Source organism: Rhodococcus sp. ARC_M12, from assembly GCF_022810385.1.
GTDB lineage: Bacteria > Actinomycetota > Actinomycetes > Mycobacteriales > Mycobacteriaceae > Rhodococcoides > Rhodococcoides navarretei.
This window is the reverse complement of record NZ_JALGQI010000018.1, coordinates 55,496-113,166: the sequence shown is the minus strand read 5'-3', so window position 1 is coordinate 113,166 and position 57,671 is coordinate 55,496. Positions and strand designations below refer to the sequence as shown.

General features: G+C 65.3%; 48 protein-coding genes (2 of these 48 running past the window's edge). 27 read left to right on the top strand and 21 right to left on the bottom strand.

Annotation, left to right across the window (positions count from 1 at the left end; translation table 11 throughout):
* Both MTX35_RS21510 and MTX35_RS21505 read right to left on the bottom strand, forming a co-directional pair.
* Window positions 1-223, bottom strand: the 5' portion of a protein-coding gene (locus MTX35_RS21510; protein WP_243596916.1) for a rhodanese-related sulfurtransferase. Its footprint begins 620 nt before the window's first position; 223 of the gene's 843 nt are visible here — the first part of the coding sequence; the start codon lies at window positions 221-223; its stop codon lies off the left edge, out of view.
* 21 nt (window positions 224-244) lie between these two features.
* Window positions 245-1,894 (bottom strand): alkaline phosphatase D family protein, encoded by a 1,650-nt coding sequence (locus MTX35_RS21505; protein ID WP_279396161.1) that lies wholly within the window; start codon window positions 1,892-1,894, stop codon window positions 245-247.
* Window positions 1,895-2,021: 127 nt separating this feature from the next.
* Here MTX35_RS21505 and MTX35_RS21500 point away from each other — a divergent pair, with 127 nt between their 5' ends.
* Together MTX35_RS21500 and MTX35_RS21495 are read left to right on the top strand one after the other, a co-directional pair.
* Window positions 2,022-3,494: a cryptochrome/photolyase family protein gene (locus MTX35_RS21500; RefSeq protein ID WP_243596914.1), complete on the top strand. Its 1,473-nt coding sequence runs from the start codon at window positions 2,022-2,024 to the stop codon at window positions 3,492-3,494.
* Between the two features lie 212 nt (window positions 3,495-3,706).
* Window positions 3,707-5,149, top strand: a complete 1,443-nt coding sequence (locus MTX35_RS21495; RefSeq protein ID WP_243596913.1) for an HNH endonuclease signature motif containing protein — start codon at window positions 3,707-3,709, stop codon at window positions 5,147-5,149.
* A gap of 160 nt (window positions 5,150-5,309) precedes the next feature.
* Here MTX35_RS21495 and MTX35_RS21490 read toward each other — a convergent pair whose 3' ends face one another.
* Window positions 5,310-6,359: an iron-siderophore ABC transporter substrate-binding protein gene (locus MTX35_RS21490; RefSeq protein WP_243596912.1), complete on the bottom strand. Its 1,050-nt coding sequence runs from the start codon at window positions 6,357-6,359 to the stop codon at window positions 5,310-5,312.
* 101 nt (window positions 6,360-6,460) lie between these two features.
* Here MTX35_RS21490 and MTX35_RS21485 point away from each other — a divergent pair, with 101 nt between their 5' ends.
* Window positions 6,461-7,285: an SDR family oxidoreductase gene (locus MTX35_RS21485; RefSeq protein WP_243596911.1), complete on the top strand. Its 825-nt coding sequence runs from the start codon at window positions 6,461-6,463 to the stop codon at window positions 7,283-7,285.
* Complete coding sequence (locus MTX35_RS21480) at window positions 7,282-7,776, top strand: SRPBCC family protein (RefSeq protein WP_243596910.1); 495 nt, start codon at window positions 7,282-7,284, stop codon at window positions 7,774-7,776. Before MTX35_RS21485 ends, MTX35_RS21480 begins: the two co-directional genes overlap by 4 nt.
* A gap of 3 nt (window positions 7,777-7,779) precedes the next feature.
* Here the strand turns inward: MTX35_RS21480 and MTX35_RS21475 are convergent, their stop codons facing one another.
* On the bottom strand, window positions 7,780-8,289 hold the full coding sequence (locus MTX35_RS21475) for a DinB family protein (RefSeq protein WP_243596909.1): 510 nt from the start codon (window positions 8,287-8,289) through the stop codon (window positions 7,780-7,782).
* Between the two features lie 97 nt (window positions 8,290-8,386).
* Between MTX35_RS21475 and MTX35_RS21470 the strand changes: the two genes are divergently transcribed.
* On the top strand, window positions 8,387-9,421 hold the full coding sequence (locus tag MTX35_RS21470) for an NADPH:quinone reductase (protein ID WP_243596908.1): 1,035 nt from the start codon (window positions 8,387-8,389) through the stop codon (window positions 9,419-9,421).
* Window position 9,422: 1 nt separating this feature from the next.
* Here the strand turns inward: MTX35_RS21470 and MTX35_RS21465 are convergent, their stop codons facing one another.
* Window positions 9,423-9,896, bottom strand: a complete 474-nt coding sequence (locus tag MTX35_RS21465; protein ID WP_243596907.1) for a phosphoribosyltransferase — start codon at window positions 9,894-9,896, stop codon at window positions 9,423-9,425.
* An 83-nt stretch (window positions 9,897-9,979) separates the two neighbouring features.
* Between MTX35_RS21465 and MTX35_RS21460 the strand changes: the two genes are divergently transcribed.
* The 3 genes from MTX35_RS21460 to MTX35_RS21450 all read left to right on the top strand — a co-directional run bounded on the left by MTX35_RS21460 (window position 9,980) and on the right by MTX35_RS21450 (window position 12,673).
* Window positions 9,980-10,648, top strand: coding sequence for a bifunctional 2-polyprenyl-6-hydroxyphenol methylase/3-demethylubiquinol 3-O-methyltransferase UbiG (locus MTX35_RS21460; protein WP_243596906.1), 669 nt, complete (start codon window positions 9,980-9,982; stop codon window positions 10,646-10,648).
* Between the two features lie 9 nt (window positions 10,649-10,657).
* Window positions 10,658-11,020: a VanZ family protein gene (locus MTX35_RS21455; protein WP_243596905.1), complete on the top strand. Its 363-nt coding sequence runs from the start codon at window positions 10,658-10,660 to the stop codon at window positions 11,018-11,020.
* A 153-nt stretch (window positions 11,021-11,173) separates the two neighbouring features.
* On the top strand, window positions 11,174-12,673 hold the full coding sequence (locus tag MTX35_RS21450) for a stealth family protein (protein WP_243596934.1): 1,500 nt from the start codon (window positions 11,174-11,176) through the stop codon (window positions 12,671-12,673).
* Here MTX35_RS21450 and MTX35_RS21445 read toward each other — a convergent pair.
* Window positions 12,670-13,581, bottom strand: coding sequence for a phosphodiesterase (locus MTX35_RS21445; protein WP_243596933.1), 912 nt, complete (start codon window positions 13,579-13,581; stop codon window positions 12,670-12,672). The two genes, MTX35_RS21450 and MTX35_RS21445, sit on opposite strands and share 4 nt — an antisense overlap.
* 158 nt (window positions 13,582-13,739) lie before the next feature.
* Here MTX35_RS21445 and MTX35_RS21440 point away from each other — a divergent pair, with 158 nt between their 5' ends.
* Window positions 13,740-14,549, top strand: a complete 810-nt coding sequence (locus tag MTX35_RS21440) for an alpha/beta fold hydrolase (protein ID WP_243596904.1) — start codon at window positions 13,740-13,742, stop codon at window positions 14,547-14,549.
* Between the two features lie 72 nt (window positions 14,550-14,621).
* Here MTX35_RS21440 and MTX35_RS21435 read toward each other — a convergent pair whose 3' ends face one another.
* Both MTX35_RS21435 and MTX35_RS21430 read right to left on the bottom strand, forming a co-directional pair.
* The gene (locus MTX35_RS21435) at window positions 14,622-15,749 is read right to left on the bottom strand and encodes an acyl-CoA dehydrogenase family protein (protein ID WP_243596903.1); all 1,128 of its coding nucleotides are present in this window, start codon (window positions 15,747-15,749) and stop codon (window positions 14,622-14,624) included.
* 16 nt (window positions 15,750-15,765) lie between these two features.
* A complete protein-coding gene (locus tag MTX35_RS21430) occupies window positions 15,766-16,941 on the bottom strand; it encodes an acyl-CoA dehydrogenase family protein (RefSeq protein ID WP_243596902.1) in 1,176 nt (391 codons plus the stop codon).
* A gap of 78 nt (window positions 16,942-17,019) precedes the next feature.
* Here MTX35_RS21430 and MTX35_RS21425 point away from each other — a divergent pair, with 78 nt between their 5' ends.
* Genes MTX35_RS21425 through MTX35_RS21410 form a run of 4 tightly spaced genes read left to right on the top strand, consistent with a single transcriptional unit; the run spans window position 17,020 to window position 20,344 of the window.
* Window positions 17,020-17,574: a histidine phosphatase family protein gene (locus MTX35_RS21425; protein WP_243596901.1), complete on the top strand. Its 555-nt coding sequence runs from the start codon at window positions 17,020-17,022 to the stop codon at window positions 17,572-17,574.
* 14 nt (window positions 17,575-17,588) lie between these two features.
* The gene (locus MTX35_RS21420; RefSeq protein ID WP_243596900.1) at window positions 17,589-18,071 is read left to right on the top strand and encodes a RidA family protein; all 483 of its coding nucleotides are present in this window, start codon (window positions 17,589-17,591) and stop codon (window positions 18,069-18,071) included.
* Window positions 18,072-18,110: 39 nt separating this feature from the next.
* The gene (locus MTX35_RS21415) at window positions 18,111-19,601 is read left to right on the top strand and encodes an ABC transporter permease subunit (RefSeq protein ID WP_243596899.1); all 1,491 of its coding nucleotides are present in this window, start codon (window positions 18,111-18,113) and stop codon (window positions 19,599-19,601) included.
* Window positions 19,598-20,344, top strand: a complete 747-nt coding sequence (locus tag MTX35_RS21410) for an amino acid ABC transporter ATP-binding protein (RefSeq protein WP_243596898.1) — start codon at window positions 19,598-19,600, stop codon at window positions 20,342-20,344. The genes MTX35_RS21415 and MTX35_RS21410 overlap by 4 nt, the downstream gene beginning before the upstream one ends.
* 72 nt (window positions 20,345-20,416) lie before the next feature.
* Here the strand turns inward: MTX35_RS21410 and MTX35_RS21405 are convergent, their stop codons facing one another.
* From MTX35_RS21405 to MTX35_RS21390, 4 genes are all read right to left on the bottom strand, one after another.
* The gene (locus MTX35_RS21405; RefSeq protein WP_243596897.1) at window positions 20,417-22,480 is read right to left on the bottom strand and encodes a xanthine dehydrogenase family protein molybdopterin-binding subunit; all 2,064 of its coding nucleotides are present in this window, start codon (window positions 22,478-22,480) and stop codon (window positions 20,417-20,419) included.
* Window positions 22,477-23,472 carry a xanthine dehydrogenase family protein subunit M gene (locus MTX35_RS21400; RefSeq protein WP_243596896.1) on the bottom strand — a complete coding sequence of 332 codons (996 nt, stop codon included), beginning with the start codon at window positions 23,470-23,472 and terminating at the stop codon, window positions 22,477-22,479. Before MTX35_RS21400 ends, MTX35_RS21405 begins: the two co-directional genes overlap by 4 nt.
* A complete protein-coding gene (locus MTX35_RS21395; protein ID WP_243596895.1) occupies window positions 23,469-23,969 on the bottom strand; it encodes a 2Fe-2S iron-sulfur cluster-binding protein in 501 nt (166 codons plus the stop codon). Before MTX35_RS21395 ends, MTX35_RS21400 begins: the two co-directional genes overlap by 4 nt.
* 98 nt (window positions 23,970-24,067) lie before the next feature.
* A complete protein-coding gene (locus MTX35_RS21390) occupies window positions 24,068-25,843 on the bottom strand; it encodes a DEAD/DEAH box helicase (protein WP_243596894.1) in 1,776 nt (591 codons plus the stop codon).
* A gap of 310 nt (window positions 25,844-26,153) precedes the next feature.
* Here MTX35_RS21390 and MTX35_RS21385 point away from each other — a divergent pair, with 310 nt between their 5' ends.
* Window positions 26,154-27,941, top strand: a complete 1,788-nt coding sequence (locus MTX35_RS21385) for a long-chain fatty acid--CoA ligase (protein WP_243596893.1) — start codon at window positions 26,154-26,156, stop codon at window positions 27,939-27,941.
* A 59-nt stretch (window positions 27,942-28,000) separates the two neighbouring features.
* On the opposite strand, the gene MTX35_RS21380 is transcribed toward MTX35_RS21385, so the two are convergent.
* Window positions 28,001-28,618, bottom strand: coding sequence for an alpha/beta hydrolase (locus MTX35_RS21380; protein WP_243596892.1), 618 nt, complete (start codon window positions 28,616-28,618; stop codon window positions 28,001-28,003).
* A 79-nt stretch (window positions 28,619-28,697) separates the two neighbouring features.
* Between MTX35_RS21380 and MTX35_RS21375 the strand changes: the two genes are divergently transcribed.
* The gene (locus tag MTX35_RS21375) at window positions 28,698-32,147 is read left to right on the top strand and encodes a bifunctional RecB family nuclease/DEAD/DEAH box helicase (RefSeq protein ID WP_243596891.1); all 3,450 of its coding nucleotides are present in this window, start codon (window positions 28,698-28,700) and stop codon (window positions 32,145-32,147) included.
* On the opposite strand, the gene MTX35_RS21370 is transcribed toward MTX35_RS21375, so the two are convergent.
* The gene (locus tag MTX35_RS21370; RefSeq protein ID WP_243596890.1) at window positions 32,117-33,331 is read right to left on the bottom strand and encodes an alanine racemase; all 1,215 of its coding nucleotides are present in this window, start codon (window positions 33,329-33,331) and stop codon (window positions 32,117-32,119) included. The two genes, MTX35_RS21375 and MTX35_RS21370, sit on opposite strands and share 31 nt — an antisense overlap.
* 91 nt (window positions 33,332-33,422) lie before the next feature.
* Window positions 33,423-34,064, bottom strand: a complete 642-nt coding sequence (locus tag MTX35_RS21365; protein ID WP_243596889.1) for a TetR/AcrR family transcriptional regulator — start codon at window positions 34,062-34,064, stop codon at window positions 33,423-33,425.
* 75 nt (window positions 34,065-34,139) lie between these two features.
* On the opposite strand from MTX35_RS21365, the gene MTX35_RS21360 reads away from it, so the two are divergent.
* Together MTX35_RS21360 and MTX35_RS21355 are read left to right on the top strand one after the other, a co-directional pair.
* Window positions 34,140-35,453 (top strand): D-arabinono-1,4-lactone oxidase, encoded by a 1,314-nt coding sequence (locus MTX35_RS21360; protein ID WP_243596888.1) that lies wholly within the window; start codon window positions 34,140-34,142, stop codon window positions 35,451-35,453.
* Window positions 35,454-35,514: 61 nt separating this feature from the next.
* Complete coding sequence (locus MTX35_RS21355; RefSeq protein ID WP_243596887.1) at window positions 35,515-37,002, top strand: molybdopterin-dependent oxidoreductase; 1,488 nt, start codon at window positions 35,515-35,517, stop codon at window positions 37,000-37,002.
* Between the two features lie 19 nt (window positions 37,003-37,021).
* On the opposite strand, the gene MTX35_RS21350 is transcribed toward MTX35_RS21355, so the two are convergent.
* Both MTX35_RS21350 and MTX35_RS21345 read right to left on the bottom strand, forming a co-directional pair.
* Window positions 37,022-37,963, bottom strand: coding sequence for an adenosine deaminase (locus MTX35_RS21350; RefSeq protein ID WP_243596886.1), 942 nt, complete (start codon window positions 37,961-37,963; stop codon window positions 37,022-37,024).
* Between the two features lie 10 nt (window positions 37,964-37,973).
* Complete coding sequence (locus MTX35_RS21345; protein WP_243596885.1) at window positions 37,974-38,765, bottom strand: enoyl-CoA hydratase/isomerase family protein; 792 nt, start codon at window positions 38,763-38,765, stop codon at window positions 37,974-37,976.
* 89 nt (window positions 38,766-38,854) lie between these two features.
* Here MTX35_RS21345 and MTX35_RS21340 point away from each other — a divergent pair, with 89 nt between their 5' ends.
* The gene (locus MTX35_RS21340; protein ID WP_243596884.1) at window positions 38,855-40,000 is read left to right on the top strand and encodes an acyl-CoA dehydrogenase family protein; all 1,146 of its coding nucleotides are present in this window, start codon (window positions 38,855-38,857) and stop codon (window positions 39,998-40,000) included.
* Between the two features lie 61 nt (window positions 40,001-40,061).
* Here MTX35_RS21340 and MTX35_RS21335 read toward each other — a convergent pair whose 3' ends face one another.
* The 3 genes from MTX35_RS21335 to MTX35_RS21325 all read right to left on the bottom strand — a co-directional run bounded on the left by MTX35_RS21335 (window position 40,062) and on the right by MTX35_RS21325 (window position 42,720).
* Window positions 40,062-41,516, bottom strand: coding sequence for a DHA2 family efflux MFS transporter permease subunit (locus MTX35_RS21335; protein ID WP_243596883.1), 1,455 nt, complete (start codon window positions 41,514-41,516; stop codon window positions 40,062-40,064).
* Between the two features lie 111 nt (window positions 41,517-41,627).
* Window positions 41,628-42,218, bottom strand: coding sequence for a PadR family transcriptional regulator (locus MTX35_RS21330; protein WP_243596882.1), 591 nt, complete (start codon window positions 42,216-42,218; stop codon window positions 41,628-41,630).
* Window positions 42,219-42,516: 298 nt separating this feature from the next.
* Window positions 42,517-42,720 (bottom strand): cold-shock protein, encoded by a 204-nt coding sequence (locus tag MTX35_RS21325; RefSeq protein ID WP_008714360.1) that lies wholly within the window; start codon window positions 42,718-42,720, stop codon window positions 42,517-42,519.
* Between the two features lie 174 nt (window positions 42,721-42,894).
* On the opposite strand from MTX35_RS21325, the gene MTX35_RS21320 reads away from it, so the two are divergent.
* From MTX35_RS21320 to MTX35_RS21285, 8 genes are all read left to right on the top strand, one after another.
* Window positions 42,895-43,638 (top strand): GNAT family N-acetyltransferase, encoded by a 744-nt coding sequence (locus MTX35_RS21320; protein WP_243596881.1) that lies wholly within the window; start codon window positions 42,895-42,897, stop codon window positions 43,636-43,638.
* 85 nt (window positions 43,639-43,723) lie between these two features.
* Window positions 43,724-44,740, top strand: a complete 1,017-nt coding sequence (locus tag MTX35_RS21315) for a glutathione S-transferase family protein (RefSeq protein ID WP_243596880.1) — start codon at window positions 43,724-43,726, stop codon at window positions 44,738-44,740.
* A 48-nt stretch (window positions 44,741-44,788) separates the two neighbouring features.
* Window positions 44,789-45,508 (top strand): hypothetical protein, encoded by a 720-nt coding sequence (locus MTX35_RS21310; RefSeq protein WP_243596879.1) that lies wholly within the window; start codon window positions 44,789-44,791, stop codon window positions 45,506-45,508.
* A gap of 43 nt (window positions 45,509-45,551) precedes the next feature.
* A complete protein-coding gene (locus tag MTX35_RS21305) occupies window positions 45,552-46,391 on the top strand; it encodes an LLM class F420-dependent oxidoreductase (RefSeq protein ID WP_243596878.1) in 840 nt (279 codons plus the stop codon).
* Between the two features lie 111 nt (window positions 46,392-46,502).
* Window positions 46,503-47,516 (top strand): ABC transporter ATP-binding protein, encoded by a 1,014-nt coding sequence (locus MTX35_RS21300; protein ID WP_243596877.1) that lies wholly within the window; start codon window positions 46,503-46,505, stop codon window positions 47,514-47,516.
* Window positions 47,513-48,283, top strand: coding sequence for an ABC transporter permease (locus MTX35_RS21295; protein ID WP_243596876.1), 771 nt, complete (start codon window positions 47,513-47,515; stop codon window positions 48,281-48,283). Before MTX35_RS21300 ends, MTX35_RS21295 begins: the two co-directional genes overlap by 4 nt.
* Window positions 48,284-48,472: 189 nt before the next feature.
* Window positions 48,473-52,198 carry an ABC transporter ATP-binding protein gene (locus MTX35_RS21290; protein WP_243596932.1) on the top strand — a complete coding sequence of 1,242 codons (3,726 nt, stop codon included), beginning with the start codon at window positions 48,473-48,475 and terminating at the stop codon, window positions 52,196-52,198.
* A 110-nt stretch (window positions 52,199-52,308) separates the two neighbouring features.
* Window positions 52,309-56,100 carry a multifunctional oxoglutarate decarboxylase/oxoglutarate dehydrogenase thiamine pyrophosphate-binding subunit/dihydrolipoyllysine-residue succinyltransferase subunit gene (locus tag MTX35_RS21285; protein ID WP_243596875.1) on the top strand — a complete coding sequence of 1,264 codons (3,792 nt, stop codon included), beginning with the start codon at window positions 52,309-52,311 and terminating at the stop codon, window positions 56,098-56,100.
* A 273-nt stretch (window positions 56,101-56,373) separates the two neighbouring features.
* Here the strand turns inward: MTX35_RS21285 and MTX35_RS21280 are convergent, their stop codons facing one another.
* A complete protein-coding gene (locus MTX35_RS21280; protein WP_243596874.1) occupies window positions 56,374-57,027 on the bottom strand; it encodes a TetR/AcrR family transcriptional regulator in 654 nt (217 codons plus the stop codon).
* Window positions 57,028-57,096: 69 nt separating this feature from the next.
* Here MTX35_RS21280 and MTX35_RS21275 point away from each other — a divergent pair, with 69 nt between their 5' ends.
* On the top strand, window positions 57,097-57,671 hold the start of the coding sequence (locus tag MTX35_RS21275; protein WP_243596873.1) for an NAD(P)/FAD-dependent oxidoreductase. Its footprint extends 997 nt past the window's final position; only the first 575 of its 1,572 coding nucleotides appear in the window; the start codon lies at window positions 57,097-57,099; its stop codon lies beyond the right edge, outside the window.

The window sequence follows — 57,671 nt, the reverse complement described above, 5'->3', positions numbered from 1 at the left end:
TGATGTCGGCCGACTTGAACGCCGGATAGCTGCGGGTGCCGCGGACGTACCTCTTGACGTCGTCGACGTCACCGCCCACCGTCGCGTTGATGCCGTGTTCGGAGATCAGGATGCGGCCGGTCAGGTTGTTAGACGCGGCCAGCGTCTGCTGCCACAGCCTGATCGCGTCGGGATCGGGCAGCGGAGTGAACACGTAGAACAGGACGATTTTCGGTACAGCCACGCCGACCAGTATGGCGCGTTGTCAGGCAGGTGGTGCCGCCGCCCGGACGCGCTGGGTGCCGGAGTCCACGGTGAAGCCCGCTCCCCAGTAGACGCCGGTCTGCGGATCCTCCTTGGCGGTGAGGAACCAGTGGTCCATCCGAGCCGCCGTCCTGGTGACCTCGAAGACGCCGAAACCGTGACTGTCGAGATCCACGAACTTGACGTGCTGGTTGAGCGCCTTGAACGCCTCCTCGGCGACCCGGCCCAGTGTGTGCGGCGGAGTACGCGTCAGGTCGTCGATGTTGGCCGAGCTCACCGACGTGACGACGAGCTCGGTGGCGGCAGGTTCGGTGGTGGCGTACTGGGCCGCATCGACGGGTACCTCGCAGGCCCAGGCCGAGTGGATGTCGCCGGTGATGAACACCGTGTTGTCGACACCCGCGTCCACGATGGCACCGAGCAGCTTGCGGCGGTCGGCGGTGTAGCCGTCCCACGGGTCGGCGTTGTACGGCAGACCGCCCTCCGGGATCCCGAGCAGCGACGTGACCGCCCTAGCGGCATCGCGATCGAGCGGCGGGATGAGAGTGGGCGTGATCATCACCGGGTTGCCGACGATCTTCCACTGCGTCGGCGACGAGACGATGCCGTCGGTGAGCCACTGCATTTGCTCCGCGCCGGTGATGGTCCGGTTGGGCGAATCCACCTCGGGCCCGTTGAACGGCAGCACCTGCTGCGAGCGGTAGGTGCGCAGGTCCAGCATCGAGAGCTCCAGGAGGTTTCCGAACCGCAGCCTGCGATAGAGGTGACGGTTGGTCGCGGTGCCTGCCGCTCGTACCGGCATCCACTCGTAGTACGCCTGCTCGGAATTGGCCTTGCGGGTGGACCAATCGCCCTCGGTGCCCGGAGTGTGGTTCTGCGCGCCGGTGTCGTAGGCATCGTTGGCGGATTCGTGGTCGTCCCACGTGCAGATCCACGGCACGCCGACGTGCGCGGCCTGCAGATCGGGATCGGACTTGTACTGGCCGTGACGCTGCCGGTAGTCGGCGAGCGTGACGATCTCGTGGGTGGGCGAATGCTGGCGAATCACCCCGTCGCGGCCCGGGAATCCGCCCGTCTCGTACTCGTAGATGTAGTCACCGAGATGGACGATGGCGTCGAGATCGCCGCGGGCGGCCAGATGTCGGTACGCGCCGAAGTAGCCCGACTCCCAGTTGGAGCACGAGACGACTCCGAAACGCATCGCGTCGATGTCGGCGTTATTGGCCGGGGCGGTGCGCGTGGTTCCGACGGCCGATGCCGCATCGCTCGTCCGGAAATCGTAGAAGTACGTGGTGTCTGCGCTGAGGCCGTCGACGTCGACTTTGACTGTGTGGTCGGTGTCGGGGCCGGTTGCGACGGTTCCGGAGGAGACGACGTCGCCCATGTCTGCACTGCGGGAAATCCGCCACGTCACCGACACCTGCGGGCCGACGCTGGAGCCTGGGGTGGCGTCGGGCGTGGGGGTGAGCCGAGTCCAGAGGACGATCGCGTCGGGCAACGGATCTCCCGATGCCACCCCGTGCAGAAAGCCGCGGTCGCTGCCCTGAGCGAATGCGGTCGCCGGCAGTGTCGTGGCCACTCCGACCACAGCGACGGCCACCGACGACGAGCGAAGAAACGTCCTTCTGGAAAGCGCAGACTCAGCGTGCATCGGGTCAGTCCATGCGATGGATGGTCGGTGGTCAAGTAAGGCGCGCCTGGGTCGGCCGCAGTGTTCACCAGCCGGCCATACGCCGGACGCTGGTTTGCCTTCGTCGCTGCGGGAGAACACTCCGAGAATGGACGCTCTGTGGTTGTTCGGTGATCAGCTCGGCCAGCACTTTCACTCGGTGGACGAGCACGCCGACCGAGATGTGCTGATGATCGAGTCCCGACGCGTGTTCCGGCGTCGGCGATACCACCGGCAGAAGCTCCATCTCGTGTTGTCGGGGATGCGTCATCTGGCCGACGAGCTGGGTGATCGCGCCACCTACCTGCAGACCGAGACGTATCGCGAAGGGTTGGCCGAGTACGGCAAACCCGTGGTGGTGTTCGAGCCGACGTCACACGCGGCGGAGAAGTTCGTCGCCGCGCTGCACGAGGAGGGACTGGTCTCGGAGATTCTGCCGACGCCGATGTTCGCGCTTCCCCGCGCCGAGTTCGCCGAGTGGGCGGCCGAGCGTGGGACCTTCCGCATGGAGACGTTCTACCGCGAGCAACGCAAGAAGTTCGATGTGTTGATGGACGGTGCCGACCCGGTCTCGGGTAAATGGAACCTCGATGCCGAGAACCAGTCGCCACCACCGAAGGGACGCTTGACCCTGGGTGTGGAAGAACCGTGGTGGCCGACCGAGGATGCCATCGACGACGCGGTTCGTGCAGATCTCGACGACTGGGACCTCGATACCGTCGGAGTCGACGGGCCTCGCGTGTTCGCAGTGACCGCGGCCGAGGCGTCGGAGGCGTTGTCGCACTTCATCAATTACCGCTTGGACGACTTCGGTAAGTACGAGGACGCGGTGATGGCCGACGACTGGACGATGTCGCACTCGCTGCTCTCGGTCCCGCTCAATCTCGGCCTGCTGCAACCGTTGGACGTGGCACACGCAGCCGAGGACGCCCACCGAGACGGCACCCCGCTGGCGAGCGTGGAGGGTTTCGTTCGGCAGATCCTCGGCTGGCGCGAATACGTGTGGCACCTGTACTGGCATCTGGGGCCGGAGTACCTCGAGCGCAACAAGCTCGAAGCCCATGAGCCACTGCCGGATTGGCTGACGGAGTTGGACGGCGACGCCGTGGTGGCGAAGTGCCTGTCCAGCACCGTCGACGGCGTGCGCGACCGCGGCTGGGTGCACCACATTCCTCGACTGATGATTCTGGGAAACTTCGCGCTGCAACATGCGTGGGACCCACGAGCGTTGACCGACTGGTTCGCAACAGCTTTCGTCGACGGGTTCGCCTGGGTGATGCCGGTGAACGTGATCGGCATGAGTCAGCACGCGGACGGCGGAGTGATCGCCACCAAGCCCTACGCCTCGGGCGGGGCTTACCTGAACCGCATGACCGACTACTGCAAGCCGTGCGAGTTCAACCCGAAAAAGCGACTGGGCGACGACGCCTGCCCCTTCACCGCCGGCTATTGGGCATTCGTCCACCGGCACCGCGAGATGTTGGCGCTCAATCACCGTACGGCGAGGCAGGTGTCGTCGATGAACCGATTGAGCGACCTCGAGCAGGTGCTGGAACAGGAACGGCAACGCGAGGTGTACTGACGAGTTGGGTTCTCGAACCGTCAGCCGAATTGGCAGATCAATGGCGCGTAGGTTCGGCGTCGCTGACGACGCCGTCCCGGGGGACTTCGAGAGTCGACGGTCCCTTACCACGACCCACCGACAGGTTCAGGACCGCGAATACTTAAGCAGGGCAACAGTTTTCGATTCAAGGATGGTTGCCAGTCGAACGCACGTTCGATACACTTGCTTCCATGACCACGGAGATCTGGCAACTGAGCGAGAGTGAACTGCTCGCCGACGCCGCTACGGTCTCCCACCAAATTCAGTTGTTGGAGGCCCGGCGGATCGCCCTCGTCGCCGAGATCGACACCCGCGTGAGCCGTGAGAAACTCGGCTTCCCCGGACCCGCCGGCTGGCTGACCTCCACCACCCTGCTGCCGCCCTCCAAGGCCACCAAGATCGTCGCCCTCGCCCGCGGGTTGAAGAATTTTCCCGATATCGCCGACGCCGTGAACACCGGCAGCATCTCCGTCGATCACGCCGCGCTGATCCTCACCTTCGCCGAAACCCCACCGAAGGACCTCCCGGAAGAGGGCCGCGTCATGGCCCGCACCGCGATGATCGCCGCCGCGACCGGGCCCGAAGCACGCACCGGCCGGATCCGAGCAGCGATCACCAAACTCGAGGACGAGTTCGGCGGCAAGACCCCACCACCCGAGAACACCGACCGCAACGAACTGTTCGCCTCCAAGACCCTCAACGGACGTCTGGTGGCGAAGATGGATGTCGACGCCGTCACCGGAGAAAAACTCCTCACCGCACTCTCACCCCTGACCGAACCGCAACCCGCCGCAGACGGCACCCCAGACGACCGCAGCCCCGCCAAACGCAGAGCCGACGCCTTCGGGCACATCGTCGACCAATACCTCGCCTCGAGCAATCGCCCCATCGAAGGCGGTGAACGCCCGCACCTGAACCTGCACATCAACCTGCGCGACCTCACCGACCTCCGCGACAGCGCCGACACCGCCGACGCCGACACCGCCGACGCCGACGACGAAACCGCACGCGCAGCAACCGAATCCGACACTGTCGATCCGGTCGACATCAACACCGGCAACCCCATCGACACTCACGCAGCAACCGAGCCGGACCACGAAAACGGCAGCGGCAGTGGCAGTGACACCGCCAGTGGCAGTGAAGATTACCGCTGTGCGACCGATCACGGCACCTATCGCGACCTGTTCGGCGACGGCACGTCGGTCGGATGGCTACCGTGGATGGGACCACTCTCCCGCAACACTTCCCGCCAACTCGCCTGCGACTGCGTTCTCACCGCCATCGTCATGGACGAGAACGGCAACCCACTCAACCTCGCCCGCACCGGACGCACCGTCACCGCCAAACAACGCAAAGCCCTCACCGCCCGCGATCACGGCTGCGCCTTCCCCGGCTGCGGAAAACCCGCCGCCTGGACCGAAGGACATCACATCTGGCACTGGGCCGACGGCGGCCCCACCGACATGAACAACCTGGTCCTACTGTGCGGATTCCACCACCGCCTGATGCACCACTCCGACTGGGAAGTGTTCATCGGCAACGACAACCACCCCTGGTTCGTCCCACCCGCCACCGTCGACCCCTACCGACAACCCAGACAATCCCACGCACGCGCAGGCCCCCACATCGCCTGACCCCCATGAAAAGCTCCAGCCCCGCACCGAGAACACGGTGCGGGGCTGGAAGAGATTGCCGGGCAGCTACTTCGGTCGAATCAAGGATCAGTCACCGCGGTCGTGCCACATCACCTCGAGCAGGTGTTGCAACAGGAACGACAGCGCGAGGTGTCTTGACCTAGTTCGCGTCCACCTTCGCGACAGCCTCGTCGATCATCGGCACGTATCGCTCGAGCGCCCACGGCACCGTCAGCGGATTGATGATGGACGACCCGGTGACGAACGACTGATCCGTCGGCGCAACGACCGAACCGCGGGACACAGCCGGAATCTGCTGGTAAGCAGGCTGATTCTCGGTGTCGGTGCGGTTCTGCGGATCCGAGTAGAAGGTGAAGATCAAGTCCGAGTCGTTCAGCAGATTCGCATTCTCCAACCCGATCACCGACGAGTCGGTGCCCTCGGTCTCGTCGAGTGTGTTCACCACCGGATCGACCTGCAGCCCGAGGCCGCGAACCATCGCGACGCGCTGCTCGTCGGCGAGGAACACGCCCAGCGTCCCGGGACCGGTGTTGTAGATATACGAAAAGCTCACGTCCGCATACTCGGGGTGCTGAGCGGCGGCGTCGGCGAAGCGGCTCTCGATCTTGTCGATCTCCTCCGCAGCCTTCTGCTCCTCACCCATGGCCTTGCCGATCACGGTGATCTGGTCTTCCCAGGTCGTTGTCCACGGCTGCTCCTCGTACGCAACCACCGGGGCAAAGGCACTGAGCTTGTCGAACTGATCCTGCGTGACGCCCGACCACGGTGCCAGGATCAGATCCGGCTCGAGAGCAGCAACAGCTTCGATGTTGAGTTCGGTTCCACCGGTGAATTGTTCGGGAAGTTCGGCACCCAACTCGGTGACTGCGTCGTGAACCCACGGCAGATATCCCGATTCGTCGGCACCCCACGAGTACTCCTCCACGCCGACCGGGACCGTCCCCAGCGCGATCGCCGTCTCGGCCGAACCCTGCCCGAGCGTCACGATGCGCTCCGGCTTCTCGGTGATGACCGCCTGCCCCAGGGCCGAATCGATGGTGACGGCGGCAAAGTCCCCGCCCCCGGCCTGTTCGGGCTCAGCCGTGTCGGCAGACGAACATCCACCGACCACCAGGGCCGACACAGCGAGCACGGACAGCAGGGACGCACGGCGAGTGAAGCGTTCACCGGCCGTTGGAGCAGAGAACATGGATACCTCTCGACGGATCAGCGGGTTAAAAGTAAGTCAAGGCTAACCTACAGGCGCGGTTCGAATGCACTGCACAGCGGGCGTTCGCTACGGTGGGAGCCATGAGCCTTCCTCGTCCTGCCCCTGATCGGACAGCCGTCGTAACCGGAGCGTCCTCGGGAATCGGAGCCGCGATCGCCCGCGTGCTCGCATCCCGCGGCCACGGCGTCACTCTCGTCGCCCGGCGTGCCGACAAGCTCGACGAGTTGGCACAGGAGATCCGAGCACGGGGCGTCCGCGCCGAAGTGCTCGCTGCAGACCTCTCCGACCGCACCGCGCGCGCCGAACTGCTCGGCCGCATCACCGATCTCGGCCTGATCCCGGACATCCTGATCAACAACGCCGGACTCTCCACCCTCGGACCCGTCGCAGAATCTGATCCGGACGCCGAGATGAACATGATCGAGGTCGACGTCGTCGCCGTCGCGGACCTCTGCACCCGCTTCCTCCCCGGCATGATCGAACGACGACGCGGCGCACTGCTCAACGTCGCCTCGACCGCCGCGTTCCAGCCCTTGCCCGGGCAGGCCGGCTACGGCGCATGCAAGGCGTTCGTGCTCTCCTACACCCAGTCTCTGACCGGTGAACTACGCGGAACCGGAGTGACCGCCACCGCACTGTGCCCCGGCCCGGTGCAGACCGGATTCGGCGAGGCCGCTGGCTTCGCGAAAGACGATGCAGAGAAGGCACTTCCGTCGATCATGTGGGTGTCGGCAGAGACGGTGGCCAAGACTGCCGTCGACGACATGGCCAAGGGACGCCTGGTCTCGATCCCGGGACCCGCCAACCGCATCGGATCGATCTTCGCCCAGATCACCCCACGAACCCTGTTGGTGCCCATGCTCACTCGTATCCATCCCGGCCTGAAGAACGGTGCATCGTCGTGAAGCGCGAACTCGTGGTCTCCGACAGCATCGTCGTGAACGCAGACGCCGACACCCTCTACGCTGCGATCAGCGACCCCACCAAGATGGGGCAGTGGAGCCCGGAGAACACCGGTGCCACCGTGCACGAACCCCGCGAAACCGCTTACGTAGGAATGGTGTTCGACGGAACCAACAAGCGCGGCCCGGCTACGTGGGTAACACGCTGCACCGTGACTGCCGCCGACCCGGGCAAGACCTTCGAGTTCCGCGTCCACGCGATCGGCAAGAGCGCTCCGAAGATCAAGGGCGCAAACGCAACCTGGCGATACGACTTCGAGCCGGTCGCGGGTGGCACGAAGGTGACCGAGACCTGGACCGACGACCGAACAAAATGGCCCGACACCGTCGCGCTCGTGTTCGACAAGATCGTCACGAGCGGCAAGACGTTCCCGCAGTTCCAGCGTCGAAACATCCGTAAGACGCTGGAGAACCTGCAGAAGCGTTACGCCTGACGACTAGGCCTGCCGGGTATACAGGCCGAGGACGTACGAGGCCTGCCCGGCATGCTGGAGATCGTCCGAGATGACGGACACCAGCCGCGCACCCAGTGTGACCGGCGGATCCCAGTTCTCGTCGACGATCCGGTCCAGATCGTCGGTCGAGATACTGCTCAGGTACGCAACGGTTTTCGAGTGCACCGCGTCGTGGTAGTCACGCAGCAAATCGGCGCTCGAGGTGACCTGAGCGACGTCGGAGGCCGATTGGCCGTACCCGATGTCGGACTTGTCGAACGGAAGTCCGAAGCTCTCGAACCACGAGTCCGACGTCCAGACCTGTTCGCTCCCGGCCACACCGGCGATGTGGTCGTCCTGTACCCGGGTCAGGTGCCACAGCAACCAGGCGATGCTGTTGGCGTCGGCATCGGGTCGATACGTCAACGCGGCGGCGGGGATGTCGTCCAACACCGAGTGGACCAGCTCCTTGATCCGGCCGAAGGCGTCGGTGAGCAGGTCGTTGTGGTTCATTGAATACGCCTCTTTCGTCGAGAACTGATAGCCGACCATGCATACCCCGATTGCCTCGCAGGGAACATCGCGGCCCTTCAGGCGCGTTGCACCGGATATGACTTCTCCAGCAATTGTGTACACCCGCACCGGCGATTCGTCCGTCCTCGAACTGAAGGAACGCGAGGTGACCGAGCCCGCCGCAGGCGAAGTCCGCGTCCGCATCGTGGTCTCGGGCGTCAATCCAACGGACTGGAAGAACAGAACCGGCTCCGGACCGGGTGAGAAGCTGGCGTTCGACCAGGTGGTACCGAACCAGGACGGTGCCGGAGTGATCGACGCCGTCGGACCCGACGTCGACGGCGTCTCCGTCGGAGATCGGGTCTGGGTGTACCTGGCCCAGCATCAGCGTCCGACCGGAACAGCACAATCTTTTGCAATCCTGCCCGCCTCCCGGGTGGTTCCTCTGCCCGACGGCGTCGGATTCGACGTGGGCGCAAGCCTCGGCGTGCCCGCGATGACGGCGCACCGTGCGTTGACCGTCTCCGAGGACGGACCCACCCGGCTGCACCCGGGCGCGCTGGACGGCAAGTCGGTACTCGTCGCCGGTGGTGCCGGTGCCGTCGGCCATGCTGCGATCCAATTGGCCCGCTGGGCTGGTGCGACGGTGGTGACGACGGTCAGCGGACCGGAGAAGGGCGCACTGGCCACCGCCGCGGGCGCGCACCACGTGGTGAACTACAAGACCGGCGACGCCGCAGCTGAAATCCGCGAGTTGGTTCCCGACGGAATCGATCTGATCGTCGAGGTTGCTCCCGCACAGAACGCCGCACTGAACGCGGCCGTGGGAGCGAACCGCGCATCGATCGCGGTGTACGCCAACAACGGCGGCGACACCGTCACCCTCGACGTTCGGCCGAACATGGTGCTCAACACCCGCTACCAGTTCGTGCTGCTCTACACCGTGGGCGACGAGGCACTGCAGAACGCCGAGGCGGACGTCAGCGCGGCGGCAGCCGCGGGTGTGCTGGAGGTGGGTGAGGCCACCGGCCTACCGCTGCACCGCTACTCGCTGAGCGAAACCGCAGCAGCACACGACGCCGTCGAGAACGGAACCGTCGGCAAGGTGTTGATCGACGTCTCCACCGAGTGAATCAAGTGATGACCGGCAACGTGGACCATGGGAAATTGATCCACTTGTCGGTCTCACGCCACGAGTAATCCGGCTGCACAATGGTTCTGGGCTTGGTGTAGATCACGGCCGACCGCACGTCGGCGGTATGAGCCTTCAGTAGGTCGATGACCAGAGCCAGCGTGCGGCCGGAGTCGGCCACGTCGTCGACGACGAGCAGCTTCTTGCCGACGATTGCGTCGGTGTCCAGAAGAGGTTCGAGGACAACGGGATCGGGCAGGGTCTCCTCGATGTCGGAGTAGAACTCGACATTGAGGGTGCCGGCAGCCTTGACGCCCATCGCATAGGAGATCGCACCCGCGGGGATGAGCCCACCGCGGGCAATTGCGATGACGACCTCCGGGACGAACCCGTCGTCGACGATCTTCTTGGTCAGGTCGCGCGAGGCGTCCCCGAACGTCGCCCACGTCAGTACTTCACGTTCCTGTTCGGTCATGACGCACAACTTTACTCATCCCCAATTTTGCCAATCGAGCAAATATGTTTGCGCACCCGGCTGCGAGCGGGCATTCTCGGACCATGGCCGACCACACGCACGCTCACACTCATGCCGCCGACCGGACCCCCGCAGAGCCGGATTTCGAGCACGGTGCCTTCGACGAAGCATTCTGGGACAACCTCTACAACCAACGCACAACCGTCTGGAGCGGAAATCCCAACGCCGTGTTGGTTCAGGAAGCGTCCACGCTGACTCCGGGCCGCGCCCTGGATATCGGCTGCGGCGAAGGTGCCGACTCCCTGTGGCTCGCCGGTGAAGGATGGCACGTGACCGGAGTCGACATCTCCGATGTCGCCCTCGGTCGCGCTCGCGCAGCACAACAGGCACTCGAGCCCCGGACACCGACGGTGAACTGGCAACAGGAAGACGTTCTGGACTGGACTCCCCCGGCCGGTGCGTTCGATCTGGTGTCGGTGCACTTCCTGCAGGTGCCACCGGACGAGCTCGAGTTGACCACCCGCAGGTTCGCCGCAGCGGTCGCGCCGAACGGACGTCTGTTGATCGTCGGGCACAGTCCCAGTGACAGCCACGCCTCGCAGCACCCGGCCGAACACCGGCTGTTCGCTCCGGAACCGGTCGTCGCTGCGGCAGGCGACGGGTTCGAGGTGATCCACGCCGAGCATCGCACCCGCATGACGCCCGACGGCGATGAGCGCATCGACACGGTCGTGGTGCTGCAGCGCCGGTAAACTCGGGCGGTGTTCTCGCCGACGACGTATCGAATTCCCCTGGCCGTCACCTTCGTCGTCGCGCTGATCGTGCTCTTCACGCCTGCGTCCGGTGTGCCCTCGGGATTCGAGCACAGCGACAAGATCATTCACTGCATCCTGTTCGCGGCTCTCGCGTATACGTCCCGACTCGCCGGAATCGACTGGGTCAGGACCGTACTGTGGGTGTCGGCGTTCGCGGTGGTGTCGGAGTTCCTGCAGGCGATCCTGCCTCTGGGACGCTCCGGATCGGTCGCCGACGCTCTCGCCGACGCTGCCGGAGTTGCGGTGGGCCTGGTCGCGGCGAGCTGGGTTCTACCGCAGCGCGTCAAGAATGCCCCGGACCTGCATTAGACTGACCGAGCACCGGGTTTCCTCGGCCAGCGCGCACACTCCGGAAGGAACGCCATCACCTCGTCTTCTGCCCCGCACGATATCTACCTCGTTCCACCGGAGCACGAGACCAACGATGCCGTCACCCGAGAATCAGCAGCATCCGCAGCACGACTGAGCGAACGCTCCGACGTGGTCAGCCACGACGGCCGCTACGCACTGACCATCACCTCCACCACCCCACACCAGGCGATGGTCGAGGATCTGCTGTTCGTGCGCGCCGTGCTCGACGCCGCACGCATCAAGTACCTACTCGTTCGCGGCAACGACGAACGGCCCGTCATCGCCATCGAACTGGGCGCCCGCGACGCGCTGACCACCGCACTGGTACACGCCTGCCGCGCAGAGCCGTTCTACTCCAAGACCGTCGACGCCCGCGGAAAAGCAGTTCTGGTGGCCGACGGCACGCTCTCGCCATCCGCGAACGCACGAATAGTGCGCCTGTACCGCCCGCGCGTCGAGCCGTTCAGCGGCCTGTACTACGGCGCGTCGACGGCGGTGCAGATCGAACTGTGGTCGTTCTCCCCGTCCGAGATCGTGCTGCCGATCGAGAACTCTCTGACCAGGCGCAACATTCGGCCCGACGAGGCCGTCCGCGGTACCGTCGAACGCTTCGGCAGAACGTGGCCGACCATCGAGAACATGTTCGCCGACCACGCGTCGGACATCAATTTCGACATCGACATCGTCTTCTCCTGGGTCGACGGCTCCTCGGCGGAATTTCAGGCGCAGCGGGCGCGGCAGATGGCGAATTACGTCGTCGGTGAGGGTGACGACTCGGCGGCTCGCTATCGGCAGATCGACGAACTGAAGTATGCACTGAGGTCGATCCACCTCTACGCACCGTGGATCAGGCGCATCTTCGTGGCCACCGACTCGCCGAGGCCGGCGTGGCTCGCCGACCATCCCAAGGTGACGTTCGTGCCGAGCGAGGCCTTCTTCGTCGACACCTCCGTTCTGCCGACCCACAATTCGCAGGCCGTCGAAAGCCAGCTGCACCACATCCCCGGCTTGTCCGAGCACTTTCTGTACTCGAACGACGACATGTTCTTCGGTAGACCGGTCAGTCCGTCGATGTTCTTCTCCCCCGGCGGAATCAGCATGTTCATCGAAGCAACCACGCGAATCGGGTTGGGCTACAGCGACGCCGACCGCAGCGGCTTCGAGAACGCGGCGCGCGTGAACCGGCGAATCCTCCAGAACCGCTTCGGGATGACCACCACCCGGCACCTCGAACATGCGGCAACCCCGTTGCGGCGCAGCGTGATGCAGGAAATGGAGAACGAGTTTCCGGACGAGTTCGCGTCCACGGCCGCGAGTGCGTTCCGCGCAAGTACCAACATCTCGGTGACGAACTCGCTGTACCACTACTACGCATTGATGAGCGGCCGCGCGGTGGTCCAGAAGGATGCGAAGGTCAGGTACATCGACACCACGTCGGTCGCGGGCCTCGAACTGATGGAGAAGCTGCTCCCGAAGCGATCCGTGGACTTCTTCTGCCTCAACGACGGCAGCTTCCCCGAAGTCGACCTGGATCTGCGCACCCGCACCGTCACACAGTTCCTGGACAAGTACTTCCCCATCGTCGCGCCCTGGGAACGCGACCAGCGCTAGGCGTCGCTGAACGTCTTTCGCCGAGCACTGTCCGCGATGGTGACTCCCGCCTCGCTCAGCCTGCGCGCGGTCTCCTGAGCCGAGACAGGTTCTCCCACAGTGTCGTACGAGCCCGTCGGCACCACCGAGTGCACGACGGTGTCCTCGTAGACGTGGACGAGGTTGTATCCCTGGGCACCGTCGCGGCCCCGTAGTCCGCCTGCGGGCACGTTCAGATCCTGGGTGTAGCACGTGGCCGACGCCACCGAGACGGGAATGCCCGCGAACGTGGCCGTCGTCGAATAGTGCAGGTGCCCGGCAAGAATGGAGCGCACATCGGTTCCGCGCAGTACGTCCGCCAGGCGCGGTTGATCGAGCAGTTCGACCAGTACCGCGAGACCGAGCACCGTCGGCACCGGCGGATGGTGCATCGCCAGAATCGTGCCGAATTCTGCGGGCGTGGCGAGTGTGTCTGCGAGCCAAGCCAATTGCTCGTCACCGAGCTCGCCGTGATGACGTCCGGGAACCGTCGTGTCGAGAGTCACGACACGGAGACCGTCGACGTCGTGCACACGATCGATGGACTGCACGGTCGGTTCGACGTCGAGCAGCTTCTGACGGAACGTCGCACGGTCGTCGTGATTGCCCATCGCCCAGACGATCTGCGCGCCGAGCTCCTCGGCCACCGGTTCGACCAACGCCCGTAGCTTCTCGTACGCACCGGGCTCGCCTTTGTCGGTCAGGTCTCCGGTGAACACCAACGCGTCGGGCCGCACACCAGAGTTCCGTACGTCGGTCATCACCTGTTCGAGCCGCAGCTCACTGTCCACGCCGCCGTACAACCGACCACCGCCGTCGACGAGATGCGTGTCGCTGACGTGCAACAAGCAGTGATGGGGGCGTGGGTACTCGGCCATCCGAGACTTCATCGAACTCTCGCTCACGATCGGACCTACGTTTTACGATCGCCCGGGTCGGACGAACGCCACTGCTGCAAGCCAAGCATACGAGCGTTCACTGAGAAAAAGCTGGTCGAATCTCTGCGGTGAACACCGCACGAACTTCTGGCGTGTGACAGGTTGTGAGCATGACGAAACCGAAGTGGACCACACTCCTCGTGACCGCAGGGCTGACCGCGGGATCGATGGTCGGAATCGGCGTCGCGCCCGCTGCGGCGCAGGAACTCCCGACCGTCGTGCTGGTGCATGGTGCGTTCGCGGACAGCACCAGCTGGGACGGCGTCGCCGAGAACCTCCGCGGCCGCGGCTACCCGGTGGTGACGGCGGAGAACTCCCTGCGCGGGCCCGCGATCGACGCGGCGTCGGTCACCGATGTGGTCGAGAGCATCGACGGACCGGTGGTGCTGGTCGGCCACTCCTACGGCGGCACGGTGATCAGCAACGTCCACGCCGACAACGTGGAGGCCCTGGTCTACGTCGCCGCGTTCATGCCCGTCGAAGGCGAACCCGTCGCCCTCGAACTCGACCCCATCCGATTCCCGGTGACCGCGCTGGTACCGCCGGTGATCGGCCTGACGATCGTCGACGACGCGTCGAACATCATCGGTAAGAACGTCGACTCGTACATCACACCCGCACTGTTCCGACCCTTCTTCGCCCCGGACGTCACCGAGGAGCAGGCCGCGCGCATGGCTGCGCACCAGAAGACGATTGCCGCAGGCGCATTGCTCGAGCCGAGCGGTCCGCCGTCCTGGGCGAACACGCCGTCGTGGGCGTTGATCCCCCAGCAGGATCAGATCATCCCGGCCTCGGCCGAACGCTTCATGGCGCAGCGGGCCGGCGCTCAGGTGACCGAGGTACCGGGTTCGCACGCCATCCTGGTGTCGAACCCCGGTGCCGTGGCCGACCTCGTCTCCGCCGCAGATGCGGGCAGCTGACACACCTCACGAAACGACCTCGGGCCCGGTCACCTGTCGAGGTGGCCGGGCCCGAGGCGTCTGCGACGAGAGTCAGATCCCGATCAGGTCGTGATCGGCGACCTTCGACGCCAGGATACGCAGGTGCTCGTCGGCACCACCGAGAGTGTGCTCGATGGCCACCAGTCGACTGGTGTAGTGCCCGACCGGATATTCGGCGGTGACGCCGATTCCGCCGTGCAACTGAATGGCCTCCTGGCCGATCTTGCGACCGGACCGCGAGATCTGGAGCTTGGCGCGCGACGCGATGGTCGGGTCGACGTTGCCGTCCGCCAGCGACATCGTGGCGTACAGACTCATGCTGCGGGCGAGTTCGAGCAGCACGTACATGTCGGCGGCGCGGAAGGTGAGCGCCTGGAACTTGGCCAGCGGAACGCCGAACTGCTTGCGCTGCTTGAGGTAATCGGTGGTCAACCGCAGCGCCTCTTCCATCGCACCGATCGCCTCGGCGCACAACGCGGCCTGCGCTCGCACCTCGGCACCGGTGATCGCAGCGGCCGCGTTCTCGGCGGTACCGAGCGGTTCGGCGGCGACGTCGACGAATTCGATCTGCGCGGCGCGCTGGCCGTCGTGCGTGGCGTAGGACTTTCGCGTCACACCGGTCGCGTCGGCGTCGACGACGAACAGTCCTGTTCCGCCGGCCGGTAGCGTTGCACTGACGACGATCACGTCTGCGCTTCCGCCGTGCGGTACCGGGTTCTTGACGCCGTTGATCGACCACGATCCACCGTCCTCGGTGGCGGTGGTGCCGACCTCGATGTTGGGCCAGCGGGTGCCGGATTCGTTGTGCGCGAACGCCAACATCGACGATCCCTCGGCCACTGGCGGCAGAAGCCGCGCGCGCTGCTCGGAGCTGCCGAGCTCGGAGATCAACCCGCCGGGGACGAGCACGGCGTCGAGAATCGGCTCCGGCGCGAGCCGTCGTCCGACCTCGGTCATCACAGCCATGATCTCCACGGGACCGGCGTCCATACCGCCGTCTTCCTCGGCGAACGTCAGACCCAGCAGGCCGACCTCGGCCAACTGCTTCCAGACGTCGGTGCTCCAGCCCAGCTCACCGGCAACGATCTTGTTGCGCTTCTCGGTGTCGTACGCCCGCGTGAGCACCTCACGAGTGGTGTCGCGCAGCAGCTTCTGCTCTTCGTTGAGTTCGAAATCCATGTCTTCAGATGCTCCCTTACAGTCCGAGAATCGCAGAGGCGATGATGGTGCGCTGAACCTCGTTCGAGCCGCCGTAGATCGACACCTTGCGGTAGTTGAGGTACCCCGGTACCGAGCGCTGCGCCCAGCCCTCGCTCTCGATGTCCTCGCCCGCCTCGTAGGGCAGGGAGTCCGGTCCGGCGACATCCATCAGCAATTCGGTTGTGGCCTGCTGCAATTCCGATCCCCGCAGTTTGAGGATGGACGACGCCGGGTTCGGCTTGCCGTCGTCCGAGCTGGACACCATGCGCAGCTGAGTCAGCTCCAGGGCGAGCAGTTCGTTTTCGACCTCGGCCATCTTGGCCGCGAACAAGGGGTCCTCGAGCAACGTGCCGCTGCCGACCTTCGTCTGCGCTGCGTGCTTCTTCGCCTGTCCCAGGTGCACTTTGGTGTGCCCTGCGCGGGCGACGCCGGTCCGCTCGTTACCGAGCAGGAACTTGGCGTAGCTCCACCCCTGATTCTCCTCGCCGACGAGGTTCTCCGCCGGAACGCGGACGTTGTCGAAGAAGACCTCGTTGACCTCGACGCTGCCGTCGACCAGCTTGATGGGGCGCATCTCGATGCCGGGGGTGTTCAGGTCGATGAGCAGGAAAGAGATTCCGGCCTGCTTCTTGGGCGCGTCCGGGTTGGTCCGCACGAGTGCGAAGATCCAGTCGGCGTACTGGCCGAGCGTGGTCCACGTCTTCTGTCCGTTGACGATGTAGTCGTCACCGTCGCGGATGGCAGTGGTGCGCAACGACGCCAGGTCGGATCCGGCCTCGGGCTCGGAGAACCCCTGACACCACCAGATGTCGAGGTTCGCCGTCTTGGGCAGGAACTTCTCCTTGATCTCCTGCGAGCCGAAGGTCGCAATGACCGGGCCGACCATCGAGGCGTTGAACGCCAGCGGCTCGGGTACCGAGGCCAGCTGCATTTCGTCGAGCCAGATGTGCCGCTGGACAGCGGTCCAGTCGCGCCCGCCGAACTCCGCAGGCCAGTGCGGCACAGCCAGGCCGTTCTCGTTCAGGATTCGCATGGTCGTAACCACCTCGTCCTTGCTCAACTCCTGACCCGTCGCGTTCTTCTCGCGAATCTCGGCGGGGATCTTCGTGGTGAAGAACGTCCGCATCTCGTCGCGGAACGCGGCCTCTTCTTCTGTCAGGGCAAGATTCATCGACAATCCTCCGTGCTCGTTCGCTTATCTCGGTATCGACCGTACTCCCTGGTAACTCTGGGATATTCTCCGCTCACTATGACTTTTCTGGCACTGGTTCGGCACGGTGAAACGAACTGGAATCTGCACGGGCGTCTACAGGGCTCTTCGGACATTCCTCTCAACGACACCGGCCGTGCTCAGGCCCGTGAGGCCGGCTACCAATTGGAGTTCCGTACGTGGGATCACCTGGTCAGTTCGCCGCTGATCCGGGCCTCGGAAACCGCGGACATCATCGGCGCTCACCTGGGCCTGAGCCGCACCGTCGAATTCCCCGATCTGGCCGAACGACACTTCGGCGACGCCGAAGGATTCACCGACTGGGACGCGTACTCGCACTGGCCGGACGGCCGGTACCCGGGCTTGGAGCCGCGTTCGAACCTGATCGTGCGCGGTGTGCGAGCCATCGACGAGATCGCCTCGCGCTATCCGGACTCCGCGGTGATCGCCGTGGCGCACGGCGGCGTCATCCGGGCGATCTTCGATGCGATTCGACGCCGCCACTCCCCGCGCATCCTCAACGCGGGTGTCTCCACCCTCGAGCACGACGGTTCTCGCTGGACCGTTCGCACCATCAACAGCGTCGCGGTCTGACAGAGTTTTCGTTCATGGAGATCGAACGGCGCATCACCGAACTGGGCTTCACGTTGCCCGGTGAACCGGCCGCCCCACCTGGTTTCGAGTTCTCGTTCGAGTGGGTGCGGGTGCGCGGCAACCGGGTGTTCGCATCGGGCCATTCGCCGCTGGCCCCCGACGGCACACTGGCAGGACCGTTCGGCGCGGTTCCGTCCGAAGTCGGTCTCGACGCCGCCACCGACGCCGCGCGCGACACCGCACTGGCACTGCTCGGTGGCGTCGCCCGGGCGGTCGGCGACCTCGATCGAATCAGCGCGTGGCTGACCGTGACCGGGTCGGTCAATGCCGATCACGGCTTCACTCAGACCACCACGGTCGTCAACGGCTTCTCCGATCTGGTGCTCGCCATCTTCGGTCCCGAGATCGGTGCGCACGCCCGCACCGCGCTCGGGGTGGCCGCGCTGCCGATGAACAACTCCGTGGTGGTGTCAGCGGAGTTGGAGATCGACGGGTAGGTTTTGCTGCACTCGTACATACGGCGAAAGCAGGCGCGGATGGTGCGCAGATCGACCCTTGCCCTGGTCGCGATTCTCATCGGAATTCTCGGGTTGTCCGGCTGCAGTGCGTCCTCGCAGTCGTTGCTGGACCGGGTGAAAGACGAGGGCGTTCTCGTCGTCGGCACCGAGGGCACCTACAGCCCGTTCAGCTATCAGGGCGGCGACGGACAGCTCACCGGCTACGACATCGACGTCATCAACGCCGTCGGAAACGAGCTGGGGGTACGCGTCGACTTCGTGCAGACCCCGTTCGACTCGATCTTCGCCGGTCTGCAATCCCAACGCTTCGACCTGATCGCCAACCAGGTCTCGATCACCCCCGCGCGCCAGTCGGCATACGACCTGTCCACGCCCTACACGGTGTCGCAAGGCCAGATCCTCACCGCCGCAGACGACTCCACCATCACCTCGCTCGCCGACCTGACCGGTAAGACCACCGCCCAATCCTCGACGAGCAACTGGGCAGAGGTCGCGGCGGACGCCGGCGCGAACGTCGAAGCCGTCGAGGGATTCGTTCAGGCGGTCACTCTCGTCAAGGACGGCCGCGTCGACGCCACCGTCAACGACTCCCTCGCCATCGCCGAGTACCTGCAGCAGACCGGCGACACCGGAGTGAAGATCGCCGGCGAGACCGGAGACACGACCCTGCAATCCTTCGTGGCCCGCAAGAACAGTGGGCTGATGGACGAGGTCGACACCGCCATCGACAGCCTGCGCGAGAACGGCACCATCGCCGAGATCTCGAACAAGTATTTCGGAAGCGACGTCGCCGCACCGACCGCCGACACCGTGGTGCCGGAGAGCGACGACGCATCGTCGACGGCGCCGTCGAAGATGCAGCTGGTTCTCGACAACCTGTGGCCCATGCTCAAAGCGACTGTCACGATGACGATTCCGCTGACCGCCATCAGCTTCGTGATCGGACTCGTCATCGCTCTCGCCGTTGCGCTGGCCCGGATCTCGTCGATCACACCGCTCGCTGCAGTCGCCCGGTTCTACGTCTCGATCATTCGCGGCACTCCCCTGCTGCTGCAGCTGTTCATCATCTTCTACGGCCTACCGCAGTTCGGCATCGTGATCTCACCCTTCCCTGCCGCGGTGGTCGCGTTCTCGTTGAACGTGGGCGGCTATGCAGCCGAAGTCATTCGCGCAGCGATACTCAGCGTGCCCAAGGGGCAATGGGAAGCTGCGCAGACCATCGGGATGGGATACCGAACCACGTTGCAGCGCATCGTGCTTCCGCAGGCGTTGCGCACCGCCGTTCCACCGTTGTCGAACACGCTGATCTCGTTGGTCAAGGACACCTCGCTCGCGTCGACCATCCTGGTCACCGAACTGCTGCGCGTCGCACAACTCGCGGCGGCACCGACTTTCGACTTCTTCACCCTGTACACCGTTGCCGCGCTGTACTACTGGGTGATCTGCATCGTCCTCTCCTTCTTCCAAGGCAAACTCGAAGTCCGACTCGACAGGTACGTGGCGAAATGACAGACCTGCTGACAGTATCCGCGCTGAAGAAGTCGTTCGGTCCACTGGAGGTGTTGAAGGACGTCTCGTTCACCGTGCCGTCCGGCACCGTGACCGTCATCATCGGACCGTCCGGATCCGGCAAGACCACAATTCTGCGCGCTCTGAACGCACTCGACCGGGCCGACGCAGGCGTCATCGGTATCGGTGACGTATCGGTGGACTTCGGACAGCCCGTCGGGGCGCCGCAGCTACGTCACTTCCGGGCCCAGAGCGGCATGGTGTTCCAGAGCCACAACCTGTTCCCCCACAAGACGGTGCTGCAGAACATCATCGAGGGACCGGTGATCGTGCAGAAGCGCGCCAAGGACGACGCCATCCGCGACGCGCACGCAATCCTCGATCAGATCGGTCTCGACGCCAAGTCCGACCAGTACCCGTTCCAGCTGTCCGGAGGCCAGCAACAACGCGTCGGAATCGCCCGAGCTCTTGCTCTCCGCCCCAAGCTGATGCTGTTCGACGAGCCCACCTCGGCACTCGATCCCGAACTCGTCGGCGAAGTACTCGGCGTCATCAAAGGCCTTGCCGCCGAGGGCTGGACGATGGTGATCGTCACCCATGAAATCCGCTTCGCCCAGCAGGTCGCCGATCAGGTGCTGTTCATCGAGAACGGCGTCGTCCTCGAACGAGGCACACCGGAACAGGTGCTGGTGAGCCCGACCGAGCCTCGTACGCGCCAGTTCCTCCAGCGGATATTGGCCTAGAGGGGCTGCGCCCCATGTGAGTAGAAGTTCGTAGTGGGGTACGAAGTTTCGTGCACATGCGGCGAAGCCGCTCTAGAGGTGCGGCAGCACCTTGTCCAGGGTGATCGGCAGGTCGCGGACTCGGACGCCGGTGGCGTTGAACACCGCGTTGCCGATGGCCGCGGAAGATCCGACAGCGCCGATCTCACCGATTCCCTTGCCGCCCATCGGCGCGAGCTCGGTGTCGACCTCCTCGACCCAGACGGCCTCGATGTCGGTCACGTCCGCACACACCGGGATGTGGTACTCGGCGAGGTCGTGATTGGCGAACCCGCCGAATTCGTGATCGACGACGCCACTCTCCATCAGGGCCATGCCGAGCCCGAACGTCATGCCGCCGATGAGCTGAGACCTGGCCAGCCGCGGATTCATCACCGCGCCGATGCCGAACACCCCGAGCATCCGTCGCACCCGGACCTCACCGGTGTCGATGTCCACCGCGACCTCGGCGAACTGAGCACCGAACGCCATGCGCGCCAACTCTTTCTGACCCTCGACGTCGTCGGTGGTGTCGGCCTCGGCCGAATGTCCCGGCTCGTACGATCCCTGAGCCTTCAACGAATGGCAGACCTTGGTGACGGCCCAACCCCACGACGAGGTACCCGAGGAGCCGCCGGCACCAGGTGCTTTCGGCAGAGCGCTGTCGCCGAGTTCGAGTGTGACCGTATCTGCATCCACCTCGAGAGCGTCGGCCGCAATCTGACGCAGCACCGTCCGCGCTCCGGTACCGATGTCCGACGCGGCGACGGACACCGTGATCGTGCCGTCCTGCTCCACACGTGCAGAGGCGGTACTCGGCGAGATCAGCACCGGGTAGCTGGCCGTCGCGACGCCCATGCCGACCAGGGTGTTGCCCTCTCGACGCTGACCGGGCGTGGAATCGCGGCGGTCCCACCCGAACTTCTCTGCCCCCTCGCGCAGGCACTGCACCACACTGCGTGAGCTGAACGGGTTGCCACTGGCGGGATCGACGTCCGGTTCGTTGCGGATACGCAGTTCGATCGGATCGATACCGGTGGCCGTGGCCAATTCGTCGATGGCCGTCTCGACGGCGAACATGCCCGGAGCCTCGCCCGGGGCTCGCATCCACCGCGGCGTTCCGACGTCCAGCTGTGCGAGTCGGTGGGTGGTGCGACGGTTCGGGGCCGCGTAGATGTGTCGAGTGGATTCCGAGGTCTGCTCACAGAACTCGAAGATCGTGCTGGTCTGCTGGAACGAATCGTGCGCGATCGACTGCAGCGTGCCGGTCGAATCAGCTCCCAGCCGAACGTGATTGAGCGTCGGGGTGCGGTAGCCGACGACATCGAACAGGGCCTGCCTCGGCAGGACCAGCTTGACGGTCTTTCCGGTTGCTCGCGCCGCCATCGCGGCGAGGACCGCATTGGGCCGAGTACTGCCCTTGGCTCCGAATCCGCCGCCGACGTTCTCGGCGATCACGCGAACGTTCTCGGGTTCCAGATCGAATGCCGTCGCCAGGTCACCCTGGACGCCCGACGGTGCCTGCGTCGAATCCCACAGCGTCAGAACGCCGTCGGACCACTGCGCTGTGGTGGCATGCGGTTCCATCGGACTGTTGTGCATCGGCGCGGTGGAGTACCAGTTGTCGACGACGTGCTCGGCCGACGCCAGCGCCGCGTCGGGATCGCCGACGGTGACATCGGTGGGAAACCCGGCGTTGACGGACTCGGGTGCGTACAGCGAGCGGTGATCGGCGGTCAGAGTGTTGTCCGGAGCGCGGACGCCGGTGTACTGCACCTGCACCCGGGCTGCAGCGGCGCGAGCGTTCTGGAGAGTGTCGGCCACGACGACCGCCACGATCTGACCGCGATAGGAGACGGTATCGGACTGCAACACATGCAGTTCGGCGTCCTCGACCTCACCCAGCTTCTCGGCGTTGCCGTGCCAGAGGACGGCATGCACTGCGGGGTCTTCCTCCAGCTCGACGTGTTCGACCGTCCCGGCGGGAACCGTCGCAGGCACGTACCAGGCATAGAGCTGTCCGACCGCCGGCGATTGCTCGGCGGCGTACCGCGCCCGGCCGGTGACCTTGGCGATCGATTCGGTGCGCTGAATCGGTTGTCCGATCGATGCAGTCATGACCGGTCTCCCGAAGCTGTGAGTTCCACCAGGGTGCGGGCGACGAGGTTGGTCACCAGCGGAATTTTGAACGCGTTGTCGCGCAACGGGTCTGCGGCGTCGAGTTCGAGGGCGATCGCCCGCCGGAACGACGCCTCGTCGGCGGCCCCGCCGAGCAGCGCGTGCTCGGCCGTGCGGGCCCGCCACGGCTTGTGCGCGACGCCACCCAACGCGATCGACACCCCGCGCACGATGCCGTCCTCGACGTCGAGAGTGGCGGCGACCGACGCGACCGCGAACGCGTAGGACTGGCGGTCCCGCACCTTGCGGTAGGTGGAGACGGTGCCGTCCGCCGGTGCCGGTATCTCGATGGCCGTGACGAGTTCGTCCCGCGCGACCGTGTTGTCGCGCTCGGGCTCGTCACCGGGGAGCCGGTAGAAGTCGTCGATCGCGAGGGTGCGCTCTCCGTCGACTCCACGAACGACCACGCGGGCGTCGAGGGCGGTCAACGCGACCGCCATGTCGGAGGGATGCGTCGCCACACACGCCGGGGAGGCACCGAGGATGGCAAGGTTACGGTGCTCACCCTCCCGGGCCGGGCAACCCGAGCCGGGCTGCCGTTTGTTGCACGGCTTCGATGCGTCCATGAAGTACACGCACCGGGTGCGCTGGAACAGGTTTCCACCGGTGGTGGCCATGTTGCGCAACTGGCCCGAGGCACCGGAGAGCAACGCTCGGGAGAGCACCGGATACCGCTGACGCACCACCGGGTGCACCGCGAGATCGCTGTTGGTCACACCGGAACCGACACGCAGCGAGCCGTCGTCGGATACGTCGATGTCGTGCAACGGAAGTCGCGTCACGTCGATCAACGTCGTCGGGCCGACGACACCGAGCTTCATCAGGTCGACGAGGTTGGTGCCGCCACCGAGCAGCATCGCGTTCTCGTCCTCGGCGAGGCGGGCCACGGCGTCGTCGACGGCGGTGGCTGCGTCGTACGCGAAGGTTCTCACGATGCGTCCTGCACGGCCGGAACGATATTGGCGTAGGCACCGCATCGACAGAGGTTGCCGCTCATACGTTCTCGCACTTCACCGGAATCGAGTTCGACATCGGTGGCCTCGAGATCGTCGGTGACCGCGCTGGGCCAACCCTGTTTCGCCTCTTCGATCACCGCCACCGCGGAGCAGATCTGCCCGGACGTGCAGTACCCGCACTGAAACGCATCACGGTCCACGAAGGCCTGCTGCACGGGATGCAACGTGTCGCCATCGGACAATCCCTCGACCGTGGTGATCTCGCGATCCTGTTGCGCGACCGCGAACGTGAGGCAGCTGTTGATCCGCCGCCCGTCGACCAGCACCGTGCAGGCACCGCACTGTCCGTGGTCGCACCCCTTCTTCGCACCGATCAGGTCGAGATTCTCCCGCAGTGCGTCGAGCAGGGTGGTTCGGGTATCGCACTCGAACTCGCGTTCCGTTCCGTTGACACGGAGAGTGACGTTGGTCATGCACGGCCGGATACCCGAGGCTTGGTCCACCAAACGCTCGAACCCGGGGTCGTGCGCGGAACTTCGTAGTGGGCTACGAATTGCCGTGCACGTGCGCGCTAGCGCTTGCCTTTGTACTTCCCGCCGCCGCTGCGTCCGGGCGGGCCGGAATCGGGTTGCAGTTGAATCAACACACCACTGATGCGGGTGCGGCGCAACGCCTCCACCGTCTCGTCGGCGAGGTCGGCCGGCAGCTCCACCAACGAATGATCGGGACGAATGCTGATGTGCCCGAAGTCGCTTCGACGCAGACCACCCTCGTTGGCGATCGCACCGACGATGGCACCGGGAGCGACGCGATGCCGCTTGCCGACGCTGATGCGGTACGTCGCCATCTCCTGACCGGTCTTGCGGTGATGCGAACTGGCCGCATCCTCGTCGAACGTGCGAGGCGGCCGCGGCTCACGAGGCTCGCGCGGTGCACGCGGCGGGGCAGGCGGCTCCGGCTTCAGCAGGAACGCTTCGCCGTCGCGAGACTGGATGGCCAGGGCTGCCGCGATGTCGACCAACGGCACGTCGTGCTCGCGCTCGTAATCCTCGATGAGACGACGGAACAACGCCAGATTCTCGTTGCCGAGGCTCTCGGTGATGGAGTCCTTGAACTTCGTCACGCGCTGCGCGTTGACGTCGTCGACGCTGGGCAGCTGCATCTCGGTGATCGGCTGACGCGTCGCCCGCTCGATGGCCTTGAGCAGGTGCCGCTCGCGCGGTGCGACGAACAGCAGAGCCTGACCGGCGCGGCCCGCGCGTCCGGTACGACCGATGCGGTGCACGTAGGACTCGGTGTCGTGCGGGATGTCGTAGTTGATGACGTGCGAGATGCGGTCGACGTCGAGACCGCGAGCCGCGACATCGGTGGCCACCAGGATATCGATCTGACCGTTCTTGAGCTGACCGATGGTGCGCTCACGCTGAGCCTGCACGATGTCGCCGTTGATCGCCGCGGCCGAGAAGCCCCGTGCGCGCAGTTTCTCGGCGAGTTCCTCGGTGGCCTGCTTGGTGCGCACGAACATGATCATCGCCTCGAACTCTTCGACCTCGAAGATTCGAGTGAGTGCCTCGAGCTTGCGCTGATGGGCCACCTGCACGTAGCGCTGGGTGATGTTCGGCGCCGTCGACGTCTTGGTCTTGACGGTGATCTCCACTGGATCGTGCAGGTACTGCTTGGAGATCTTGCGGATCGCGGCCGGCATCGTGGCCGAGAACAACGCCACCTGCTTGTACTCCGGGGTATCGGAGAGGATGCGCTCGACGTCCTCCTGGAAACCCATCTTGAGCATCTCGTCGGCCTCGTCGAGCACCAAGTACTCGAGACCGGACAGGTCGAGGGTGCCCTTCTCCAGGTGATCGATGACGCGGCCGGGGGTGCCGACGATGATCTGTGCACCCTTGCGCAGGCCGGAGAGCTGGATGCCGTACGACTGGCCACCGTAGATGGGCAGGATGTGCAGACCCGGAATGTGGGTGGCGTACTTACCGAACGCCTCGGCCACCTGGAGCGCCAGCTCGCGCGTCGGTGCCAGCACCAGCGCCTGCGGCGTCCGACGCGACACATCGAGACGGGACAGAATCGGCACCGCGAACGCGGCCGTCTTGCCCGTTCCGGTCTGCGCGAGGCCGACGACGTCGTTCCCTGCCATCAGCGGCGGGATGGTGGCCGCCTGAATGGGCGACGGGCTCTCGTAACCGACGTCGTGCAGGGCCTTCAGGACCCGCTCGTCGATCCCGAGATCGGCGAATGTGATGTCCTCGCCCGTCGCCGAGGCCGACTCGGTCGCTCGGACCGGAACGGAGGCGGAGTCCTGAAGGGGCGAATTCGTCTCGTCAGACGTCACGGCGGCATCCTGATCAGTTTCTGAAGTGCTCATATGTGGAGCGAGTTTAGTACCTGCCCGGACCCTGCGAACCCTTCTACGCTGATCAGGTGACGAAAACGGCCGAGACCGCCCGCGGTGCGAGCGCCCTCACACCGGCGACCCGACCGCCGAACGTGACCGCGGACGGTTAAGTTGTACCCCGAGTCACACTCAACCCCCTCGAACTCGCGGCAAAGTCGACAAACCGGACACCCCGGATGGTGCGCCACGGCCTCGAATGTGATGAAATGCACAACTACCACGCTATTTTTCCGTAAGGGGTCCAGCAGTGCGCGAATATTCTGTGCCGGCGTCGTTCACCATTCCTGACGACGCATCCATGGCCGACACCGTCTACAGGTACGAGAAGGAATCGCCGAGCTTCGTACCGTTCCAACGTCTGGTGAACGGCAACTGGACCGATGTCACCGCCGATCGGTTCGCGAAAGAGGTAGCGGCAGCGGCCAAAGGACTGATCGCCTCCGGTATCGAACTCGGCGACCGTGTCGCCATCCTCAGCGCGACGCGCTACGAGTGGGTCGTCCTCGACTACGCCATCTGGTCCGCAGGCGGCTGCACCGTCGCGATCTACGAGACCTCCTCCGCCGACCAGGCGCAGTGGATCCTCGAGGACTCCGCTACCAAGCTGCTCGTCGTCGAGACCGCAGCGCACGCCTCGAACCTCAAAGAGGTCACCGAAGGTGCCAAGGATCTGCGTGAGGTTCTGCAGATCGACGGCGGAGCGATCGAAGAACTGACCACCCGCGGTGCCGGGGTCAGCGACGAGGATCTGCATGCCCGACGCCATCAGGTCACCGCAGCATCACCCGCGACCCTGATCTACACCTCGGGCACCACCGGCCGACCCAAGGGCGTCCAGCTGACGCACGCGAACTTCTACGCCGAGGTTCAGGCCACCCAGATCGCGCTGCACGACTCGATGAAGGAGGGCAATCGCACGCTGATGTTCCTCCCGATGGCGCACGTGTTCGCCCGCGCCGTGTCGTTCGGCTCGTTCGAGTCCAAGGTCACCGTCGGCCACACCTCGGACGTGACGACTCTGGTGGATCAGTTCGCCGTGTTCAAGCCGGACTTCATCCTCTCGGTGCCGCGCGTGTTCGAGAAGGTCTACAACTCCGCCAAGCAGAAGGCCCACGACGGCGGCAAGGGTTCCATCTTCGACAAGGCCGCCGCGACGGCCATCGAGTGGAGCGAGGCCCAGGAGAAGGGCGGAGCCGGGCTGGTTCTGAACCTCAAGCACACCGTGTTCGACAAGCTGGTCTACTCCAAGCTTCGCGCAGCGCTCGGTGGCAACTGCACCCGCGCGGTGTCCGGCGGCGGACCTCTCGGTGCCCGCCTCGGCCACTTCTTCCGCGGTGCGGGCGTCCCGGTCTACGAGGGCTACGGACTGACCGAGACCAGCGCGGCCATCACCGTCAACACCACCAAGGACCAGCGCGTCGGCACCGTCGGCAAGCCCATCGACGGTCACTCGGTGAAGGTCGCCGAGGACGGGGAACTGCTGCTCAAGGGACCCGTGGTGTTCAGTGGCTACTGGCACAACGAGAAGGCCACGGCCGAAGCCATCGTCGACGGCTGGTTCCACACCGGAGACCTCGGCGCGATCGACCAGGAAGGCTACGTCTCGATCACCGGCCGCAAGAAGGAAATCATCGTCACCGCCGGCGGTAAGAACGTCGCCCCCGCGGTGCTCGAGGACGCCCTGCGCGCCAACGCGATCATCAGCCAGTGCCTCGTCGTGGGCGACGCCAAGCCGTTCATCGGTGCGCTCATCACCCTCGATCCGGAGGCTCTGCCGGGTTGGCTCGAGCGGCACAACCTGTCCGCGGACATCCCGTTCTCGGAACTGTCGAAGAACGCCGATCTGGTCGCCGAGCTCGACAAGGCCGTCGCCGAGGCCAACAAGAAGGTCTCGAGCCCCGAGCAGATCAAGAAGTACACGATCCTCGAGAACGACTTCACCGTCGAGACCGGTGAGCTGACCCCGACGATGAAGCTCAAGCGCAACATCATTCACGCCGAGCGTGGCAACGACATCGAGGCCATCTACTCGTAGATCGACCGCACGAGAAAAAGGGGCCCGACGCGATCATCGCGCCGGGCCCTTTTCTCGTGTCAGGACATGTGGTCGTCGAGAAACTCCGCCACCGCCGACGTCACCTGCAGGTGGATCTTCTCGTGCAGGAGGTCGTGGCCGCCGTCCTCGAACTCGCTCAGGGACGCGTCGGGCACACCGCCGATCCACTCGCGTACCGCATCGATCGGAGCCAGGCGATCGTCGACGCCGTGCACGGCGAGAATCGGAATCACGTTGTCGGCCAGATCCGTGGCCGAGCCGGTCACGGACTTCGGCGTTCCGCACAGGACGGCGCACCGCACCGCGTCCGGATGCGCGCCCAGAGCTGCGATGACCGTCGCTGCGCCGAGCGAATGGCCCATCAGCGCGAACGACAACTCGGGGTGCTCGGCCTCGGCGATATCGAGCAACTGCAGCGCATTCTGGGCAAGACCGGGAATCTGAGCGGCGTCGGTGAGCTCGCCCTCGGTGAGCCCGTGACCCACGTGATCGACCGCCCACACATCGACTCCGCGCCCGTTGAGGACCCGAGCGAAGCGGTGGTAGTGGCCACTGTTCTGGCCGAGACCGTGCAGAAAGACGAGACCGAAACGAGCATCGGGAACGGTCCAGTTTCGATAGTGGACAGCACCGGTGGCTCCGTCGAAAAAAGGCATTCGATCATTTTGCCTCCTCGCGACTGCATCCGCGCGCAACGTGACCGGTACCGCTCGCGGTGATGGCTAGGGTGGGCGCGTGTTCCTCCTCGGCGATCGTGTCATCTACAGCGCCAGCGACCTCGCTGCGGCGGCGTCCTGCGAATTCGGACTGCTGCGCCGACTCGACGGGCTGACCGGTCTGATCCCGCGCACGGTGGCCGCCCCCGATCCGATGCTCGACCGCACGTCCGCACTCGGATTCGAGCACGAACGCCGTCAGCTCGAGGCCTTCCGACAGCGCTTTCCCGGCGGAGTCCTGACGATGGACCGACCGGGACGGACGGCGCAGGAGCTGGCCGACGCGGCCTGGGCCACGTTCACCGCCCTCACCTCCCGCACGCCCGTGGTCTATCAGGCGACCTTCTTCGACGGACGATTTCTGGGGTTCTGCGACTTCCTGGTGGCCGAGGGTGCTCGGTACGCCGTGTACGACACCAAGCTCTCGCGGCACGCGAAGGTACCGGCCCTGCTGCAGTTGGCGGCCTACGCCGACGCGCTGCGGACGGGCGGAATCCAACCGAGCGACGAGGTGCACCTGATGCTCGGCGACGGCAGCGACTCCGCTCACTCGCTCACCGAGATTCTTCCGGTCTATCGGCAGTCCCGAGATCATCTGCAACACATACTCGACGAGCACCACGCCGAGGGAACCATCGTCGATTGGTTCGACTCGCGCTACTCCGGCTGCGGACAGTGCGAGGCCTGCACGGTCGAGGTGGAACAGCACCGCGATCTGGTGCTCGTCGCAGGCATGCGCGCGAGCACCAGGGACAGACTGCTCGACGCCGGCATCTCGACGGTCGACGAACTCGCAGCATCGACCGGCGGCGTGGACGGCATGTCGTCGCGCACGGTGACGAACCTGCGCGCTCAGGCCGCGCTGCAGGTTCGCCAGGAAGACACCGGCGACGCCGAATTCGAGATCTTCGACGCCGAGGCGCTCGGGGTGATTCCCGAGCCCGATCCGGGAGACATCTTCTTCGACTTCGAGGGCGACCCACTGTGGGCCGAGGCCGGCAGTGCCGAATGGGGACTCGAGTACCTCTTCGGGGTCTACACCGCCGACGGTGACTTCCTCCCGTTCTGGGCACACGATCGCGCGCAGGAACGCCGTGCCCTGATCGACTTCCTCGACTACGTCTCGGCCCGTCGCGCCGTCCACCCGAACATGCACGTCTACCACTACGCGCCGTACGAGAAGACCGCACTGCTGCGCCTCGCCGGCCGGTACGGGGTCGGTGAGGACGCCGTCGACGACCTGCTGCGGCACGACGTTCTGGTCGATCTCTATCCCGTCGTACGGTCCGCGGTGCGCATCGGAGCCAGGTCCTACAGCATCAAGAAACTCGAACCGCTGTACATGCCCGCCACCCGCGACGGAGATGTCACCGACGCTGCCGCGTCGATCGTCGAATACGCGAACTGGTGCGATCTGCGAGATCAGGGCAAGGACGCCGAGGCCGCAGCTCTCCTCGCCGACATCGCCGAGTACAACCGCACCGATTGCGAATCGACTCTGCGACTGAGGGATTGGTTGCTCGGGCGCGCGTCGGATGCCGGTGTCCAGCCACGGGCGACGCAGCAACTGGAACTCGACGACAGTGCCGTCGACACCGCAAGCCCGCTGGAACTCGAACTCGCCGACTACGCGGGCCTACCGTGGCAGCGCACCGCGACGCAGCAGGCCGTCGCATTGTTCTCCGGCTCCATCGGGTACCACCGGCGCGAGCGAAAGCCGTTCTGGTGGGCCCACTTCGATCGGCTGACCCATCCGATGGACGAGTGGGCGGACGCCGCGGACGTGTTGAAGGTCGAGCGGGCCGAGCTGGTGCACGACTGGATGAAAACTGCACCACAGCAACGGGTTCTACGACGGCAGATCAAGCTGCTGGGGCACCTGACGGGCGGGGCCCTGTCCGGCTCGAAGGTCAAACTGCTCTACGACGACCCGGCCCCGGAGGGGTTGCCGAAGCAGCAGCCGACCCATCGCGCGACCACGACGGTGGAGATCGTGGAGACCGGCTACGAGGGCACCCTCGACATGGTCGTGGTGCAGGAGAACCTCCGCAAGAGTGTGGACGAGTACCTCGACTTCCCGGTGGCCACCGCGCCCGAACCGCCTCCTGCAACCAAGCACCTCGAGCAGGCCATCGTCGCCGTCGCCACCGAGGTCAGCGCCGCCCTGCCACACCTTCCGAGCACAGCCGTCGCCGATCTGCTGACGTTGTCGCCGCCCCGAACCCGTTCCGGCACCGGTCTTCCCGAGGTGCGCGCCGGTGACTACGCGACAGCCGTCACGGCCGCCCTGCTCGATCTGAACGACTCCTATCTCGCCGTGCAAGGTCCGCCCGGGACCGGAAAGACGTACACCGCAGCGCGGGTGATCGCCGAATTGGTCGATGTACATCGCTGGCGGATCGGTGTGGTGGGCCAGTCGCACCACGTGGTGAACAATCTGCTGGACACCGTCGTGGCGGCCGGGGTGGATCCGAGCCGGGTAGGCAAGAAAGCGCCGACTGCGCACACCGTTCTGGATCCGACGGACTATTCCCGCTTCGTCACCGACGCCGACGAGGGCTGCGTGGTCGGCGGCACCGCATGGGACTTCTCCAACCCGGGCCGAATCCCACCCCGATCGCTCGATCTCCTGGTCGTCGACGAGGCCGGGCAGTTCTCGCTGGCCAACACCATCGCCGTCTCGGTGTCCTCGCGCAATCTGCTCCTGCTCGGCGACCCGGCACAGCTGCCGCAGGTCAGCCAGGGCACCCACCCCGAACCCGTCGACGAGTCGGCTCTGGGCGCGATCATGAACGGGCACCCGACGCTGCCCGCCGATCGCGGGTACTTTCTGGCGACGACGTGGCGGATGCATCCCGATCTGTGTGCGCCGGTCTCCGCGCTGTCGTACGAGGGCAAACTCGAGTCCAACAGTGCTGTGACACAGGCACGTTCCCTTTCGGGGCCGGAGCCCGGCCTGCACGTCGCCTACCTGGACCATCACGGCAACTCCACGGACTCGGTGGAAGAGGCCGACGAGATCGTCGCGCGAGTCCAGGATCTGCTCGGCCGGCTCTGGAGCAACCCGCAATCGTTCGAGGGAACGCGGCCGATGCATCAGGGCGACTTCGTGGTCGTCGCGGCCTACAACGCGCAGGTGGCCGTCATCGTCGAACGCCTCGCGGCGGCCGGACTCGACGAGGTTGCGGTGGGAACCGTCGACAAGTTCCAGGGTCGACAGGCCCCGGTGGTGCTGATCTCGATGGCGGCGTCCGCGATCGAGGACGTTCCACGCGGCATGGGATTTCTGTTGTCCCGCAACAGACTCAATGTCGCGGTCTCGCGTGGTCAATGGGCGGCGATACTGATCCGGTCACGAGCCCTCACGCAGTACCTACCGTCGACTCCGGCCGGACTGGTCACCCTCGGCACCTTCATGAGTCTGTGCGAGAACGCGGTTCAGCCGAACGCCATGCCCTCGCCGCGGTAGGTGGGGACCGCCTCGACGGACCCGTCGGCGTGCACCAGGTGCAGGGTGTCGAATCGCTCGCACAACTCGCCCGCCTTGGCGTGCCGAAACCAGACTCGATCGCCGATCTGCACCTCACCTGCTCCGCTCACCGGAGTCTGTACCTCGCCCGCACCCTCGTTGCGCAGCAACTTCAGACCGGACGTCACCACACCCCTGGCCTTTCTCGACCACGCGACCGGCCGCGGGGATCGCGACGTCGACGCCGGACCCGACGCGATGTAGCCACCGCCGAACAGCGTCGCGATCTGCGGCGTCGGCTTGCGCACCGCGGGCAGCGCGAAGAACAGCGAGGGCTCGGCCGAGAATGCGCGATACCGATCGAAGAGCGTCGGCGCGAACAAGCCCGATCCCGCGGTGACCTCGGTGACGACCGGATCGGCCGCCGAGAAGTCGATCGACCCGGTGCCCCCACTGTTGACGATTTCGATCCGCCCGACCGCCGCGGTCACGGCCTCGACCACTGCTGTTCTGCGCGTGGAGATCTCGCGGGACGACAGGGACTTCATCCATTCCACCGCGACGTTGGAATCGGGCACACCGGCGATCTGTGCCTCGTAGAACATCAGCCCGACCACCCGGAACCCCCGCGCCTGCGCCACCCGCGCGAAGGCAGCGACCTGCTCGGGTTCGCGCAACGGAGAGCGCCTGACGCCGATGTGCAGCGGACCGATCCGCAGCGAGGCATCGACATCGATACAGATACGTGGCTTGAGAAGATCGCTCGCGGTGGCGTCGCGCACGATGTCCAACTGTGCGACGTCGTCGACCATCAGCGTGATGCGACCCGACAGCACCCGATCGTTGACGACCTCGGCGAGGGCGGTACGATCCACCGTCGGGTACCCCATCAGGATGTCCTCCACGCCGAGGCGCGCCAACCAGATCGCCTCGCGCAGGGAGTAGGCCATGACGCCGTTCACCCCGTCGGCCGCGAGCACCCGATCCAGCACTGCCCGGCACCGAACGGACTTGCTCGCGATCCTGATCGGCACTCCGTCCGCTCGCGCCCGCAACGCCGCGGCATTGGCATCGAGAGCGGCCGAATCGACTGCAGCCAAGGGTGATTCGAGCCCCTCGGTGGCAGCTGCGATACGGGACAGTGGTGTCGTGTCGGTGGTCGCGACACCGGCGATCGAGCTCATAGGGAACATTCCTTCGTCGTCGTTGCCGGGCCTACACAGTCAAACACTCTGCGGCCGAGAAGTCCCGGTGAGCATCGGCGAGGCCGGTCTTTCAGCGATCGACGGCCTTGCTCGCGATCAAGCCCGACAGGTCGTCGATCTGCGCCAGCACTTCGAGATCGTCGCCGTCGACCAACCACCGCAGCACCAGACCGTCGAGGGTCGCCATGCCGAATCGCGCGATCGACGCCACCGGCTCGAGCCATCGCGTTCCCGTATGGGCGGAACATTGCTCGAAGAACAACCGCGCCTCGGAGTCGCGAATTCGATACTGTCCACTGGCGATCTCGGCGGCCGTGGCCGATCCGAGCGCCCGATGGCGCAGCAGGTAGGTCTTGATCTCGTAGGCGAGCAACTGCCGATCCGGTGACTTCTCGATCAGCAACCACACCGCGCTCAGACCGCCGTGCACCAGCTCTCGCAGACCACGGACACCCGGGAGTTCTCGCGTGCCCACGGCACTGTTCAGCGCGGCGTGCAGAATCTCGGTGACGTCGACGATGAGGTGCTCCCCCATCGCGATCACCAGATCCTGCTTGGTCTCGAAGTAGTACTGCACGATGCCCTTGGTGACGTCGGCGTGCTCCGAGAGTGCACGCACGGTCAGGGACTCGATGCCCACCCGCTCGGCAACGTCGATGGCCGACTGCACCAGTTGTGCGCGTCGCACATCCGCGGGCAGCCTCGATTGCATGACCCGATACTAGGGTGCGGGCGAGTTCTGTGCCTTGGATTGCCCCAGGGGAGCGCGCTGCGGGATAGTGATTCGATGATCGAGCGGTCGTGGCAGAACTGGGCGGGCAATCAACACGCGTTCCCGTCGGACCGCGCCGAGCCGACGTCGGCCGACGAACTGCGCATCGTGCTGGCGGGTGCCGTCGAGCGATCTCGTACGGTGCGATGCGTCGGGGCCGGTCATTCCTTTACCCCGATCGCCGTCACCGACGGCGTGCAGATCAGCCTGGATTCGTTGCGTGGGATCGAATCGGTCGTCCGTAACGACGACGGTTCCGCCCAGGTGACGGTGCTCGCCGGCACCCGGCTGCGCGAGCTGACCGCCCAGCTGTGGGACCTCGGCCTGGCCATGACCAACCTCGGCGACATCGACGAACAATCCGTCGCCGGAGCCATCTCCACGGGTACCCACGGAACCGGGGCCCGTTTCGGAGGCATCGCGACCCAGGTGCATGCGCTGGAGCTGATGACCGCGGACGGCGAACTCGTTCAGTGCTCTCGCGAGGAGAACACCGAACTGTTCGACGCGGCCCGTGTCAGTATCGGTGCGCTCGGCGTCATCACCCGAGTCACGCTCGAGTGCGTTCCGGCGTTCGCTCTACGGGCCGTCGAGAAACCGTCGACGCTGACGGCAACGCTCGCCGAGCTCGATGTCACCGTCGCTGCCGTCGACCACTTCGAGTTCTACTGGTTTCCACATACCGACCGAGTGCTGACCAAACACAACACCCGCCTGCCGGGCGACGCCGTGCTGCGCCCGCTGGGAAAGGTGCGCTCGTACCTCGACGATGAACTACTGTCCAACACGGTCTTCGAGGGGCTCAACCGCCTGGTGACGCGAGTGCCGGCCCTGATTCCTCGCCTCAACGCGGTCTCTGCCCAGGCACTGTCGGCCCGCGAGCACACCGACCGCTCGTACCGGGTGTTCGCGTCCTCCCGCACCGTCCGGTTCGTCGAGATGGAATACGCGGTACCGGTCGCCGACATCGGCTGGTTGCTGGGCGAGGTCGATCGCTGGCTCGAGCGATCTGCCATCTCGATCGCGTTCCCCGTGGAGGTCCGGTTCGCCGCGGCCGACGACATCTGGCTGTCCACCGCGTACGGACGCCCGACGGCCTACATCGCTGTCCACCAGTACCACCGCCGCGATCACCGCGAGTACTTCGACGCCGTCGAAGCCATCTGTCGCAGCGTCGGCGGCCGGCCACACTGGGGCAAACTGCATTCCCTCAGCGGCGACGAGCTGCGCGATTACTACGAACACTTCGACAACTTCCTGCACATCCGCGATTCGATGGACCCGGGAAAGTTGTTCGGCAGCGAGTACCTCGAGCGTCTGCTGTCGTGAGCGGTAGTTCGTAGACTGCTACGAAATACCGCGCACGACCCATTCGCTTACATTGGAGCGAGTGAGCACAGGAAAACGCGCGCTGTCCGGCATCGTCGCCGCCGGAGTCATCCTCGGTGTCGGTGAATTGATCGCCGTCCCCATCGGATCCAACTCGTCACCGCTGACGGCCGTCGGATCCTCGGCCGTCGACTACAGTCCTGCCCCGATCCGCGAATGGGCCATCGATACGTTCGGCACGTCCGACAAGCTCGCCCTGTTCGTCGGCATGGCGGTGGTGATCGGAGCCATCGCCGCGGCAGCAGGAATCGCCCGCAAGCCGATCGGTGCAGTCGTGTTCGCCGCCCTGGGCGCTGTGGGTGTACTCGCCGCAGTGACCCGACCGGACGCGACGGCCCTGTACGCAGTCCCGACCATCGGCGGTGTCATCGTGGGCATCGTCGTGCTGCACGCCCTCATCGGTGCCGCGGCACCTGCGACCGAGGGCATGAACCGACGCAGCTTCCTGACCCTCGCTGCCGGTGCCGCGGTACTCGGCGTCGTGGCCGGAACAGCCGGACGAATGCTGACCTCGGCGCGCGCAGTCACCGCGGATCGACTCGGCTTCATGCTTCCGACGCCCACTCCGCAACCCCCGATACCGGCCGGGGCAGACCTGCAGATCGACGGCCTCGCGCCGTACATCACCCCGAACGAGAATTTCTACCGCATCGACACCGCGCTGGTCGTGCCGCGGGTGGCGTCGGATACGTGGTCGTTGCGGATCCACGGCATGGTGGACCGCGAGATCGAGCTGACGTTCGCCGACCTCGCCGAGCGCCAGGCAGTCGAGAAAACGGTCACCCTGACCTGCGTGTCCAACATCGTCGGCGGGGACCTCGTGGGCAACGCAACGTGGATCGGCTACCCGCTCAAGGACATTCTCGAAGAAGCAGGCATTTCACCGGACGCCGACATGGCGCTGTCGTCGAGCAGCGACGCCTTCACCGCGGGCACTCCCCTCGAGGTACTGCTCGACGGCCGCGACGCCCTGCTCGCAGTCGGCATGAACGGCGCGCCGCTCCCCGTCGAGCACGGCTACCCGGCGCGGCTCGTCGTCCCCGGTCTGTACGGATACGTCTCGGCGACCAAATGGGTCACCGACATCGAGATCACCCGATTCGACCGCGCGACGGCGTACTGGACCGATCGTGGCTGGGGCGCTCTCGGACCGATCAAGACGGCCTCGCGGATCGACACCCCGCGTTCGGGCAGCTCCACGCCGGCCGGTCGGACGGTGATCGCGGGCGTCGCCTGGGATCAGCACACCGGCATCGACGGCGTGGAAGTGCAAGTGGACGAGGGCAATTGGGTGCCGGCCACGCTCTCGGAGGAGTACTCCAAGGACACCTGGCGGCAGTGGACAGTCGAGCTGGACCTGCCTGCCGGGCAGCACGCGATCCGTGCCCGGGCCACCAACTCCGCCGGAGAACTGCAGACCAACAAGACCGCCGACACCGTTCCCGACGGTGCCACCGGCTACCCGAAAATCTCGGTGACGGCGAACTGATCTAGACGGTCGCGCTGATCTAGACAGTCACGAAGCTCGCGCGTATCGAGTTCTCGGCCAACTGCTGTCGCTCGGCCGCGGTGAGGCCCATCCCCGCTTCGAGGGCAGAGAAGTTGTCGTCGACGTAGCCGCCGAAGTAGGCGGGATCATCGGAATTGATCGACACCGACAGGCCGCGCTCGAGCATCTGCCGCAACGGCAGCTGCTCGACGTTGTCGATCACCTTGAGCCGAACGTTGGACAGTGGGCAGACGGTGAGCGGGATCTGTTCCTCCACAAGGCGATTCACCAATGCCTCGTCTTCCAGGCACCGCACCCCGTGATCGATGCGCTCGACCTTCAGCAGGTCCAGTGCCTGCCAGATGTAGTCGGGCGGGCCTTCCTCACCGGCGTGGGCGACGACGTGCAGACCCTCGGCGCGCGCCTTGGCGAACACATCGACGAACAACGACGGCGGGTACCCGACCTCGGCGGAATCGAGACCGAGCCCGATGATCGGAGCCTGCATCGCCAACAGGTCGTCGAGCAGTTGATTGGCGTGCAGCACCGGCTTGTCACGCAGGATCGATGCGATCAAGCCACTGGTGACACCGAATTCGCGCTCACTGGTCGCGCACGCGTCGGCCAGTCCCTCGACGACGGCCTCGAGGGAGACACCGCGCTCGGTGTGCGCCTGCGGGTCGAAGAAGATCTCCGCGTGCGTGACCCCGGCCTGAGCGGTGCGGCGGAAGTAGGCCCGAGCCAGATCTGCGAAATCCTCGGCGGTCTGCAACACGGCCATGTTGGCGTAGTACAGATCGAGGAAGGATTGCAGGTCGGTGAACTCGTACTTCGCGCGCAGTTCGTCGATATCGTTGTACGGCAACGACAATGCGTTACGCTCCGCGAGCTCGAAAATCAGCGGAGGCTCTAGCGACCCTTCGATGTGCAGGTGCAGTTCGGCCAGCTGATCAGTACTCACTCGCTCGATTCTACTTGCCCGTGTACGTCGCTTTCCCCGGACCGACCTCGAGGAAGCTCTTCACCGCACCCCGCAGATCCTCGGTCTCGAACAACGCGCCGGAGACCTCCGAGGTGATCTCGTCGGCGTGCGCAACGCCACCCGAACGCCACGCTGCCACAATCTGTTTCGTTGCCGAATGCGCGACGGTGGGGCCGTCGGCCAGTCGATGCGTCAGCGCGAGCGCCGCGGCGTCGACATCGTCGTGGATCTGGTTGACCACGCCCCACTCCTTCAACGTCTGTGCGTCGTACAGATCTCCGGTCATGACGAGCTCGCGAGCCCGACCCGAACCGGCCCGCTCGGCCAGACGCTGCGGCCCACCCATCGACGGCGTCAGACCGACGACGGTCTCGACCAGACCGAACTTGGCCTTGGGACCGGCGAGAATGATGTCGCAGGCCAACGAGATCTCGAACGCCGCGGTGAGCGTCAACCCGTGTGCGGCATAGATCACCGGGCAGGGCAACGCCTCGAGTGGATGGGCAATCTGCGCGAACAGTCCACGCCACAGATCGGCACCTTGCGCGGCGGACAGGCCCTCGAAGACATGCACGTCGACGCCTGCCGAGTTCACCTTGCCCTCGGCGCGGAGCAGCACCGCACGAGGCGGTCGCGCGACGAGATCGGCAACGTTCGCGGCCACCGCGTCGAACATGGCCTGATCGAAGAGATTGAGCGGACCGTGATCGAAGGTGAGCACGGCGACCTCCGCGCCTGCCGCAGTGGTCGATCGAACGAGCGAAGTGGGTGCGTCAGCCATGGTTCGCATAGTGCCACACCCGTCCGGGGACCTTGTTACCACCGAGTATTGTGCGCAGGAGAGTGAACGTTACCGAGAGGAACACCTAGATGAAGCGCAGCCTGTTCGAGTCCGACCACGAGGACTTCCGCGCATCGGTACGCGAGTTCGTCACCCGCACCATCACGCCGGTCGAGGAGAAGCTCGTCGAACAGCGATACATCGACCGCGACATCTGGCTCGAAGCCGGACGCAACGGGTTCCTCGGCCTCGAAGTACCCGAGGAATACGGCGGCAGCGGAGCCGAGGATTACCGATTCAACGCCGTCCTCGCCGAGGAACTCGCCCGCTCGAGTGCCGCGGTGGCGTCGTGCTTCGGTATTCACGTCGATATCGTCGCGCCCTACCTGGTCAAGCTCACCACCGAGGAGCAGAAGAAGCGCTGGCTGCCCGGGTTCTGCAGCGGCGAGATCCTCACCGCGATCGCGATGACCGAGCCGTCCGGCGGCTCGGACCTGGCTGCCCTGAAGACCACCGCAGTCAAGGACGGCGACGATTTCATCATCAACGGCTCCAAAACCTTCATCACCAACGGCAACTCCGCCGACCTCGTCATCGTCGCCACTCGCACGACGCCGGAGAAGAAGGCCAAGGGCATCACGCTCTTCGCCGTCGAGAACGGCACCGAAGGATTCTCCCGTGGCCGCAAGCTGGACAAGGTCGGCCAGCCCGAATCCGACACGGCCGAGCTGTTCTTCGAGAACGTACGCGTTCCGAGCTCGAACATGATCGGCGAATTCGACGGCGGCTTCATCCATATGATGCAGCTGCTCCCCCAGGAACGCATCAGCTGCTCGGTGGCCAACCTCGGACACGTCCGCCCCATTCTCGAGGAGACGCTGCAGTACGCCAAGGACCGCAAGGCATTCGGGCAGCAGATCGGCTCGCTGCAGTGGAACAAGTTCCTGCTCGCCGAGCTCGTCACGAAACTCGATGTGGCACAGGCATACATCGACAACTGCATCGCCGCCCACGGCATCGGTGAACTGACGGCCATCGACGCAGCCAAGGCGAAGTGGTGGAGCTCGCAGGTACAGAACGAGATCCTCGACCACTGCGTCCAGCTGCACGGCGGCTACGGATTCATGAACGAATACCGCGCCGCCCGCGCCTGGAAAGACGCTCGCGTGACCAAGATCTGGGCCGGATCGAACGAGATCATGAAGGAACTGATCGGCCGGGATCTGGGGCTGTAGTGCGGCTTCGCCGCATGTGAGAGGAACTTCGTAGTGGGCTACGAAGTTCCGCTCACATGGACTACTTGAACGCGGGCCGGGCGTAGAAGCAGACCGCGATCATGCCGACGATCAGCACGACGGCGGGCAGGATCAGCGACTGCGCCATGGCGGTGGTGAATCCGTCGCGCAGCATCTCCGGCACACGACCGGCGAATTCGTTTGCCCCCGTTGCAGATCCAGCCGCCGGCAGCTCTGCGGCCAGCCTCGATTGAATGAGCGCGCCGATGCCGGCGCTACCGAGAACCGAGCCGATCATGCGGGTGGTGTTGTAGATACCCGAACCTGCGCCTGCCTGACTCATCGGCAGATTGCGGGTTGCCGTGGCCGCCAAGGGAGACCAGATCAACGCATTCGCCACACCCATCGCCGCGACCGGGAGCAGCAGCCTCCAGATTGCAGTGGTAGGCGTCATCTCGTACGCGAACCACAGTAAGGCGGCCGCGAGGATGAACAGCCCCGAACCGGCGATGTAGCGAGGATGCGTCTTGTCGACGAGCTTGCCGACATTGGGCGCGAGGATTCCGGTGAGCAGAGCCATCGGCACGAACAGCAACGCCGACCGGGTAGGTGTCAAACCGGTGACACTCTGCGCGTAGAACATGATCGGCAGCATCATGCCGGACATCGCGAAGCCCATGGCTGCGATACCGATGTTGGACAACGAGAAGTTACGGTCGCGGAACAGTGCCAATGGCACCAGCGGCTCGTTCTCGTTCACGGACTGCCAGTAGACGAACCCCGCGAAGACGAGCAACCCGACACCGATGAGGATCCAGACGCCGGTACCCCAGTCGTACTTCTGACCCTCCTGGATGCCGAAGACGATGCAGAAGAGCCCGATGGCGCTGAGCGCAACTCCCAGTAGATCGAACTTGTGATCGTGGGTCGGCAACACCGGAACGAACCTCAGCGCCAACGCAATTGCGACGATTCCGACCGGCACGTTGATGAAGAAGATCCATTCCCAGCCGAGCGAGTCGACCAGAACACCGCCGAGAATCGGCCCGACGAGCGTCGCGACGCCTGCGACTGCGCCCCATGCTCCCATCGCAGTTCCGCGCTTCTCCGCCGGAAACACACGGGTGATCACGGCCATCGTCTGCGGGGTGATCATCGCCGCGCCGAGACCCTGAACCGCGCGCGCCGCGATGAGCATCTCGATCGACCCCGACAGTCCACACCACACGGACGCGAGGGTGAAGAGCACGAGGCCGGCGATGTACAGGTTCTTCGGGCCGAACTTGTCCCCCATCCGACCCGTGACCAGGAGTGGAACGGCATAGGCCAGGAGGTACGCGCTGGTGACCCAGATGACGTTGTTGATGTCCGTGTTCAGACCGCTGAGAATCGCCGGCTGAGCGACGGCCACGATGGTGGTGTCCACCAGAATCATGAAGAACCCGAGACACAGCGCCCACAGGGCGGGCCACGGTCTGATGTCGTTGTGCAGCGGGGCGGTCTCGACGGCGTTCATTGCGTTCTCCTGGTTCCCCGAGGCGTCGGGGTCGTGTGGCAGTTCCCCGAGGCGTCGGGGTCGTGTGGCAGTTCCCCGAAGCGTCGGGGTCGTGTGGTCGGTGCCGATCGGTCAGGGTGGTGTGCTGTGCGGAAAGGCATGCGGCCACTCGAGCTCGCGGCTGTCGACGCGATCGATGTAGCTCGTCAACCACTTCACTTCAGCGTCCAGCATGTGGTAGGTGTAATCGATTCCAGCCCAGTAAATTTCGGATACGTTGCGTTCTCGCGCCAGGCGCTGGAATCCGGACAGTTCCTCGATTTCTCGAGCCAGGTCTTCGGTACGCGCACGGAGCAACGCGATCGCCTCGGAGGCCGGGAGGTTGTGCATCTCGGACAGGCCCAGGGTGAACTGTGGATATTCGCGCACCGGGGAGCGAAGGATCTCGGCCAGCCGGTCGACGAGAACCCGCCTGCCGGCAGGCGTGATCTCGTAGGTCGTGCGCTCGGGACGGTTACCTCCGCGGTCGGTTCCGACCTCGGTGATCAACTCTCGCCCGTGGAGTCGAGCAACTGCGTGATACAGCGAACCGGGGCGAATCTTGACGATCCGGTCCTCCTTGCGCTCGAGAAGGAGCTGATACATCTCGTAGGGATGCATCGGCCCCTCCGAGAGCAGAGCGAGGACCGAGACCCCCAACGGATTCACTGCGTCCCCTCGCATCGAACCCCACCCCACATCTGCATATCCCCACCGAATTATTCCAGTTGGAATATACGGCCATGGTTCGATGAAGAGCAACCCGGACAATGCTCTGACCTGGGCATCAATCGGACATACTGCACACGATGCCCTATCGAGCACGTACAAGGACACCGACCGTAGTCGGTGTCCCGTTCGAACAGACGAAGGCCGGATACCCGGAATTTCTTCCGTGTATCCGGCCTTGTCACCGAGTTTCTGGTGGAGATTACTTCGAGAAGGTCACTCCGCCAGGAGAAGTCGGGTTACGAAGCTTGAATCAGATGGCGCGGACGCCGGTAGCCTGGGGGCCCTTCTGACCCTGGCCCACCTCGAACTCCACGCGCTGGCCCTCGTCGAGCGACTTGAAGCCGCTACCCTGAATCTCCGAGTAATGAACGAAAACGTCCGGTCCGCCACCATCCTGCTCGATGAAGCCGAAGCCCTTTTCGCCGTTGAACCACTTCACACTGCCCTGCGTCATTCTGTAAACCTTCTGTAAGCGAGCTAGATCTTCACGTCGAAGCTCTAATCTCAAAAGTGAGTCTGCCATCTATCGGCGCTGAGCGAAACACCGGGGGCGAAAAAGTTCGAAAGATTGCTTTGGGACGGTGAAACCGAAATGGTGCCCAGCGGTCCTGTGGCTACTGTTTCGGTGGTGAATTCCCCTCTACCCGACGCGGGCCCATTCGATCGGCACAAACTCGACATCGTCCGGTTGGCCTGGTGTCGACGATTGCAGATGGACGATCGGGCCCTCGACACCGACGCGGACCGCGTCGAACATGTCGTTGCCACCGAGGACATCACCGTGCTGCGACTGGCCGAGACCACCGCGATCGTCGGTCCGCCCTGGGCCGTGGATGCCTCCCGCGCTCTCGCCGGCCAGGCCGGTACCGACCGCGACTGGGTCTCGTCACTGCTGGGCAGCCGCTCGGAGCGCTACGAGATCGATACTCACACGCTGGCCTACGGCACGGACATCGGCCATTCCATCGACGTGCACGACCCACTGATCTCCCACGATGCCGCGCACGCTCGCAACCTCGCCGCGCACTGCAGCGAGGCCGACGTCGCCGAGGCGTTCGGAGAGCCGGTCTCGCGGAACTGGTTCACGTTGCTCGGTGACGACCGACCGGCCGACTCGGCGCACTCGCTCGCCTCGGCCGGCTACTCGGAAGAGCAGCTGATCCTGGCCGACATGCGCGTCCTGACCGACCCGGATCATCGCCGACGGGGTCACGCTCAGGTGGTCGGCCGCCTGGCTACCAACGACGCCATCGACGAGGGCTTGATCCCGCAGTGGCGATCACGACCCGAGAACACCACTGCTCGACGCCTCGCCGCGCGGCTGGGCTATGTCGAAATCGGCGCGTGCCACACTGCGGTGCTCGGACCGTGACCCGGTTGAGGTGGCTTCGAACTGGGTAGCGTCGAGAAGAGCGCCAGCGGCGCCAGAACGTGAACGATGTGAGGAGTTCGAAAGCATGGCCGACGATGCCGCATACGTGGAACCGGGCAAGGAATTCAAGCGCGACACCAACTACATCCCGACGCGAATTACCGCAGACGGCCGGGACGGCTATCCGGTGGAGCCCGGACGGTATCGTCTGATCGCCGCGCGAGCCTGCCCGTGGGCTCATCGCTCGATCATCGTTCGTCGGCTGCTCGGACTCGAAGACGTTCTGTCACTCGGCATTCCGGGGCCGACCCACGACCCGCGCAGTTGGAACTTCCAGGAAGAGCCGGGCGTCGTCGACTCGGTGTTGCAGATCCCGAGGTTGCAGGACGCCTACTTCGCCCGCTTCCCGGACTACGAACGCGGCATCACCGTGCCCGCCATCGTCGACGTTCCCAGCGGCGAGGTCGTCACCAACGACTACCCGCAGATCACCCTCGACCTGTCCACCGAATGGACGCAGTACCACCGCGACGGTGCCCCCGACCTCTACCCCGAGGCACTGCGGAGCGAGATCGACGAGGTTGCCGACCTCGTGTTCCGAGACGTCAACAACGGTGTCTACCGCTGCGGATTCGCCGGATCCCAGGAGGCGTACGAGAAGGCCTACGACCAGCTGTTCGCCCGCCTCGACTGGCTTGTCGAACGCCTGTCCACGCAGCGGTACCTCGTCGGCGACCACATCACCGAGGCCGACGTGCGGCTGTTCACCACCCTCGTACGCTTCGATCCCGTCTATCACGGCCACTTCAAGTGCAACCGGAGCAAGCTCAGCGAGATGCCGGTGCTGTGGAACTACGCACGCGATCTGTTCCAGACCCCCGGGTTCGGCGACACGGTCGACTTCGACCACATCAAGCGGCACTACTACGAGGTGCACACCGACATCAATCCGACGGCAATCGTGCCCAAGGGCCCGGACCTGGCGGGGTGGCTCGAACCCCACGGCCGCGAAGCCCTGGGAGGATCGCCGTTCGGCGACGGAACCGCTCCCCCGCCGCCGAAGCCCGACGAGCTCGTTCCGCCCGATCACTGGGTGCGCTGACGCTCCCTGCCGAACGGCCAACCACACTCGCGACCGAAAGAGGCATCGATGGCAGGAAAGAAGGACGACGCACAGGTCGAGGTCGGGGGCGGAGGCAAGCTCGAACGTGCGCTGGTCAACATTCTCGACAACGCCAGCCGCCTGCAGGGACCGGCCGTCGAGAAGTACGTCGCGCACGTGCGTCGAGCACACCCGTACGACACCCCGGCTCAGATCATCGAACGCCTGGAGAAGCGATTTCTCCTCGCGGTCACCGGCAGCGGCTCCGCAGTGGGCGGCGCAGCGGCGATCCCCGGCGTCGGGACCGTCGCCTCGCTCGCCGCAGTGGGTGCCGAAACCGCCTTCTTCATCGAGTCCTCGGCACTGCTGACTCTGTCGGTTGCGTCCGTGCACGGCATTCCGGTGGAGAACCACCAGCAACGACGCGCTCTGGTGCTGTCGGTCGCACTGGGCGAATCGGGCATGCAGATCGTGCAACGGACAGTCGGAAAGACCGCCAAGAACTGGGGACCGCTGATCACCTCCCGCATCCCGGGCGGCTCGATGACGAGCATGAACAAGTCGCTGGTGAAGAAGTTCATCTCGAAATACCTCGCCAAGCGCAGTGCGCTGCTGGTCGGAAAGATGCTGCCCGCCGGAATCGGTGCGGCGATCGGCGGGGCGGGCAACCGCGCAGTGGGCAAGGGTGTCATCAAGAACGCACGCGACGCGTTCGGTCCACCCCCGGCCCGGTTCCCGGAGAATCGCATCATCGAACCGGACGAATGAGAATGCCCGGAATCTTCGAGAGGCTGCTGCGTTGACATCGAACATGACCTCCACACCTGAACTCGGCAAGTACGGCGTCTGGCGACTGCACTCGGCGTTCACGCCGGAGTTGTCCCGCGCCATCGAGTCCTTCGGTTACGGGACCATCTGGCTCGGCGGCTCCCCGCCCGCGGATCTGACGACCACCGAGGACATCCTCGACGCCACGGAGACGGTCGTAGTCGCGACCGGCATCGTCAACATCTGGTCGGACGCAGCGGCCGACGTCGCCGCGTCGTATCACCGGATAGAGAAGAAGCACCCGGGACGATTCGTCCTCGGCATCGGTGCGGGCCACCCGCAGGCGGTGCAGGAGTACACCAAGCCGTACGACGCTCTGGTGGCGTATCTCGACGAACTCGATGCCGCCGGAGTTCCGGTGGAGCGGCGCGTGCTCGCCGCGCTCGGCCCGAAGGTGCTCGCGCTGGCCGCCGCCCGCACCGCCGGTGCGCACCCGTACCTCACGACGCCCGAGCACACCCGTGAAGCACGAGAGGCAGTGGGACCGAACAAGATCCTGGCACCCGAACACAAGGTGGTCCTCGAATCGGACCCGGAGAAGGCCCGCTCGATCGGCCGACCACCGGTCAACAACCCGTACCTCCACCTGCGCAACTACACCAACAATCTGAACCGGCTCGGTTACTCCGACGAGGAGATCGGCGACGGCGGTAGCGACCGACTCATCGACGCACTGGTAGCGCACGGTACGGCCGACGCGATCGCCGCCCGATTGAACGAACACCTCGACGCGGGCGCTTCGCACGTGACGCTGCACTCGCTCCCCGACGATGCCGATCCGCTCGAGACCTACCGAGAGATCGCCGCGGCGTTGCATCGCTGACGGAAGAAGGCGCTCTCGCGACGGTGTCGGTCGCACCCCGTAGCCTCGGGTACCGGTTGCCGCGTGCAGCCGGTGCTCGAGGTGACCAACGGCCAGGGGGAATGCGCACAGATGACCAGCTATCCGGGAGCGGCGCTCGAAGCGCAAGCACTGACCAAGCAGTTCGGCACAGTTCGCGCGGTCTCGGACCTGAGCTTCGTCGTGCCGCGGGGCACCGTCACCGGATTCCTCGGCCCCAACGGATCGGGCAAGACGACAACGCTGCGCATGCTGCTCGGACTCGTGGCTCCCACCTCGGGTGTCGGCCTCGTCAACGGCGCTCCGTTCCGAACGGCGACCCACCCGGCTCGCACGGTGGGAGCCGTCCTCGACTCTCTGAGCCTCCACCCCAAGCGCACTGCAGCACATCACCTGAAGATCTACACCGCCGCGATCGGCGTGCCGGACAGTCGCTCCCTCGACGTGCTGCATCTGGTGGGCCTCGGTGACGCCGCCGACCGCGCCGCAGGCGGCTTCTCCCTCGGCATGCGACAACGCCTCACATTGGCGACCGCGCTGCTGGGGGATCCGGAAATCCTCGTGCTCGACGAACCCGCAAACGGTCTCGACCCCGAAGGAATCGCCTGGCTCCGCGACTTCCTGAAGGCATTCGCAGCGTCGGGGCGCACTGTGTTGGTATCGAGTCACATCCTGCGGGAGATCGAGCAGACCGTCGACAACCTGGTGATCGTCAGCGCCGGTGCACTCGTGTACCAGGGTTCCATCGCGCAACTGCGATCGACGCGTCCGAGCCGCGTCCTCGTTGCCGCATCGGACCCCGCGGCCCTGGCATTGGCGCTGGCATCGAGCGGGTTCAACGACAGCCAACTGCTGCCCGACGGACGCATCGGCGTCGCCGGTCCCGACGCGGCCACGATCGCCCGCATCGCGGCCGACGCCCGGGTGACGATCTTCGGCACCACCGGTGAACACGTCGACCTCGAGCAGGTCTTCCTCTCGATGACAGCGGGCCAGTACACCGCGACACCCGTTCCGCAGAATCCGTACGGCGGGCCGCCGCAGGGTTACGGTCCACCGCCGGGCTACGGCCCACCGCCGCAGAACTGGAACGGGGGTCCGCGATGAACGCGTTGCTGACGTCGGAGATCCGCAAGGTCACGACGCTGAAGTTCTGGTGGGCACTGGCCATCGCACCGATCGTCGTCGGGGTGTTCGCGTCCGTCATCACGTCGGTGATCGCGAATCAGCTGGGCGAATTCGAGGAGGACCTCGACATTTCCGGCGGGGTCGCGTCGATCGGCCTCTACGTCGCCGCCGGTGCCGCGATTCTGTTCGCCGGCATCTTCGGTGCCGTCAACGCCGGAACCGAATTCCGCCACAAGACCATCACCACCAGCTTCCTGACCGCTCGCGGCCGCGACGGGGTGATCGCCGCCAAACTCATCGTGACAGCGCTGTTCGGGCTCGGGTACGGCCTGGTGGTACTGCTGGCCAGCTTGATCTGCCTGCTGATCTTCAACGAGCGGACAGTGCTGTTGGACGGCGCGTTCATCGGCGTGGTGGCGTCGTGCCTCCTCGCCGTCGTGCTGTGGTCGATGATCGGCGCCGGCCTTGGTCTGCTGCTCAAATCTCCGACGTGGGCCGCGATCGTGCTCGTCGCGTGGCTGCCGTTCGGCGAGGGCCTGATCTCGTTGATCCTGTTCGGACTCGGGCTCGGATCGGTCGCCGTGGCGCTCCCGTCGAACCTGACCCTGCCGACCATGGCAGCGACTCAACTCGACGACGCAGGCGATCTGGCGTCGTGGCCGTGGGCACCGCTCGGTCTCGCGCTGTGGGCCGCAATTCTCATCGGTGTCGGCTGGTTTCTGGCCCGCACCCGCGACATCGACTGAGGTCGGTGAGGGACCAGGTGTTCGCAGGCGAACCGTGTCGGTGCTCGGGTCTACCGTGTTCTATCGATGGCACACAGTAATGCGGTGAAGGACCGTGCGGCACCCGGCCGCAGCTCGTCGGCACTCGACGGCGCAGAACCCGCGTCGAGTGCTCGGCGCGGGTGGATCAGACGTCTGATCGCGCAGTGCATGCTGCATCGGCGCACCGCACTCGGCGCGCTGGGCGTGACGATGATCGCCGCAGTCATAGACATCTCGTTCCCGCTGCTCACCCGATTGGCCATCGACGACGCGACCGCAGGCAGGGGCGAGAAGATCGCCACCGTCGCCGCCGCCATCGCACTGTTGGGTGTGGTGCGGTTCGCGTGCCAGTTCGGTCGACGCATGCTCGCCGGCCGGCTCTCGATCGACGTCCAGCACGATCTGCGCCTCGACCTGCTCGCCTCACTGCAGCGACTCGACGGACGCAAGCAGGACGAGATCCGCACCGGCCAGGTCGTCTCCAGGTCGATCACCGATCTGCAACTGGTGCAGGGCCTGCTGGCCATGGTGCCCCTGTCGGCCGGAGCCGTTCTGCAGTTCGTACTGGCACTGGTGGTGATGGCGTATCTCTCGCCGCTGCTCACCGTCGTCGCGGTCCTCATCGTCCCCGCGGTGAGCATCGTCGTCTATCGCATTCGTCCGACTCTCTTCGCGGCCACGTGGTCGGCGCAACAGCGCGCAGCGGATCTGGCCCAACATGTCGAGGAAACCGTCACCGGCGTTCGAGTGGTCAAGGGGTTCGGGCAGGAAGCCCGGGCGGTGGACCGCATCGAAGCGCTGGGCCGCACGCTCTTCGCCGAGCGCATGCGGTCGGCCAAGATCAACTCGCGCTTCGCCCCCTCGATGGCCACCATCCCCCAACTCGGCCTCGTCGGAGTCATCGCCCTTGGCGGTTACCTCGCCCTGCAGGGTCACATCACCATCGGCACGTTCCTGGCGTTCGCCACGTATGTCGCGACGCTGTCCGCCGTCACCCGCACCGTCTCCTCCGTGGTGATCATGGCCCAGCTCTCCCGCGCGGCCGTCGAGCGCGTCTACGAGGTGGTCGACACCGAACCGTCCGACCCAGAACCTTCGAAGCCGGTCGCGCTGCCCGACGGCCCGCTCGGTGTCCGCATCTCCGAGGTGACCTTCGGATTCGAGCCCGAACGCGATGTGCTCACCGGCCTCGACCTGAGCATCTCGCCCGGGGAAACCGTCGCCGTCGTCGGACACGCGGGCTCGGGGAAGACGGCACTCGCCCTGCTGCTCCCCCGCTTCTACCGACCGTCGGAGGGGCACATCGAGCTGACGTCCGACGGGACGGCCATCGATATCGACGACCTCGACTCGACGTCGCTGCGCGCGGCGGTGTCGCTGGTGTTCGACGAGCCGTTCCTCTTCTCCGACACCATTGCCGCCAACATCGCCCTCGGTAGGCCCGACGCCACCACGGAGGAGATCGAGAACGCGGCGCGCCTGGCGCAGGCGTCGGCCTTCATCGACGCGTTGCCCGAGGGCTACGACAGCCTCGTCGGCGAACGCGGCCTCACCCTCTCCGGCGGTCAGCGCCAGCGAATAGCCCTGGCCCGCGCTCTTCTCGTCGAGCCGCGCATTCTGATCCTCGACGACGCCACCTCCGCGGTGGACGCCGAGACCGAGGCATCGATCTTCGACGCGCTGCGCGGCGTCCGTACCCGAGCGACTCTGGTGCTCGCGCATCGGCGCTCGACCCTGACCCTGGCCGACCGCGTCGCCGTCCTCGACAACGGTCGCATCATCGACACCGGAACTGTGGACGAGCTGGATCAGCGTTGTCCGCTGTTCCGGGCCCTCCTGGCCGGCGGCGACGGCGAATCGAACGACTACGCCGCCTCGGAGCCGACCGCGAGCCCGTCCGCCGAGATGCTCTGGCCCGACACCTCTCCGGAATCGTCGGTCGCAGCCGCGACACCCGCGCCCGGAGGCGGCGGTGGTCACGGAACTGCGATGGCCGGGGCATTCGGCTCGCTCGCACCGACACCGGCGATCTCGCAGGCAGTCGCGGCACTGCCGCCGGCCACGGAGCAACCAGGCGCATCGGGAACCGAACTGCGTCGACCCGACCCGGAGTTCCGGTTGTCGCGATTGCTGAGCCCGGTGCGATTGTTGCTCGCGGGTGTGGTGGTGCTCCTCGCACTGGACTCGCTGGCCTCGATCGCCTTTCCCTCTCTCGTTCGCTATGCGGTGGACAGCGGAGTGGCGAGCGGAGACTCCAACACCCTGTGGATCGCCACCTCGATCGGCGTCGTGCTGGCAGCGGCGAGTTGGTTCGTCGTCTGCTGGACGACGGTCATCACCGCGCGCGCAGGTGAGCGAGTGCTCTTCGGACTCCGTGTGCGTAGCTACGCGCACATTCAGCGGCTGGGTCTCGACTACTACGAGCGCGAACTGTCGGGCCGCATCATGACCCGGATGACCACCGACGTCGACGCGCTCTCGTCGTTCATCCAGACCGGCGCATCGACGGCGGTGGTGAGCGTGCTGACCGTCGTGGGCATCGCGGCCGCGCTGCTGTTCACCGACCCGGTCCTCGGGTTGGTGGCACTTGCCGTGGTACCGCCTCTCGCCGTCGCCACCGTGATCTTCCGGCGTGTCTCCTCGGCCGCGTACTCGACCTCCCGCGAGCGCATCTCGATCGTCAACGCCGATTTTCAGGAGAACGTCACGGGACTGCGCGCCGCGCAGGCGTACCGACGCGAGGAGTACGCCGCGTCCCGGTTCGCCGAACGCTCCGACCGCTACCGGGCGAGCCGAATGCGATCGCAGACCGCCATCTCGGTGTTCTTCCCGCTCATCACTCTGCTCTCGGACATCGCGCTCGCCGTCGTGGTGTTCGTCGGCGCACACCAGATCGCCACGGGCACCACCACAGCGGGCACCCTCGTGGCGTTCGTGCTCTATCTCGGGCTGCTCTTCGGACCGATCCAGCAGCTCTCGCAGGTGTTCGACGGCTATCAGCAGGCCCGGGTCGGTATCGGCCGGATCGGCGACCTGCTGCGCACCACGAGTTCGATCGAAACCGCCACCGCTGCGGCCACCACGGCGCTTCCCGACGGACGCCTGCGCGCCGATGTCGATCTCGTCGACGTCGGCTTTCGGTATGCCGGAGCACACTCCGATGCCCTCAGTGAGGTAAATCTCACCATCCCGGCGGGCACCACCGTCGCGTTGGTCGGACGGACCGGGGCAGGTAAATCCACGGTGGTGAAACTGCTGGCCCGGTTCTACGATCCGACCTCCGGGTCGGTACGAGTCGGTGGCCACGATCTGCGCGACTATCGCCTCTCGGACTACCGGCACCGACTGGGCGTCGTACCGCAGGAAGCCCATCTGTTCACCGGAACGGTCGCGTCGAACATCGCCTACGGCAGGCCCGATGCCAGCCGCGCCGACATCGAGGACGCGGCTCGATCCGTGGGGGCACTGAGCACCATCGCTGCACTTCGAGGCGGTATGCATCAACCGGTCGGCGAGCGTGGCCAAGGGTTGTCGGCGGGTCAACGCCAGCTGATCGCACTGGCCAGAGCCGAGTTGGTCGACCCGGACCTCCTCTTGCTCGACGAGGCCACCGCCACCCTCGACCCCGCAACCGAACGCACGGTGCTCGCGGCCGGCACTGCCGTCGCGCGTACTCGAACGGCCGTGATCGTCGCGCACAGATTGGCGACCGCCGCGCGAGCGGATCTGATCGTGGTGGTCGACGGCGGCCGTATCGTGGAACAAGGACGGCACTCGGAGCTGCGGGCCCAGGGCGGCTTCTACGCGAAACTGTGGACTGCAGCCGAAACGAACCGGGGGAATAATTCGATAGTCCAAGGAGTCATCGACAACGAGGCCGATGGTTACCGGTGAGTACATATCACAGCTACGTCCCGGACGCACGTGAGCTGGACCAACGGTCTAGCCTGGACACGTACGCGCGCTGAACGGGAACGAAGACAGAAACGAGGCGAACTACTGCCGTGAGCAGCAGCTCTACTACCCAATTCGGACAAAACCAATGGCTGGTCGACGAGATGTACCAGCGATTCAAGAAGGACCCCTCATCCGTCGACGCGAGCTGGCACGAGTTTCTGTCCGGTTACGACCCCGATGCAGTGACCGACGAGACCACCGGCTCCAACGGTGCGGCCGGTAACGGCGCAGCCTCGAACGGTAGCTCGACCAAGTCCGCTCCCCCCGCAGCACCCGCGCCCCCAGCCAAGCCGGCCGCCTCTGCTCCCGACAAGGCCGAAGCACCGAAGGCAGCACCGAAAGCTGCCGCTCCCAAGGCCGAAGCCTCGAAGCCTGCCGCTGCTGCCAAGCCCGCCGAGAAGAAGGCAGCTCCCGCCAAGTCTGCTCCCGCCAAGCCCGCCGCAGCAGAGTTCGGTGAAGAGTCGAGCAAAATTCTGCGTGGCGCTGCCGCAGCGGTGGCGAAGAACATGTCTGCCTCGCTGCAGATTCCGACTGCAACCAGCGTGCGTGCGATCCCGGCCAAGCTCATGGTCGACAACCGCCTGGTCATCAACAACCACCTGGCACGTACCCGCGGCGGCAAGATCTCGTTCACGCACCTGCTCGGCTATGCGATCGTGCAGGCCGTCAAGGCGTTCCCGGGCATGAACCGCCACTTCGCCGAGGTCGACGGAAAGCCGAACGCCGTCACCCCGGCCGCGATCAACCTCGGTCTCGCGATCGACCTGCCCGGCAAGGACGGTAACCGTTCCCTCGTCGTCGCTGCCATCAAGAACACGCAGGACTTCACGTTCACGCAGTTCTACAACGCGTACGAGGACATCGTGCGACGTGCCCGCGACGGCAAGCTCACCGGTGAGGACTTCCAGGGCGTCACCATTTCGCTGACCAACCCCGGCGGAATCGGCACCGTGCACTCGGTGCCACGTCTGATGAACGGTCAGGGTGCCATCATCGGCGCCGGTGCCATGGAGTACCCGGCCGAGTTCCAGGGTGCCAGCGACGAGCGTCTCGCCGAGTTCGGCGTCGGCAAGCTCATGACGCTGACCTCGACGTACGACCACCGCATCATTCAGGGTGCAGAGTCGGGCGATTTCCTCAAGACGATCCACAACCTGCTGATCAGCGACGAGTTCTACGACGAGCTGTTCCACTCGCTCAAGATCCCGTACGAGCCCATTCGTTGGCGCAAGGATCTGCCCGAGGGCACGGTCGACAAGAACACCCGCGTGCTCGAGCTCATCGCGGCGTACCGCAACCGTGGCCACCTGATGGCCGACACCGATCCGTTGCAGTTCACCAAGGACAAGTTCCGGATGCACCCGGACCTCGACGTGATCAGCCACGACCTCACGCTGTGGGACCTCGACCGCGAATTCAAGGTCGGTGGATTCCACGGCAAGGACAAGATGAAGCTGCGGGACGTGCTCAGCGTTCTGCGCGACTCGTACTGCCGCCACGTGGGCGTCGAGTACACCCACATTCTCGAGACCGAGCAGGTCTCGTGGCTGCAGGAACGCGTCGAGGCCAAGCACGTCAAACCGACTGTGGCGCAACAGAAGTACATCCTGAGCAAGCTGAATGCCGCCGAGGCATTCGAGACGTTCCTGCAGACCAAGTACGTCGGCCAGAAGCGTTTCTCGCTCGAAGGTGCCGAGTCGGTCATCCCGATGATGGACTCCGTCATCGACCAGAGCGCCGAGTACGCCCTCGACGAGGTCGTCATCGGTATGCCGCACCGCGGCCGTCTGAACGTGCTCGCCAACATCGTCGGCAAGCCCTACTCGAAGATCTTCACCGAGTTCGAGGGCAACATGAACCCGGCCGCCGCACACGGCTCCGGCGACGTGAAGTACCACCTCGGTGCCGAGGGCACGTACATCCAGATGTTCGGCGACAACGACATCAAGGTCTCGCTCACCGCGAATCCGTCGCACCTCGAAGCCGTCGACCCCGTCCTCGAAGGTCTCGTCCGCGCCAAGCAGGATCTGCTGGACAAGGGCACCGGTCAGGGCGGCTACTCCGTACTGCCGCTGATGCTGCACGGCGACGCTGCATTCGCCGGCCAGGGCGTCGTCGCCGAGACGTTGAACCTGTCCGATCTGCGGGGCTACCGCACGGGCGGCACCGTGCACATCGTCGTCAACAACCAGGTCGGCTTCACCACCTCACCGGAGTTCTCGCGTTCGTCCGAGTACTGCACCGATGTGGCGAAGATGATCGCTGCGCCGATCTTCCACGTCAACGGCGACGACCCCGAGGCCTGTGCCTGGGTCGCTCAGCTCGCGGTGGACTTCCGTCAGAAGTTCCACAAGGACGTCGTCATCGACATGATCTGCTACCGCCGTCGCGGTCACAACGAGGGCGACGACCCGTCGATGACGCAGCCGGCGATGTACGACGTGATCGACACCAAGCGCAGCGTCCGCAAGAGCTACACCGAATCGCTCATCGGCCGTGGCGACATCTCGCTCAAGGAAGCCGAGGACGCACTTCGCGACTACCAGGGCCAGCTCGAACGCGTCTTCAACGAGGTACGCGAACTCGAGAAGTACACCCCGGAGCCGAGTGAGTCGGTCGAACTCGACCAGCAGCTGCCGGCCAAGCTCACCACCGCGGTCGACAAGGCCGTGCTGCACCGCATCGGCGATGCGCACCTCGACGTTCCCGACGGGTTCAACGTGCACCCGCGCGTCAAGCCGGTGCTCGAGAAGCGTCGCGAGATGGCGCACGAGGGCAAGGTCGACTGGGCCTTCGGCGAACTGCTCGCACTCGGATCGCTGGTGGACGAGGGACGCAACATCCGCTTCTCCGGCCAGGACACCCGCCGTGGCACGTTCACCCAGCGCCACTCGGTGATCATCGACCGCAAGACCGGTGCCGAGTACACCCCGCTGCAGAACATCGGCAGCGACAACCCCGGCAAGTTCATGGTCTACGACTCCGCGCTCAGCGAGTTCGCAGCCGTCGGCTTCGAGTACGGCTACTCGGTGGGCAACCCGGACGCACTGGTGATGTGGGAAGCGCAGTTCGGCGACTTCGTCAACGGTGCGCAGTCCATCATCGACGAGTTCATCTCCTCCGGTGAGGCCAAGTGGGGTCAGCTCTCCGACGTCGTGCTGCTGCTGCCGCACGGCCACGAAGGTCAGGGTCCCGACCACACGTCCGGACGCATCGAACGCTTCCTGACGCTGTGTGCCGAAGGATCGATGACCGTCGCGCTCCCCTCGACCCCCGCGAACTACTTCCACCTGCTGCGCAGGCACGCGCGTGACGGCATTCGTCGCCCGCTCATCGTCTTCACCCCGAAGTCGATGCTGCGCAACAAGGCAGCAGTGAGCAATATCGAGGACTTCACCGACGGCAAGTTCCACTCGGTGTTCGACGAGCCCACCTACGACACCGGCACCGGCGACCGCAGCGCGGTCAAGCGAGTGCTGATGGTCAGCGGCAAGCTCTACTACGAGCTTCTCGCTCGCAAGCAGAAGGACAATCGCGACGACGTTGCGATCGTTCGCGTCGAGCAGCTCTACCCGGTGCCGGTCCGCCGCATCCGGGAAGCACTCGAGAGCTACCCGAACGCAACCGAGTTCCGTTGGGTTCAGGAAGAGCCTGCGAACCAGGGTGCGTGGCCCTTCTTCGGTCTCGCACTGCCCGAGCTCATGCCCGAGAAGCTGGTCGGCATCAAGCGCATCTCGCGTCGCGCAATGTCCGCCCCGTCGTCGGGATCGAGCAAGGTGCATGCCGTCGAGCAACTGGAAATCATCGACGAGGCCTTCAACAAGGTCGGCGAAGACTAGACAGTTCGGTAACAACAGCGGCCCACTCCTTCGGGGGTGGGCCGCTGTTGTCGTTTCCGGGCTCCCCCGACTTCACCGTCAATGGACCACTACATGTGTCTGAGGAGTGCAACGGTCCATTGACGCACACCTCGGTTGTGCGTGAATGGACCCTCGCATACGTCTGAGGGGTGCAACGGTCCATTGACGCGGCAGGGGGGGCGGGGGAGGGCACCGGGCAGGGGGCGTCGGTCAGGGGCGGGGATCAGGGGGCGGGGGCGGGGCCGGGGGCGCTCAAGCGTCGGTGTCCGCGTCGGCTCCCAGGAGTGCGGAGATCATGCCCGGTGCCAGGGCCACGGCGGGCAGGGCGTTGACATTGAGGTCGATGAGTTCTTCGCGAGTGATGTGCGGATCCCGGAGCCAGGTGATGGTCGCTTCCTCCACGAAGGCGATCCAACCGCGGACGGCGAGGTCGATGGTGGGGGTCACTTCCATGTCGAGTCCGGCGAGTTGCGCGAGGGTGCGCTCGGCCATGGTGGTGCGAGTCTGCTCGAACACCTCGCGCATCAGGGGATCTCCGCTCGCGGTGCCACGCAGCAGGGAGATGAACGTATCGCGCTTCTCGGCGACGTAATCGACGTAGTTGGCTATGGAGTCGCGCAGGATCTCGAAGGGGTCGAGTTCGGGATCGGGAGCAGTGCGCTCGATCATCGACCGGGACGCCTCACGAACTATTTCCAGGTGAAACTCCTGCTTGGAGGCGAAATAGTGGAACAGTAGACCCCGGGAGACGCCTGCTTGGTCTGCGATGTCCTCGACGGAGATCTGCTCGAGAGGGCGGTCGGCGAGCATTTCGGTCCCGAGCTCGATCAGTTGCGCTCGTCGTTGCTGCGGACTGAGCCTGGTCCTCTTCGTGGTCGATGCGCCGGGGCTGTTCACGAACGCCATGCAACCACTCTACTGAATGTTAGTCAATAACTATTGACTCACACTCAATAAGCTTCTACGCTCCCCTACATGAGTCTTCCCGTAACAGATACTTCGGACCGTGCAACGACGCCGCGTCACGTCGATACGCTGATCATCGGCAGCGGCTTCGCCGGCCTCGGTGCCGCGATCAAGCTGACGAAGGCAGGCAAGAAGGACTTCGTCGTCATCGAACGCGGCCACGATGTCGGCGGCACCTGGCGCGACAACACCTACCCCGGTGCCGCCTGCGACGTGCCGTCGCACCTGTACTCGTACTCGTTCGCCCTGAACCCGGACTGGACCCGGTCGTTCTCCACGCAGCCCGAGATCCAGAAGTACATCGCCGGAGTCGCGCGCAAGTACGGCGTCATGGACAAGCACGTATTCGGCACGGACGTGACCTCGGCCCGCTGGAACGCGGAGACCAACCGCTGGGATGTCGAGACCACCTCCGGCAACTACACCGCGAAGATCGTCGTCTCGGCCGTCGGCGCACTGTGCGAGCCGAACCTGCCCGACATCAAGGGCATTCACGACTTCAAGGGCGACGTCTTCCACTCCGCCCAGTGGAACCACGACGTCTCGCTCGCCGGCAAGCGCGTCGCCGTCATCGGCACCGGTGC

Coding starts and splice junctions, on each gene's coding strand:
- MTX35_RS21505 (WP_279396161.1), bottom strand. CDS start 1,894: ATGCACGCTGAGTCTGCGCTTTCCAGAAGGACGTTTCTTCGCTCGTCG.
- MTX35_RS21500 (WP_243596914.1), top strand. CDS start 2,022: ATGGACGCTCTGTGGTTGTTCGGTGATCAGCTCGGCCAGCACTTTCAC.
- MTX35_RS21495 (WP_243596913.1), top strand. CDS start 3,707: ATGACCACGGAGATCTGGCAACTGAGCGAGAGTGAACTGCTCGCCGAC.
- MTX35_RS21490 (WP_243596912.1), bottom strand. CDS start 6,359: ATGTTCTCTGCTCCAACGGCCGGTGAACGCTTCACTCGCCGTGCGTCC.
- MTX35_RS21485 (WP_243596911.1), top strand. CDS start 6,461: ATGAGCCTTCCTCGTCCTGCCCCTGATCGGACAGCCGTCGTAACCGGA.
- MTX35_RS21475 (WP_243596909.1), bottom strand. CDS start 8,289: ATGAACCACAACGACCTGCTCACCGACGCCTTCGGCCGGATCAAGGAG.
- MTX35_RS21470 (WP_243596908.1), top strand. CDS start 8,387: ATGACTTCTCCAGCAATTGTGTACACCCGCACCGGCGATTCGTCCGTC.
- MTX35_RS21465 (WP_243596907.1), bottom strand. CDS start 9,896: ATGACCGAACAGGAACGTGAAGTACTGACGTGGGCGACGTTCGGGGAC.
- MTX35_RS21460 (WP_243596906.1), top strand. CDS start 9,980: ATGGCCGACCACACGCACGCTCACACTCATGCCGCCGACCGGACCCCC.
- MTX35_RS21445 (WP_243596933.1), bottom strand. CDS start 13,581: ATGAAGTCTCGGATGGCCGAGTACCCACGCCCCCATCACTGCTTGTTG.
- MTX35_RS21440 (WP_243596904.1), top strand. CDS start 13,740: ATGACGAAACCGAAGTGGACCACACTCCTCGTGACCGCAGGGCTGACC.
- MTX35_RS21435 (WP_243596903.1), bottom strand. CDS start 15,749: ATGGATTTCGAACTCAACGAAGAGCAGAAGCTGCTGCGCGACACCACT.
- MTX35_RS21430 (WP_243596902.1), bottom strand. CDS start 16,941: ATGAATCTTGCCCTGACAGAAGAAGAGGCCGCGTTCCGCGACGAGATG.
- MTX35_RS21425 (WP_243596901.1), top strand. CDS start 17,020: ATGACTTTTCTGGCACTGGTTCGGCACGGTGAAACGAACTGGAATCTG.
- MTX35_RS21420 (WP_243596900.1), top strand. CDS start 17,589: ATGGAGATCGAACGGCGCATCACCGAACTGGGCTTCACGTTGCCCGGT.
- MTX35_RS21415 (WP_243596899.1), top strand. CDS start 18,111: ATGGTGCGCAGATCGACCCTTGCCCTGGTCGCGATTCTCATCGGAATT.
- MTX35_RS21410 (WP_243596898.1), top strand. CDS start 19,598: ATGACAGACCTGCTGACAGTATCCGCGCTGAAGAAGTCGTTCGGTCCA.
- MTX35_RS21405 (WP_243596897.1), bottom strand. CDS start 22,480: ATGACTGCATCGATCGGACAACCGATTCAGCGCACCGAATCGATCGCC.
- MTX35_RS21395 (WP_243596895.1), bottom strand. CDS start 23,969: ATGACCAACGTCACTCTCCGTGTCAACGGAACGGAACGCGAGTTCGAG.
- MTX35_RS21380 (WP_243596892.1), bottom strand. CDS start 28,618: ATGCCTTTTTTCGACGGAGCCACCGGTGCTGTCCACTATCGAAACTGG.
- MTX35_RS21370 (WP_243596890.1), bottom strand. CDS start 33,331: ATGAGCTCGATCGCCGGTGTCGCGACCACCGACACGACACCACTGTCC.
- MTX35_RS21365 (WP_243596889.1), bottom strand. CDS start 34,064: ATGCAATCGAGGCTGCCCGCGGATGTGCGACGCGCACAACTGGTGCAG.
- MTX35_RS21360 (WP_243596888.1), top strand. CDS start 34,140: ATGATCGAGCGGTCGTGGCAGAACTGGGCGGGCAATCAACACGCGTTC.
- MTX35_RS21345 (WP_243596885.1), bottom strand. CDS start 38,765: ATGGCTGACGCACCCACTTCGCTCGTTCGATCGACCACTGCGGCAGGC.
- MTX35_RS21340 (WP_243596884.1), top strand. CDS start 38,855: ATGAAGCGCAGCCTGTTCGAGTCCGACCACGAGGACTTCCGCGCATCG.
- MTX35_RS21335 (WP_243596883.1), bottom strand. CDS start 41,516: ATGAACGCCGTCGAGACCGCCCCGCTGCACAACGACATCAGACCGTGG.
- MTX35_RS21330 (WP_243596882.1), bottom strand. CDS start 42,218: ATGCGAGGGGACGCAGTGAATCCGTTGGGGGTCTCGGTCCTCGCTCTG.
- MTX35_RS21325 (WP_008714360.1), bottom strand. CDS start 42,720: ATGACGCAGGGCAGTGTGAAGTGGTTCAACGGCGAAAAGGGCTTCGGC.
- MTX35_RS21315 (WP_243596880.1), top strand. CDS start 43,724: ATGGCCGACGATGCCGCATACGTGGAACCGGGCAAGGAATTCAAGCGC.
- MTX35_RS21310 (WP_243596879.1), top strand. CDS start 44,789: ATGGCAGGAAAGAAGGACGACGCACAGGTCGAGGTCGGGGGCGGAGGC.
- MTX35_RS21305 (WP_243596878.1), top strand. CDS start 45,552: ATGACCTCCACACCTGAACTCGGCAAGTACGGCGTCTGGCGACTGCAC.
- MTX35_RS21300 (WP_243596877.1), top strand. CDS start 46,503: ATGACCAGCTATCCGGGAGCGGCGCTCGAAGCGCAAGCACTGACCAAG.
- MTX35_RS21295 (WP_243596876.1), top strand. CDS start 47,513: ATGAACGCGTTGCTGACGTCGGAGATCCGCAAGGTCACGACGCTGAAG.
- MTX35_RS21290 (WP_243596932.1), top strand. CDS start 48,473: ATGCTGCATCGGCGCACCGCACTCGGCGCGCTGGGCGTGACGATGATC.
- MTX35_RS21280 (WP_243596874.1), bottom strand. CDS start 57,027: ATGGCGTTCGTGAACAGCCCCGGCGCATCGACCACGAAGAGGACCAGG.